Origin of the sequence: Corynebacterium sp. HMSC063G05 (assembly GCF_001810555.1) — a bacterium.
GTDB lineage: Bacteria > Actinomycetota > Actinomycetes > Mycobacteriales > Mycobacteriaceae > Corynebacterium > Corynebacterium jeikeium_D.
Genome location: NZ_KV801850.1, coordinates 1 through 57,671, shown reverse-complemented (window position 1 = coordinate 57,671; position 57,671 = coordinate 1). Strand labels below are relative to the sequence as shown.

47 protein-coding genes (1 of these 47 running past the window's edge) are annotated in these 57,671 nt (G+C 58.7%); 23 read left to right on the top strand and 24 right to left on the bottom strand.

Annotated elements, in window-relative coordinates; genetic code table 11:
- The 7 genes from HMPREF2751_RS05960 to glf all read right to left on the bottom strand — a co-directional run.
- Positions 1-469, bottom strand: the 5' end (the start) of a protein-coding gene (locus HMPREF2751_RS05960; protein WP_049193152.1) for an alpha/beta hydrolase. 575 nt of this gene lie to the left of the window's left edge; the window shows 469 of its 1,044 coding nt (coding positions 1-469); the start codon lies at positions 467-469; the stop codon falls past the left edge of the window.
- Between the two features lie 469 nt (positions 470-938).
- Positions 939-1,958 carry a decaprenyl-phosphate phosphoribosyltransferase gene (locus tag HMPREF2751_RS05955; RefSeq protein WP_070595709.1) on the bottom strand — a complete coding sequence of 340 codons (1,020 nt, stop codon included), beginning with the start codon at positions 1,956-1,958 and terminating at the stop codon, positions 939-941.
- 29 nt (positions 1,959-1,987) lie between these two features.
- Positions 1,988-2,578 (bottom strand): phosphatase PAP2 family protein, encoded by a 591-nt coding sequence (locus HMPREF2751_RS05950; protein ID WP_049171825.1) that lies wholly within the window; start codon positions 2,576-2,578, stop codon positions 1,988-1,990.
- The gene (locus tag HMPREF2751_RS05945; protein ID WP_070595672.1) at positions 2,562-4,622 is read right to left on the bottom strand and encodes a glycosyltransferase; all 2,061 of its coding nucleotides are present in this window, start codon (positions 4,620-4,622) and stop codon (positions 2,562-2,564) included. Before HMPREF2751_RS05945 ends, HMPREF2751_RS05950 begins: the two co-directional genes overlap by 17 nt.
- Positions 4,623-4,822: 200 nt before the next feature.
- The gene (locus tag HMPREF2751_RS05940; RefSeq protein WP_049171829.1) at positions 4,823-5,836 is read right to left on the bottom strand and encodes an alpha/beta hydrolase; all 1,014 of its coding nucleotides are present in this window, start codon (positions 5,834-5,836) and stop codon (positions 4,823-4,825) included.
- A gap of 182 nt (positions 5,837-6,018) precedes the next feature.
- The gene (locus HMPREF2751_RS05935) at positions 6,019-6,948 is read right to left on the bottom strand and encodes an EamA family transporter (RefSeq protein WP_246823163.1); all 930 of its coding nucleotides are present in this window, start codon (positions 6,946-6,948) and stop codon (positions 6,019-6,021) included.
- A gap of 36 nt (positions 6,949-6,984) precedes the next feature.
- On the bottom strand, positions 6,985-8,181 hold the full coding sequence (gene glf / locus HMPREF2751_RS05930; protein ID WP_042388989.1) for a UDP-galactopyranose mutase: 1,197 nt from the start codon (positions 8,179-8,181) through the stop codon (positions 6,985-6,987).
- A 329-nt stretch (positions 8,182-8,510) separates the two neighbouring features.
- On the opposite strand from glf, the gene HMPREF2751_RS05925 reads away from it, so the two are divergent.
- Positions 8,511-10,016 carry an N-acetylmuramoyl-L-alanine amidase gene (locus HMPREF2751_RS05925; protein WP_070595671.1) on the top strand — a complete coding sequence of 502 codons (1,506 nt, stop codon included), beginning with the start codon at positions 8,511-8,513 and terminating at the stop codon, positions 10,014-10,016.
- Between the two features lie 85 nt (positions 10,017-10,101).
- Positions 10,102-12,525: an N-acetylmuramoyl-L-alanine amidase gene (locus tag HMPREF2751_RS05920; RefSeq protein WP_070595670.1), complete on the top strand. Its 2,424-nt coding sequence runs from the start codon at positions 10,102-10,104 to the stop codon at positions 12,523-12,525.
- A gap of 52 nt (positions 12,526-12,577) precedes the next feature.
- Here the strand turns inward: HMPREF2751_RS05920 and HMPREF2751_RS05915 are convergent, their stop codons facing one another.
- Both HMPREF2751_RS05915 and HMPREF2751_RS05910 read right to left on the bottom strand, forming a co-directional pair.
- Entirely contained in the window at positions 12,578-13,411 is an 834-nt protein-coding gene (locus HMPREF2751_RS05915) for a Cof-type HAD-IIB family hydrolase (protein WP_070595669.1), read from the bottom strand.
- 6 nt (positions 13,412-13,417) lie between these two features.
- Positions 13,418-15,067, bottom strand: a complete 1,650-nt coding sequence (locus tag HMPREF2751_RS05910) for a 1-acyl-sn-glycerol-3-phosphate acyltransferase (protein WP_049193146.1) — start codon at positions 15,065-15,067, stop codon at positions 13,418-13,420.
- A 430-nt stretch (positions 15,068-15,497) separates the two neighbouring features.
- Here HMPREF2751_RS05910 and HMPREF2751_RS05905 point away from each other — a divergent pair, with 430 nt between their 5' ends.
- The 6 genes from HMPREF2751_RS05905 (at position 15,498) to HMPREF2751_RS05880 (ending at position 22,618) form a co-directional block, all read left to right on the top strand.
- Complete coding sequence (locus HMPREF2751_RS05905; RefSeq protein ID WP_016421655.1) at positions 15,498-17,234, top strand: glycerol-3-phosphate dehydrogenase/oxidase; 1,737 nt, start codon at positions 15,498-15,500, stop codon at positions 17,232-17,234.
- Between the two features lie 246 nt (positions 17,235-17,480).
- Entirely contained in the window at positions 17,481-18,230 is a 750-nt protein-coding gene (locus HMPREF2751_RS05900) for an MIP/aquaporin family protein (protein ID WP_187400677.1), read from the top strand.
- An 84-nt stretch (positions 18,231-18,314) separates the two neighbouring features.
- On the top strand, positions 18,315-19,871 hold the full coding sequence (gene glpK, locus HMPREF2751_RS05895; RefSeq protein WP_048732791.1) for a glycerol kinase GlpK: 1,557 nt from the start codon (positions 18,315-18,317) through the stop codon (positions 19,869-19,871).
- A gap of 142 nt (positions 19,872-20,013) precedes the next feature.
- On the top strand, positions 20,014-21,186 hold the full coding sequence (locus HMPREF2751_RS05890; RefSeq protein ID WP_048732793.1) for an alpha/beta hydrolase: 1,173 nt from the start codon (positions 20,014-20,016) through the stop codon (positions 21,184-21,186).
- Between the two features lie 257 nt (positions 21,187-21,443).
- Entirely contained in the window at positions 21,444-21,779 is a 336-nt protein-coding gene (locus HMPREF2751_RS05885) for a PadR family transcriptional regulator (RefSeq protein WP_070595668.1), read from the top strand.
- Complete coding sequence (locus HMPREF2751_RS05880; protein ID WP_070595667.1) at positions 21,776-22,618, top strand: DUF5808 domain-containing protein; 843 nt, start codon at positions 21,776-21,778, stop codon at positions 22,616-22,618. The genes HMPREF2751_RS05885 and HMPREF2751_RS05880 overlap by 4 nt, the downstream gene beginning before the upstream one ends.
- A 333-nt stretch (positions 22,619-22,951) precedes the next feature.
- On the opposite strand, the gene serS is transcribed toward HMPREF2751_RS05880, so the two are convergent.
- Positions 22,952-24,223, bottom strand: coding sequence for a serine--tRNA ligase (gene serS, locus HMPREF2751_RS05875; RefSeq protein ID WP_048731242.1), 1,272 nt, complete (start codon positions 24,221-24,223; stop codon positions 22,952-22,954).
- A gap of 47 nt (positions 24,224-24,270) precedes the next feature.
- On the bottom strand, positions 24,271-24,921 hold the full coding sequence (locus HMPREF2751_RS05870) for a LysE family translocator (protein ID WP_049171671.1): 651 nt from the start codon (positions 24,919-24,921) through the stop codon (positions 24,271-24,273).
- A gap of 134 nt (positions 24,922-25,055) precedes the next feature.
- Between HMPREF2751_RS05870 and HMPREF2751_RS05865 the strand changes: the two genes are divergently transcribed.
- From HMPREF2751_RS05865 to HMPREF2751_RS05855, 3 genes are all read left to right on the top strand, one after another.
- Positions 25,056-26,309: a septum formation family protein gene (locus tag HMPREF2751_RS05865; protein WP_222865172.1), complete on the top strand. Its 1,254-nt coding sequence runs from the start codon at positions 25,056-25,058 to the stop codon at positions 26,307-26,309.
- A 31-nt stretch (positions 26,310-26,340) separates the two neighbouring features.
- Positions 26,341-26,685 (top strand): metallopeptidase family protein, encoded by a 345-nt coding sequence (locus HMPREF2751_RS05860; protein ID WP_016421667.1) that lies wholly within the window; start codon positions 26,341-26,343, stop codon positions 26,683-26,685.
- Between the two features lie 74 nt (positions 26,686-26,759).
- Positions 26,760-27,305 carry a DUF1707 SHOCT-like domain-containing protein gene (locus tag HMPREF2751_RS05855; RefSeq protein WP_038627001.1) on the top strand — a complete coding sequence of 182 codons (546 nt, stop codon included), beginning with the start codon at positions 26,760-26,762 and terminating at the stop codon, positions 27,303-27,305.
- A gap of 21 nt (positions 27,306-27,326) precedes the next feature.
- Here the strand turns inward: HMPREF2751_RS05855 and HMPREF2751_RS05850 are convergent, their stop codons facing one another.
- Positions 27,327-28,118 carry a histidine phosphatase family protein gene (locus HMPREF2751_RS05850; protein WP_070429920.1) on the bottom strand — a complete coding sequence of 264 codons (792 nt, stop codon included), beginning with the start codon at positions 28,116-28,118 and terminating at the stop codon, positions 27,327-27,329.
- Positions 28,119-28,121: 3 nt separating this feature from the next.
- Positions 28,122-29,057 (bottom strand): prephenate dehydratase, encoded by a 936-nt coding sequence (gene pheA / locus HMPREF2751_RS05845; protein WP_005510446.1) that lies wholly within the window; start codon positions 29,055-29,057, stop codon positions 28,122-28,124.
- A 33-nt stretch (positions 29,058-29,090) separates the two neighbouring features.
- Between pheA and HMPREF2751_RS05840 the strand changes: the two genes are divergently transcribed.
- The gene (locus tag HMPREF2751_RS05840) at positions 29,091-30,479 is read left to right on the top strand and encodes an amidase (RefSeq protein WP_049171683.1); all 1,389 of its coding nucleotides are present in this window, start codon (positions 29,091-29,093) and stop codon (positions 30,477-30,479) included.
- On the opposite strand, the gene HMPREF2751_RS05835 is transcribed toward HMPREF2751_RS05840, so the two are convergent.
- The gene (locus tag HMPREF2751_RS05835) at positions 30,476-31,285 is read right to left on the bottom strand and encodes a fructosamine kinase family protein (RefSeq protein WP_070549934.1); all 810 of its coding nucleotides are present in this window, start codon (positions 31,283-31,285) and stop codon (positions 30,476-30,478) included. The genes HMPREF2751_RS05840 and HMPREF2751_RS05835 overlap by 4 nt on opposite strands.
- A gap of 131 nt (positions 31,286-31,416) precedes the next feature.
- On the opposite strand from HMPREF2751_RS05835, the gene HMPREF2751_RS05830 reads away from it, so the two are divergent.
- Positions 31,417-32,820 carry an LCP family protein gene (locus HMPREF2751_RS05830; protein ID WP_350309315.1) on the top strand — a complete coding sequence of 468 codons (1,404 nt, stop codon included), beginning with the start codon at positions 31,417-31,419 and terminating at the stop codon, positions 32,818-32,820.
- A gap of 104 nt (positions 32,821-32,924) precedes the next feature.
- On the opposite strand, the gene HMPREF2751_RS05825 is transcribed toward HMPREF2751_RS05830, so the two are convergent.
- The 4 genes from HMPREF2751_RS05825 to HMPREF2751_RS05810 all read right to left on the bottom strand — a co-directional run bounded on the left by HMPREF2751_RS05825 (position 32,925) and on the right by HMPREF2751_RS05810 (position 37,944).
- Positions 32,925-33,842, bottom strand: a complete 918-nt coding sequence (locus HMPREF2751_RS05825) for a DUF5926 family protein (RefSeq protein ID WP_048731261.1) — start codon at positions 33,840-33,842, stop codon at positions 32,925-32,927.
- Between the two features lie 48 nt (positions 33,843-33,890).
- Positions 33,891-34,769, bottom strand: a complete 879-nt coding sequence (locus HMPREF2751_RS05820) for a hypothetical protein (protein WP_049193133.1) — start codon at positions 34,767-34,769, stop codon at positions 33,891-33,893.
- Between the two features lie 127 nt (positions 34,770-34,896).
- Complete coding sequence (locus HMPREF2751_RS05815; RefSeq protein WP_083304419.1) at positions 34,897-36,858, bottom strand: pyruvate kinase; 1,962 nt, start codon at positions 36,856-36,858, stop codon at positions 34,897-34,899.
- Between the two features lie 138 nt (positions 36,859-36,996).
- The gene (locus HMPREF2751_RS05810) at positions 36,997-37,944 is read right to left on the bottom strand and encodes an L-lactate dehydrogenase (protein WP_048731269.1); all 948 of its coding nucleotides are present in this window, start codon (positions 37,942-37,944) and stop codon (positions 36,997-36,999) included.
- Positions 37,945-38,055: 111 nt separating this feature from the next.
- Here HMPREF2751_RS05810 and HMPREF2751_RS05805 point away from each other — a divergent pair, with 111 nt between their 5' ends.
- The 3 genes from HMPREF2751_RS05805 to HMPREF2751_RS05795 all read left to right on the top strand — a co-directional run bounded on the left by HMPREF2751_RS05805 (position 38,056) and on the right by HMPREF2751_RS05795 (position 41,781).
- Entirely contained in the window at positions 38,056-40,032 is a 1,977-nt protein-coding gene (locus tag HMPREF2751_RS05805; protein WP_049193127.1) for an alpha/beta-hydrolase family protein, read from the top strand.
- A 136-nt stretch (positions 40,033-40,168) separates the two neighbouring features.
- Positions 40,169-40,765, top strand: a complete 597-nt coding sequence (locus HMPREF2751_RS05800; protein WP_005510435.1) for a superoxide dismutase — start codon at positions 40,169-40,171, stop codon at positions 40,763-40,765.
- Between the two features lie 170 nt (positions 40,766-40,935).
- Positions 40,936-41,781: a crotonase/enoyl-CoA hydratase family protein gene (locus HMPREF2751_RS05795; RefSeq protein WP_069359720.1), complete on the top strand. Its 846-nt coding sequence runs from the start codon at positions 40,936-40,938 to the stop codon at positions 41,779-41,781.
- 4 nt (positions 41,782-41,785) lie between these two features.
- Here HMPREF2751_RS05795 and HMPREF2751_RS05790 read toward each other — a convergent pair whose 3' ends face one another.
- Positions 41,786-43,606 carry a ribonuclease H-like domain-containing protein gene (locus HMPREF2751_RS05790; RefSeq protein WP_070595665.1) on the bottom strand — a complete coding sequence of 607 codons (1,821 nt, stop codon included), beginning with the start codon at positions 43,604-43,606 and terminating at the stop codon, positions 41,786-41,788.
- Between the two features lie 173 nt (positions 43,607-43,779).
- On the opposite strand from HMPREF2751_RS05790, the gene HMPREF2751_RS05785 reads away from it, so the two are divergent.
- The 4 genes from HMPREF2751_RS05785 to yidC all read left to right on the top strand — a co-directional run bounded on the left by HMPREF2751_RS05785 (position 43,780) and on the right by yidC (position 48,734).
- Positions 43,780-44,559, top strand: a complete 780-nt coding sequence (locus tag HMPREF2751_RS05785) for a DUF6474 family protein (protein WP_070595664.1) — start codon at positions 43,780-43,782, stop codon at positions 44,557-44,559.
- A 160-nt stretch (positions 44,560-44,719) separates the two neighbouring features.
- Positions 44,720-46,477, top strand: a complete 1,758-nt coding sequence (locus HMPREF2751_RS05780; RefSeq protein ID WP_239272148.1) for an alkaline phosphatase D family protein — start codon at positions 44,720-44,722, stop codon at positions 46,475-46,477.
- A gap of 348 nt (positions 46,478-46,825) precedes the next feature.
- On the top strand, positions 46,826-47,179 hold the full coding sequence (locus HMPREF2751_RS05775) for a histone-like nucleoid-structuring protein Lsr2 (RefSeq protein WP_069359719.1): 354 nt from the start codon (positions 46,826-46,828) through the stop codon (positions 47,177-47,179).
- A gap of 196 nt (positions 47,180-47,375) precedes the next feature.
- Positions 47,376-48,734 carry a membrane protein insertase YidC gene (gene yidC, locus HMPREF2751_RS05770; RefSeq protein WP_070595663.1) on the top strand — a complete coding sequence of 453 codons (1,359 nt, stop codon included), beginning with the start codon at positions 47,376-47,378 and terminating at the stop codon, positions 48,732-48,734.
- A gap of 53 nt (positions 48,735-48,787) precedes the next feature.
- Here yidC and HMPREF2751_RS05765 read toward each other — a convergent pair whose 3' ends face one another.
- The 3 genes from HMPREF2751_RS05765 to HMPREF2751_RS05755 form a co-directional block, all read right to left on the bottom strand.
- Positions 48,788-49,408: a TetR/AcrR family transcriptional regulator gene (locus tag HMPREF2751_RS05765; protein WP_048731284.1), complete on the bottom strand. Its 621-nt coding sequence runs from the start codon at positions 49,406-49,408 to the stop codon at positions 48,788-48,790.
- A gap of 377 nt (positions 49,409-49,785) precedes the next feature.
- On the bottom strand, positions 49,786-50,079 hold the full coding sequence (locus HMPREF2751_RS05760; RefSeq protein WP_070595662.1) for a GlsB/YeaQ/YmgE family stress response membrane protein: 294 nt from the start codon (positions 50,077-50,079) through the stop codon (positions 49,786-49,788).
- Positions 50,080-50,423: 344 nt separating this feature from the next.
- Positions 50,424-51,323, bottom strand: coding sequence for a universal stress protein (locus HMPREF2751_RS05755; protein WP_005510554.1), 900 nt, complete (start codon positions 51,321-51,323; stop codon positions 50,424-50,426).
- Positions 51,324-51,620: 297 nt separating this feature from the next.
- Between HMPREF2751_RS05755 and HMPREF2751_RS05750 the strand changes: the two genes are divergently transcribed.
- The 3 genes from HMPREF2751_RS05750 to HMPREF2751_RS05740 are packed head-to-tail and all read left to right on the top strand — an operon-like array spanning position 51,621 to position 56,110.
- Positions 51,621-52,652 carry a pseudouridine synthase gene (locus HMPREF2751_RS05750; protein WP_070546475.1) on the top strand — a complete coding sequence of 344 codons (1,032 nt, stop codon included), beginning with the start codon at positions 51,621-51,623 and terminating at the stop codon, positions 52,650-52,652.
- 17 nt (positions 52,653-52,669) lie between these two features.
- A complete protein-coding gene (locus tag HMPREF2751_RS05745; protein ID WP_172954627.1) occupies positions 52,670-53,464 on the top strand; it encodes an ABC transporter ATP-binding protein in 795 nt (264 codons plus the stop codon).
- Between the two features lie 21 nt (positions 53,465-53,485).
- Positions 53,486-56,110, top strand: coding sequence for an ABC transporter permease (locus HMPREF2751_RS05740; RefSeq protein WP_070549930.1), 2,625 nt, complete (start codon positions 53,486-53,488; stop codon positions 56,108-56,110).
- Positions 56,111-56,222: 112 nt separating this feature from the next.
- Here HMPREF2751_RS05740 and HMPREF2751_RS05735 read toward each other — a convergent pair whose 3' ends face one another.
- Positions 56,223-56,666: a DUF2871 domain-containing protein gene (locus HMPREF2751_RS05735; RefSeq protein WP_069359716.1), complete on the bottom strand. Its 444-nt coding sequence runs from the start codon at positions 56,664-56,666 to the stop codon at positions 56,223-56,225.
- A 91-nt stretch (positions 56,667-56,757) separates the two neighbouring features.
- On the bottom strand, positions 56,758-57,522 hold the full coding sequence (locus HMPREF2751_RS05730; protein WP_210383673.1) for an SDR family NAD(P)-dependent oxidoreductase: 765 nt from the start codon (positions 57,520-57,522) through the stop codon (positions 56,758-56,760).
- Positions 57,523-57,671: the final 149 nt, after the last annotated feature.

The window sequence follows — 57,671 nt, the reverse complement described above, 5'->3', positions numbered from 1 at the left end:
GCTCCTGAGTCAGGAAGGTCTCCCACTTCTGGATCTTCGGACCCTCAGCAGTCACAGCCGGGGTATTCCAGTCGGTGTAGAAGGAGCCATCGCCAGCAGCCGGCGCAACCAGAGTGATGTTGTCATTGGCGAAGGTCTGAGCAATGTGACCCGACCAAATCCAACCGGACGCGCCCTTATTAAAGCCCCACAGACCGTCGAGCATGTACAGGGACGCATCGCCGCCACCAGTAGCCGCCTTAATCTGAACCGGAATATTGCGGTTCATAGCCGGCGAGAAGACCTGGCAGTACTGAACCCACCAGTTGTATGGATCCCACTCACAGCCTGGACGCAGTCGATCACGGTTTGGATCAGCACTCGCATCCTTCGCGGATGCGAGCATGATGCCACCAAACACCATTGCAACAGCCACAAGGGCAGCTACGACCTTCACCGTGAAGTTACGACTCACTGCAGTAAAGCTCATCGTTCTCCTCTTTACTTTCGGACTTACCTCCGCGCCAGACTTTTCGGAGGCAGTCGCTTACGCGAGCTTTCGCTTTTCTGCTTCCAGTTGTGACGCGACAACTGGAGACCCCACAAAAGAATCTCGAGTATGTAACGATACTCAATCGTTTCCCTACATCCAAGTTTAAATCGTAATCATTCCGTAATATTTCTCACATTTCTCGGCAAAACTATCTACCACAAGGAGAAACACTGTTTACCAGCGAGGAATTACAAAATTGTAATTCTGCCACCGACTGATCCGTAGGACTGACTGAGAACCTAAAACACGCCTACAAGAACCCCAAACACATCCTAAGTACTAACGAGGTACAGAAAAGCCCATGCACCCCTCGATGCATGGGCTTTCAGCTACCAACCGAACCCGACGAGAAACCGACGGAAACCGACGGAAACCGCAGTTCTCTTAATGGGAAAAGAACAAGGAACTACCCCAGAGTTGGAACAGCGTAGACAGCGATGGCAATGGACAGCAGCCACAGGACGGCCAGTGCCTGCAGCGGACGGTCCTTGAGCGCAATCTCATCCGGGCTTCCCGCATCACCACGGTCAACGTCGGCCGCGAAGCGCAGGATGGCCACAGTGAATGGAACCATTGAGATCTCGTACCAAATAGCCGAAGTCGACGAGGTGCCCGGCGCGCGACCCATCTCGAAGCCCCACAGCGCGTAGCTCAGTACCACGGCGGTCGCAGCGAGGGTCCACACAAAGCGCAGATAAGTCGCGGTGTAACCCTGCAACGACTTACGAATCTTCTTACCCGTACGCTCCGCCAACAGCAGCTCAGCGTAACGCTTACCGGCTGCCATGAACAGCGAACCAAAGGCGGCAACCAGCAAGAACCACTGGGACAGGTTGATGTTGGCAGCAACACCGCCGGCCATTGCACGCAGCATGAAACCCGAGGACACCAGCGCAATATCAATCACCGGCTGATGCTTCAAGCCAAAGCAGTAACCGAGCTGCAGCGCAATGTATACAGCCACAACAATTGCTAGCCCCGGCCCCTCAGAGGCAAACCAGGACACCGCAATCGAACCAATAATCAGTGCGACCGCCATAATGTACGCCATACTCACCGGCAGTACGCCAGCGGCAATTGGGCGGAAGCGCTTGGTCGGGTGCGCACGGTCGGCCTCGACATCGCGGGCATCATTAATCAGGTAAATCGACGATGCTGCCATACAGAAGGCCACAAACGCCACCAGGATGTCGACGGTCAGCGTACCGATCGAACGTCCCGAGTCCATGATCTCGTTACCGGCTGCCAGTGGAGCCGCAATGACCAGGACGTTCTTCACCCACTGCTTCGGGCGAAGCGCCTTGATCATGCCGTCCAGCAGATTTTTCGGCGGATGCCCCTGCGGGTGCGCAGGCTCATCGATACCGGAAGTGTGCGGCTCAGACCCAATCCTTGATTGCGAAGCTTGCCGCTGGTTGGCCGACACATTGGCCAAGTTGTCGTTCTCCGCCTGTGTCACTGTGCATTCCTTTCCGCAATGGAGGGCTGTCCGCCCTGGTTATGCTGCGCCTTTTTCGGCTCGATGACCTTATCACCTATCTTGTCCACCGCAAGAGCAGTGGCTGTACCCAGCGCTGCTCCGAGAGCGACATCGGTTGGGTAATGCACTCCCAGCACTAAGCGGGAGAGCATAATCGCCGGCACTCCCACGGCCGGTGCTGCCGGGTAACCCAACTTGGCAATCCCCACCAACGCCGCCGTCGTCGACGTCGCGTGCGAGGACGGGAAACTCAGCTTGCTCGGTGTACCAACGCCGATTGCTATACGACGGTCATGGGGACGCGGGCGACGGACAATGCGCTTAAGCACCACCGATGCCGCATGCGAGGTAAAGGCGGCCACACCGACCTTTGCCCAGCCAATGCGCCGCTCCTTATCCACCGCCGCCCCGAGGGCAGCGAGCCCCATCCACCCAAGGGCGTGCTCACCGAAATAGCTCATGGCACGTGCGGTGGGCAGCACACCCGGGACGTCGTTAAGCGTGTGCTGAATATTAACGAGAACGTCCGACTCGCCGAACGGATCGCCTTTAATTTTCGAAGACATTCGCCCAGGCCTTCCTACTGGTCAGATCGTCATAGGCTGCGCGGTAGCGTGCCTGCATTTGCTCAAACCGTTCCTCAACCTGCTTTTGCAGCTCCCAGGATTCTTCCAGCAGAGCCTTGGCCTTGTCGCGGTCACGCTGGCGATACACCACGCCACGGCCGTCAGCGGTGGTAACGGTGGCACCGTCCAAGCGAGACAGGGAGAACCAACGAGCCTCCAGCGGCGCCAGGTTTGCCTGCGGCACATCGTGGTGCTCGGAGTTTTCCGGGCGCACGCTGTGCAGCAGCCCCTTGGCCAGCCAACCGACCTTCTTCAGCTTGCCCAGACGACCACCGACATCCTTTGTCGGAACCCCCGGAATACCGGAGGGCTTTGGCAGATCGCCTGCGCTCGGCAGCACAACCGCGTCGGGGAAGCTCTTGCGCAGGGCATTGATGCGCGGCAGCGAGGACTCGAGAATATCGAACAGGTGCTCCGGGCCTGCCAGGAAGTCCTTCATGGCTTCGTTCTGGATGGCAACAGTGGAGTACTCCAGGCACAGAAGGTGCTTGAAAGTGGCCTTGCGCATGGAACGCACGATACCGGCAGCATCGCCCTCGTGCTGAAGAGCCGCGACAATCAAGCGGTTGCGCAGGTGGAAGTACGCCTGCCAATCAATCGCATCGTCTTTGTCCGACCAGGCCATATGCCAAATTGCGACGCCCGGCCACGTGGCCGTCGGAAAGCCTGCCTTACCTGCGCGCAAACCGTATTCGGCATCGTCCCACTTAATAAACAGCGGCAGTGGCTGACCGATTGTCTCAGCGGCGACGCGCGGAATCAGGCACATCCACCAGCCGTTGAACTCAACATCGATGCGACGGTGAAGATCCTTCGAATCGACAACCTCACCGGTTGCGTTAGTGCCGTGCTCCCCGCGATCGCGCAGTGGGTGCGCATAAAAGTCGTGGTCATAGTGGACGTGCGGAGCGGAAGTCCACATGAAGTCATGGCGGCCGATGACTTCACCCATCGAGTGCAAGTGGCTGCGCTCCTGCAGGTTCAGCATCTGACCGCCGACCAGCATCGGGGACTTCGCGAACCGGCCGACAGCGACCGCACGCAGAATGGAATCCGGTTCGATGGCGATGTCGTCATCCATGTAGAGGATGAACGGGCTATCGGTCGCACGCTTCGAATCCGAATCCGGACCGCCCAGGGCCTCATACATAATGCGGGAGTACCCGCCGGAACCCCCGAGATTTCCCTGCGGGAAAATACGCAGGCGGTCACCAAAGTGCTCGGCGACAGCATCAAAGCCCGGCTCGTCTGCCGGGTGCTTGGTGCCCTGGTCAGGCATCAAAACAGCATCGATGATGGCATCGACCTCAGGATCCGAGGACAGCGCCTCAAGAGCAGCAACTGCGTCGGTCGGGCGATTGAACGTCGGGATACCGATAGTGACGCGCCCCTCCGGCGCCGGATGCTCCGTGCCGTCCGGGTACGTCTGGCTCGGCGCCTCGATATCGGAGTACCAACCTGCGGAGTGGATTACCACGTCCGTCTCACAGGTGAGGTCAAACCAAATCCAGCCGCCGTCTTCAAATTGCGTCAGCGGTACTGGGATTTCGCAGACGTGCACATCCTTGCCGTCCACCTTGGCTTCTGCACCTTCAGCCGCCGCACCCAGATCACCGACAACTTCGCCGGTCACGGCGATACGCGCACCGTCAATCTTCGAACGGTAAATGTCCACGCGCGCAGTACCGGACAGTTCCAGGCGCAGGACAACATTGTCCAGATTCGTCCACCGGCGCCAGTAGCTGGCCGGAAAAGCATTGAAGTAGGTTTCAAAACTAACTTCATCACCCGCCGGAATGGTGGCTGACGTGCGCGAATGCGCTTGCACACGACCGGCATTAGTCTCCGGCTCAACCAAGTAGAGCGAGCGGACATCACGGGGCTCACCCAACTTTGGCAGCAAAATCCGCTGCAGGCGTTCAACGGCAAGGCTTGACGACGTTGTCGGGGTATGTGTCCGCTTTTGTTCAGGCTGTGATGCCATGAGACGTATCAACCACTTTCCGAAAGGTCTACCGGGGGTGTTGCCGCCGATAAGTTACCGACGTTTCTATCTCATAGCATCCTAGTGCCCGTGGCGGATTGCCTCTTGTTGCCACGCTAGCGACAGCCCAGAATGTGAAAGCCCCTACGCGCTGCGGACTATCTGCTGCGCATAGGGGCTTTTTCGTTCAGTTTGTAGTTTTAAGCTCCGAGGAAACCTTCGATGCGGGCCTTGGAGTTCTGGAGGTTACGATCCCAGGTCGGCCAATCGTGGATACCGGTCTGCTCGTATTCAAACGTCGCATCCAGACCGGAGGTACGAGCACGCAACTCAAACTCGCGGGTGGACAAGCGGGACAGCGACTCCAGCGCAACGCCACCGGCCTTCGGGACGACCCGGTAGAGGTTCTTCGGGTCGCGAACCTCATCCGGAACACCATTTGCCGAGGTAATAACCAAATCCAGCCCCTTCATCTTCTCGACGTTCAGGTACGGATCATTGCGGACACGCTCCGCTGACATAGGCGCACCCCACATGTCGAAGGAGCTGTAGCCAGCCGACAGCTGAGCAGCCTCAATTGCAGTGGTCATACCCGGCGCAGTGGTGTGCAGGTAACCGGAGAAGGCAAGAGCCTGACCGAACTGGTCTCGGTGGTTGTATGCCAGCGACAGTGCAGCAGATGCACCCATGGACAGACCTGCAATGGAGTTACCAGTGCGAGAAATGCCGAACTCACGCTCAAGGTAAACCGGCAGTTCCTGGGTCAGGAAAGTCTCCCACATGTTTACAAACGGGCCGTGCACACTAACCGACGGACGCTTCCAGTCGGTGTAGAAGCTACCGCCGCCACCACCTGGAATAACCAGGTTGACGTTGGATCCTTCAAAAGTACGTGGGGCGTTACCGTGCTCCACCCAGTCAGAGGCATCAGCCGGGCTACGCAGACCATCTAGCAGGTAGAGAGCCTTGTTACCACCATTGGCAGAGGCCACAATCTGAACCGGAATATTACGGTCCATGGCCGGCGAATAAACCTGGCACTTCTGGGTGAAGTACTGGTACGAATCCCACTCACAACCCGGGCGCAGCGAGCCTCGGTCACCCGCCGCGCTCGCGGCCGGCGCCATGGTCAATGCAGACGCGGCCACAGCTACTGCGGACGCAACGGCTGCAACCTTTCGACGCCAACCACGGAAAGTAGAGGTGATTTTCACGTGTGCATTCTCCTCACAATGTGCGATTCCCCACGGCCGGTGGGAACTATCAGGCGTGTTTCCGCTTCAGGGAATTACCTTAAGAAACAATAAATCTTCGACAAACTTACCCGCATTCACTGTCGTTTTCCAGCAGAACACGTCGAGACCCCACTTTTCGGCGGGTTCTGGTATCCGCATTTTTACTGCGCAAGCCCCCGCAGCTCGCGCGACTCCCGCGCCCCGCGCCAGGTAATAATCGCACCGGCCACCGCGATCAGCACGATGCCCAGCGCCATGGACCAGGTCACTCGGTCACCGGAAAACGCCCAGCCCAGAATTGCACCGATGACCGGGTCCAGCGCGAAGAGCGTGCCGACGACCGCCGCTGAGACAATCCCCGCAGCGATGGTGTCCATCACGTAGGGAATAACAGCACCAATGAACCCAGAAACAACGATGGTGACCCACATCGAACCGTCGACAAGCGGTGCGGCGGAAACAGAAAACGGCGCGAGCACGATTGCTGCGACGACCACTGACAGCGCCAGATCCGGCATGCCGCCGCCCTCGGAACTGCCCATTCGGGCGGAGAAGAGCGTGTAAGCGCCGAAGAAGATCGCGCCGATTGCGGCGTAACCAATGCCGATAGGGTCCAGGTCATTGGAGGGCTGGGCAATCAGTGCAACGCCGATGAAAGCGACGATGGCCCACAGGCGGGAACGCCACATTTTCAGTCCCAGGAAAGACACGACGCAGGGGCCGAGGAAGTCGATGGTGACGGCGACACCCTGTGGGAGGCGGGCGATGGCGGCGTATATCATCATGCTCATCATGCCCATGGCGATGCCGTAGACCACGATGTTGATGGCGCGAACGCGGGTCATTCCGGACAGTTTTGGTCGGAACAGAACCACCATAATGATGGCGGCGGCGGTCATGCGCAGGCCTGATATGCCCGGCGCGCCGACCGTGGAAAGCATGCCAGTGACCAGCACGGCTGCAGCCTGGGTACCAAGAGAACCGATAAGAACCAGAATGACAGGTGCCACTGGCAGGGTGAGAAACTTGTTCACACGCTGCAGCAATGGCCCCTGCTGGGGAACTTCGGTTTGGGTTTTCTCACGCGACACTCGCGCAATACTAGCGCGGGAGCCGGAAGCGGCAAATTAGTGCCCGCGCTCCTGCTCGATTGCTTCGCCGTCGTTGAAGAACGGCGCAATCTTGTTGTCGAACATCGACAGTGCAGAACCGATTGCCATGTGCATGTCCAGGTACTGGTAGGTGCCCAGACGACCACCGAAGAGAACCTTGTTCTCCTGCGCTTCTGCTGCAGCGAGCTTGCGGTAGGCCTCCAGCATCTCGCGGTCTTCCGGAGTGTTGATCGGGTAGTACACCTCGTCGCCATCGTCGGCGAAGCGGGAGTATTCCTTAACAATTACCGTCTTGTCCTTGACGTAATCGCGCTCCGGGTGGAAGTGGCGGAACTCGTGGATACGGGTGTACGGCACATCCGCGTCGTTGTAGTTCATCACTGGAGTGCCCTGGAAATCGCCGGTGTTGACAACCTCCATCTCGAAGTCCAGCGTGCGCCAACCCAGCTTGCCCTCTGCGTAGTCGAAGTAGCGGTCCAGCGGGCCGGTGTAGACGACTGGGGCGTCCGGGGAGACAGCGCGGAGTTCGTCGCGCACCTCAAACCAGTCGGCATCGACAACGACGTCAATCTTGTCGGAGGTCACCATGTTTTCCAGCCAGGCGGTGTAGCCGTCGACAGGCAGACCTTCGTAGGTGTCGTTGAAGTAGCGGTTATTAAAGGTGTAGCGAACAGGCAGGCGGGTGATGTTGCCGGCCGGCAGGTTCTTCGGGTCGGTCTGCCACTGCTTGGCGGTGTAGTGCTTGACAAATGCCTCGTACAGCGGGCGACCAATCAGGGAGATTGCCTTTTCCTCAAGGTTCTTCGCGTCACGCGGATCCAGACCATCGGTCTGGTCCTTAATCAGCTGGCGCGCCTCGTCCGGGCTGTAGTACTTGCCGAAGAACTGGTTGATCAGCCCCAGCCCCATCGGGAACTGGTATGCGGTGCCCTTGTACATAGCGAACACGCGGTGCTGGTAGTCGGTGAAGTCAGTGAACTGGTTGACGTAGTCCCACACCCTCTTATTAGAGGTATGGAACAGGTGCGCACCGTACTTGTGCACCTCGATGCCAGTCTCCGGCTCTGCCTCCGAGTAGGCGTTGCCGCCGATGTGGTTGCGACGTTCGACAACGAGCACGCGCTTACCCAGCTCAGTGGCGGTCCGCTCAGCAACGGTCAAACCGAAGAAACCCGAACCGACCACGATGAGGTCGTAGGTGTTGTCCTTGATGTCCTGTAGGGACTTCGGAGCAAATTCATTGGCAGTGGTGTTCTTTTCGCTACTCACGCCTTAAAACCTATTGCATTTCCATCCGGTTTGCGGGTGTACACGCGGGCTTTACGACGTCCACGTGAGCCCAGCCCAACGTTCGTTTGGTCACATTATTTGATAATTTTCCCAAAATTAACGAGGAAACACAGATGTCTCACTAGATTTTTTTAGTCACACTGGTAACATCCTCCTCAGAATTTTCTGTTGCTTTGCAACTTTCCTTCCCTTCGACCCCGGGTAGACCTCGGGTCGATAACCCTGTACCCCATTTCTTTGGAGCTTTTACCGTGCCAACTCGCCGTCGCATCAATGCCCCGTCGATGGGCCGTCGCACCTTCCTCTATGGACTGGCAGCAACTACTGCCGCAGCTCCGCTAGCAACATGGGGTATTCGCCAGGCCCCTACCCTGGTTGAAAGCCCAGGCGTAGGCCCCATCGCAGCCAAGATCTCGACATCGCCGCTGGTTGACGCTGTCACGATGATGATTGACGACGCAGCCGTCGGCACGCATGCCATTACCGATGCCCTGCACCCGCTTCGCGGATTCGTAAAGGACATCACCCGCGACGAACCGTTCTCCCAGTTCGCACTCACCTGGCCGGGCGATGACAATCTGCAGCTTTACGTTCGCGCCGAGCGCGAAGACGGCAGCTTTGGCCCGTGGTTCCACGCTGATTCACACGGTCCGATGAATAACTCCGGGCAGTCCGGCACCGAGCTGCTGTTCGTTGAGCCCACCCGTCGCGTGCAGGTGTCGACTGTCGGCCTGAATCTCCTCGAAGGTCTGGATCCCCGCAACATCATTGGTATCGACAACCTTGACCCCGCCACTATCGGCGGTTCCCTGCAGGACCTCGTCAGCGCTACGGCCGCGTTGTCCCTCAACGCCGTCCAGGCAGTTTTCATCGACGGCGTAGAGCAGGTCGGCGAGGTTATTCAGCCAGTTGCATACGAGTCGTCGATTTCCGGTGCGCCAAATGTAATCAGCCGTGCAGCGTGGGGCGCAGATGAGTCCATCCGCAGTGGTTCGAGCTCCTACAGCACTTTCAAGGGCACGTGCATCCACCACACCGCGGGTTCCAATAACTACTCAGAGTCCCAGGGGCCAGCCATTGTCCGTGGCATTTATGCCTACCACGCAAATACGCTGGGCTGGGGCGATATTGGCTACAACGCGCTGGTCGATAAGTACGGCAACATCTACGAGGGCCGCTACGGTGGCCTGGACAAGAACATCGAGGGCGCACACGCAGGTGGCTTCAACAACGGCACCTTCGGTATCTCGGTGATGGGCAATCACGACCAGCTGGAGATTCCGGATGCGGCCGTCACTGCACTCGGCGAGATGGTCGGCTGGCGCATGAAGGTCGGTGGCGTCGATCCGATGTCCACCGCCGCGCTGACCAGCGCCGGCTACTCGAAGGCACGCTACAGCTCCGGCCAGACCGTGAACCTCCCGGCCATCTTCGGTCACCGCGACACCGGCTACACCTCCTGCCCGGGCACCTTCGGCTACCAGCAGATGGATGCCATCCGCGCTGCAGCCAAAGCCAAGTTTGATGGTGCCGGTGGAGCGGATATCGCCGGCCGCTCGACGGATCCGAACAACCAGGACGGAGAGGCCGCCAGCATTCCGCCGATTCCGGGCACCGGCGAATCGGGCGACAACGGCGGTTCCCTCGGAAACGTGGAAACGCCCACGCCAGGCGAGGTTGTTGGTGAGTTTCTAACTGAATCCCTGCCAACCAACCCTGCCGAAGCTACGCAGGCCTGGTTCGCACCTCAGAACTAAGCCCCCCGCTTATCTAATCCAGGCATAACCACATCACATTTGTGGTGTAACACCAGATTTTCGTAATCACCCAGGAGTTATTACCGTGTTTAGTCGCCGCCGCATCAATCGCCGCGCAGGTGCCAAGCAATCCTTGGTACTCGCTGCCGTGGCGACCCTTGCCCTGACACCCGTTGCCGTTGTCGGCGCAGGTGCCGCTTATGACCTCATTGAGGAAAACGGCGCCGGCCCCATCGACCCGGTTGTCCAGAGCAAGTCGCTTGCAGACAGCGTCTCCGTTCTCGTCGAAGATGCAGCAATCGCAACGCAGTCGCTTGCCGACGAAGCTCATCCCAACCGCGGTGTCGTCAAGGAAATTACCTCCGATACTGAGTTTTCCCAGTTTGCGCTGACGTGGGCCGGTGACCCTGATATCGCCAGCTTCGTCCGCGCCGAGCGAGCAGACGGCTCCTGGTCCGACTGGTTCAGCGTCGACCCGGACTACCCCGCTGAAGGCAATGGCAACGGCCTGAACGGAACGGAGCTCATCTACATCGAGCCAACCAAGCGTGTTCAGGTTTCCACCCACGGACTTAACATCTTCGGTCCGGGTTCCGGCGTGGATCTGAAGGACATCAAGGGCGCTGAGAAGCTGGATTTGTCCAAGCTCAACCTCGACGAGATTAATGCCGAGGGCGCCAAGAAGGCCGTGGAGGATGCAAAGGATTCCGCTACGGATGCGGCCAAGGATGTCGCCGAGGCCGCATCCGACTACCAGCAGACTCCGGATGCAGCTCCTGGGGACGCACTCGATGACCCGACTGCTCCGAACGCTAACGACGCTGCAAATCTGGACTCGCCGAATCTCCCAGTGAAGTGGACGGACATCGAGCCGGTCGCCGATGAACTGCCAATCGACCAGGTCGACGCAGTGCTAATCGACGGCCAGGCTGCTGCATCCGGCATCGACCCAATTGTGGATGCCAAGAATGTCACGGGCATGCCGAAGGTCATTACCCGTGCCGGCTGGGGCGCCAACGAAAATAACCGCTGTAAGGGCGCGGACTACGACAGCAAGCTTGTCGGTGCCACCGTGCACCACACCGCTGGTTCAAACAACTACACCGAGAGCCAGTCCGCTGGTATCGTCCGCGGCATTTACCAGTACCACGCACAGACTCTGGGCTGGTGCGACATCGGATACAACGCCCTTGTCGACAAGTACGGCAACATCTACGAGGGCCGCTACGGTGGGCTGGATAAGAATGTCCAGGGCGCACACGCAGGTGGCTTCAACACCGGTACTTTCGGCATCTCCATGATGGGTAATTACTCTTCGGTTGCTCCCAGTGAGGCTGCACTGAACTCGGTGGGCAATATGATTGGTTGGCGCCTGAAGGTCGCCGGCATCAAGCCGACCGGCCAGATCCAGATGACTTCGGGTGGCACCAGCTACTCCAAGTACGGATACGGTAAGCAGGTCACTCTGCCGACAATCTTCGCGCACCGCGACGTTGGTAACACCACCTGCCCAGGTGATGCTGGCTACGCCCAGATGAGCAAGATCCGCTCGATTGCCGAGAAGAAGTACAACACACTCACCAGCGGAAAGATTGATAATGAGGGGCCTGACGGCTTGATTGATCTCCTCGTTCCGCAGGATGAAAAGGACGATAAGACCACCGAGAACACAGACTCGCAGTCGAGCGAATCGACCGAGTCGAGCACGTCCACCTCGACCACTTCGACCACCTCGGCATCCACGGGTACGTCCACGACCTCGTCCTCCGAGAAGTCCTCGAGCGCATCGAGCACCACTTCTTCGACAACGTCGAGCTCCGACTCGACCACCTCGGGTACTTCGAATACCTCGGAGCCAACCGACGCCACGAACACCGGTGACACTGCTTCGGCTGACTCCTCCGCACCGTCGGCAAGCGAGCAGAGCAACTCCTCCTCGCCGAGCGCATCCGACGAGCAGCAGAAGGCACAAGCTCTGGAGACAGTCTCGGGTGCACGTTCGATGCTGGCCTCGGCGCTGGGCATGCTCGGCGCACCGGGGCTCGGACAGACCGCCGATGCGATTCTGGGTGCCGTTGGACGCTCCATTGAAAATGGCCCATCGATTGCTGACCTGCCGGTCCTGATTGACCAGATCATCACTATCAATGAGCAGAACGACCTGGCTGCCGAATGGCGCCAAGTCTCCGAGGAAATGGGCTCCGTTCTCGGTTACGCAATGTCCGGTATCCAGAGCGGTTCTACCGTGGCGAACAATGCTGGCCAGGCCGATGCCCTGCGCTACGTGAAGTTCTCCAACGGCGTAATCACCGACTCCGACACCACCGGCGCGCACGCTATCTGGGGCAAGATTGCTGATGAGTGGGCCCGCCAGGGCTTCGAGGTCGGCAAGCTGGGCGCTCCGACGAAGACCCAGGTGGTCGATGGAAACATCGAGCGCGCTGAGTTCCAGAACGGTTCAATCACCTTCGACCGCACCACCGGCGAAGTCAAGACCGAGCTGAAGTAAGCGCTGTCGAGCGCTGGGGGAGCTAGCTGGCGCGGGAAAACCTCGAGGCTAGCTAGAACCAGCGCTCCAGCACACGAGCAACACCGTCATCATCATTGGTGGCGGTGATTTCGTCTGCAATCTCCTTGACGTTGTCAGCCGCATTGCCCATGGCCACACCCGTGCCCGCCCACGACAGCATCTCGATATCGTTCGGCATGTCACCGAAGCAGACCACATCCTTCGCGGTCGCTCCGACCAGTTCAGATACGTATTCCAGCCCGGCGCGCTTAGTCACGCCCGGCGCGGACACCTCCAACAGCCCGTCGGGCATGGAGTAGGTCACATGTGCCAAGCTCGCGTCAATTGCGGGGGCGACCAGCTCATATAGCTGGGCACTGTTTACATCTGAGTTTCGCAGCAAGAGTTTCGTCGCGGGTTCTGACAACACGGCCTCTTCAGCAAGCTCACCGTGCTCATCCGATTCCCACGCATGGTCATAGGACGGCGCCACCACAAAAAGCTCATCGATGGCATCATTCGCCGACGTCCCAGCGCGCTCTGCCGCAATGCCGATTCCACCGATGGATTGCGCCGCTTCGCGCGCATGCTTGACGACGTATCGCAGCGTCTCCGGCTTCAGTGTGTTGGCGGCAACCACTTCGTCACGGCCGGAGTCGTAAATCACGGCACCATTGGCACACACGCACAACGGCTGAACCGGCAGCTGCTCGAGCACTGGTTGCAACCACCGAGCCGGCCTTCCCGTGGCCAGCACCAACGGGGTTCCGCGGCGTAGCATTCGCGTGACGGCCTGTCGCAGGCGGGGAGTTACCCGCTCCCGCGAGTCGATGAACGTCCCGTCAATATCCGAAGCTACGAGTAGTGGATGTAGTCTCTCGGTCACTTCGAACTACTTGCCGTCCTCACTGTTGTCATCTTCACCGTCATCGCAGAACCGGTCGTGCAACAACTGCAGCGTTGCGGCTACTCCCCCATGCTCGACAGTGTCGATTACCCAATCCGCGTTCTTCAGCAGGGACCAGTCCGCATCGGCCGTAACTACCGGCATGCCGACACGCTGTGTGGCTTCCTCAAAGTTCGAGCCACCGGCAAAAAGAATCGCGGTTTCTTCCTTGCGAGCCTGCTTGCGCAGCGTGCTAACCACCGCATTTGTGACGTCCAGTTTGCTGGCGCCCTCCGGGAGTTCCACGACCTGCAGGTCAACCGACTCCAAAGCCGATAGATTCGGCTTATCTCCCGGTTCGTGCAGAACAACGATTGTGGCTCCGGCATCGCCGAGCTGCTGCAAGGCCTTCATGTTTTCTTCGCTGATATTGCCCGCGTCGTCGGCAAGCGATGCGGGGTAATCGAAGATGAACGTCTCCGGCTGAGCGGTGATGAGCCTGTTCAAGCGCTGTGGAAGCTTGTCGCGAATCATCATCGACTGGCCGATAAGACGGTAAACGGTCTGCTGCGTCTGCTCGACACCGGAGGCGGAGGCCTTCTCTAGTTGCACGTACGCTTCGCGGAAGGTCACGCGCATCGAATCCGTGGCAGTACGCACGGACTCCTTGCTCTCCTTAGCACCGGCGACAACATCATCAGCCATCTGTTCCACAGACTGACGGAACTGCGCCAACAAGGCGGTCGTCTGTTCCCTTCGGCGAGCAGACTCCGCGCTCATCGTTTGCGAGGCATCGAGGAACTGCTGCCTGGTCTGATCGCCGAACTCACGCGCACTATCGCCGAATTCACGTGCCGACTCGGCTAGCTTTTCCTTGAATGCGGCCAGATCACCGCGCAAATGACGGATACGCTGACGCTCTTCTTCGACTTTCAGGTCCTCTGCCTGGGCCTCTTCGAAAGTCGGTGCGCCGCCGCCAAGGCGAGCCGGTACCCAGTAGGCGCCCTTCGGCAGGGGACCTTCTTCAGCTGCGTACTCGTCCCAGAGCTGACGGACACCCTGATCCATGATTTCGTGTAGCTTTTCGGTGGCCTCTGCCGGATCGCCCTCCGGGGTCCACGGCGGCAAAACCGTAATATGAATCGGAGTATTACTGCGACCGAGATGCTTGGGGTGCCCCTTCGTCCACACGCGCTGGGATCCCACAATCAGCACTGGGATGATGGGCTTGCCGGTGCGCTGCGCCATACGCACCGCACCCGACTTCAGATTCTTGACTTCAAAGCTGCGCGAGATAGTCGACTCCGGGAAGATGCCTACCAACTCGTCGTTTTCCAGCTTTGCGCAGGCCTCTTCGAAAGACTTGGAGCCGTCGGTGCGGTCGACCGGAATGTGCTTACAAGCACGCATGATTGGGCCTGCAATCGAATGGTCGAAAACTTCCTTCTTCGCCATAAAACGGACAAAACGACGATGCTTGCGGAATGGAAGACCGACATAGGTGAAGTCCATGTATCCGGTGTGGTTAGTAACGAGAACGGCGCCAGAGTCTTTCGGCACGTTTTCCCAGCCCTTAACGGTGAACTTCAAACCTTGGGCAAAGAAGACGGTGCGCGCCAATCCGATAATCGTTAAGTACACAGGATCCTTGAACATGGCCTTTACTCTACAATCTTTCGCACCCCTTAGCGGGGCGATATGTACTGGTATCTGAGACCCATGAATAAATGTCGTTACAGGCCCAGATCTATGTGTAAAAACCAGGTACATCCCCCTTGCGCGTACTGCGCACCTGTCATACAGTCCCGGTACACCCCATAATCGCTTTTACCACCCCCGTTATGGGGTGAGCTCCGCTGGTGGGCATTCATTCCAAAAGTAGTAAACCTCTATTAACATACCTATCTACCTGCGGAAAACCAGACAACATTTTGGGGCGGGTTTTCTTGGCTTTTTGACCCATTGTTTATATCTACGTAACCGTAAGTTACCGCTTACAAGTAAGCCGATTTTTGGTACCCTGAGCCGTGAGCCGAGAAATTCTCTTCGACGAAAAATCAACGCCCCCACCGGGAAGGATTGGAAAATGTCGTCCTCTTCATCTCTCGCCCCATCTGCAGTTCTAAATAAGGAACAGCATGAAAAGACCTGGGAGAAATTCGGCACCGAGCAATACGACGTCGTCATTATCGGCGGCGGTTCTGTAGGCGCTGGCGCTGCACTCGATGCCGCAACCCGTGGTTTGAAGACTGCGGTCATTGAAACTCGTGACTTCGCAGGCGGTACCTCCAGCCGCTCCTCCAAGATGTTCCACGGCGGTCTGCGCTACCTGCAGATGTTGGACTTCCGCCTGGTAGCTGAATCCCTGCGCGAGCGCGAACTGTCCATGTCGCACCTGGCACCGCACCTGGTTAAGCCACTGCGCTTCGTCTTCCCGCTGACTCACCGCGTGTGGGAGCGCCCGTTCATGGCATCGGGCTTCTTCCTTTACGACGTCATGGGTGGCGCCAAGCAGGTTCCAATGCAGAAGCACTACTCCCGCAAGGGAACCCTGAAGCAGGCTCCGGGCCTGAAGGAAGATGCCGTGGTTGGCGGCGTTCGCTACTACGACACCCTGGTTGACGATGCCCGTCACACCATGACTGTCCTGCGCACCGCTGCTCACTTCGGCGCTGATGTCCGCACCTCCACTCAGGTTGTCGACTTCGTGAAGGAAGGCGAGCGCATCGTCGGCGCGAAGCTCCTTGACACCGACACCGGCGCCACCACCACCATCCGCGGCAGCGTTTTCGTCAATGCCACCGGTATTTGGTCCGATGAGATTGAGAAGCTGGCTGGCGTCACGGGCAAGTTCCGCGTCCACACCTCCAAGGGTGTCCACATTGTTATTCCGAAGTCCGCTCTTGAGGGCTCGGTGGCAATGACCTTCGTGACTGAGAAGTCCGTCCTGTTCGTTATCCCGTGGGGTGAATACTGGATTATCGGTACCACCGACACCGACTGGACCATGAACCTGGCCAACCCGGCAGCTACCCGCGCTGACATCGACTACATCCTCGATCACGTCAACGCCAAGGTTCGCCGTCCAATTACTTACGACGACATCGTCGGCGTCTACTCGGGTCTGCGTCCACTGGTGGAAGGCGACTCCGACTCCACCACCAACCTCTCCCGCAACCACGCTGTTGCCCACGTTGCCCCGGGCATGGTTTCCGTCGCAGGCGGTAAGTACACCACCTACCGCGTCATCGGTGCTGACACCATCGACGCTGCAGTCCAGGACGTCCCCCGCAAGGTACCGGAGTCCGTCACTGCAGATGTCCCGCTGCTCGGCGCTGACGGCTACCACGCACTGAACAACCAGAAGCCAGCCCTGGCCAAGCAGTTCGGTATCACCGAGAAGCAGGTCGAGCACCTGCTCAACCGTTACGGCTCCCTCATCTACGAGGTTCTGGCTCCGACAGCCGAGGACAAGTCCCTGCTCGAGCCGCTGGAGGCTGCTGAGCAGTACATGCGCGCTGAGGTTCTCTACGCCGTGACTCACGAAGGCGCAATGCACCTCGACGACATCCTGGAGCGCCGCCTGCGTGTCTCCATGGAGTACGCACACCGCGGTGTCGACAGCGCCCGGGCCACCGCTGAACTGGTTGCCCCAGCTCTGGGTTGGGACAAGGACACGATGGAGAAGGAGATTAAGGTCTTCATCGAGCGTGTCGAAGCAACTCTGGCAGCTGAACGTGAGCTGACTGACAAGGCCGCTAACGAGATTGCTGCTCATGCAGTGGAGACTCGCGCGGACGTCGATGTCAGCCTCGACCGCTAGTTTGCCCCTCCCCGCCCCCGGTGGCCGTACTAGTTAGTTCTTAGATGGCCACCAACGCTGTAGCCACAACGAAATAGCTTTCCTTCTTGGGAAAACGGCTTTGCACTTCAAGGGGCTAATGGGCTCGAAATAAAAGTGCCGGCGAAAAGAATCAGTTCTCGCCGGCATTTCTTATACCTAAAAGTTTACGTTGCACGATTCCTCGTGGCCTTTCCCGGTCACGACGCACAGAGAGTTTCACATCTCATGGAGACAATCACAGGATCCCAGGCATTCCTCTGGGAGTTTTTCGGAACCGCCATTCTAATTCTGCTCGGTAACGGAGTCTGTGCCTCTATCAACCTCCGGACTACTCGCGCAGCAAACGCTGGCTGGCTGGGCATCGCCTTCGGTTGGGGTATGGCCGTTTTCGCTGGCGCATCGATTGCCGACGTATCGGGTGGACACTTGAACCCAGCGGTAACCGTTGCCCTGGCAATCAAGGGCAGCCTGGCCTGGAGCCTGGTCCCCTACTATGCCGCAGGTCAGCTGTTGGGCGCATTCGTAGGTGCAATCCTGGCCTGGGCCGCGTTTAAGCAGCTATTCGATGCCAATGGTGTCGACGACAACGGCAACCCAACCAATGCGAATGCCGAAACTGGCGGCAACTTCTTCACCGCGCCGGTTCACCCAAATAACTTTTGGAATGCCGTCACCGAGTTCATCGCGACCTTCGTTCTGCTCGCATTCATCCTGTTCGGCCCAGCCGGCGGCGAGCTTGGCCCGCTGACCTACTTCGGTGTCTCGTTCATCATTGTGTCGATTGGTCTTTCCCTTGGTTCCCCGACCGGATACGCCATCAACCCTGTTCGTGACCTCGGCCCGCGTTTGGCCTACGCTTTCGTGCTCCCGATTAAGGGCAAGGGCGATGCGAACTGGGCCTATGCATGGGTTCCGATTGTCGCACCGATGCTGGCAGCCGTGGCTGCAGGCGCTCTTGCCTTTGCCATCGGATAACGGGAATATGAGAGATATCGCACAATAAAATATCGCAAGCCTGAACACTCACATTTACACACAATTTCGCTAGGAGTATCCCCCATGACGCACAGCAAATACGTCCTCGCCATTGACCAGGGAACTACTTCCACCCGCTGCATCATCTTCAACCATGACGCAGAAATCGTCACTGTTGCACAGATGGAACACAAGCAGATTTTCCCGGAAGAGGGCTGGGTCGAGCACGACGCTCAGGAGATTTGGACCAACACTCGTCGAGTAGTCAGCGAAGCTCTCGCCGATGTCGACATTGCTTCCCAGGATATTGATGCCATCGGTATCACCAACCAGCGTGAAACCACTGTCGTCTGGGACAAGAACACTGGTGAACCGGTCTACAATGCCATCGTCTGGCAGGACACCCGCACGAATGAGATCTGCAAGGAACTCATGGGGGATGAAGGCGCTGACCGCTGGCGTGAGACCACGGGCCTACGTATCAACTCCTACCCAGCTGGCCCGAAGGTGCGCTGGATTCTCGACAACGTCGAGGGAGCTCGCGAAAAGGCTGAGGCTGGCGATCTACTCTTCGGCACCATCGATACTTGGCTGCTGTGGAATCTCACCGGTGGTGCAGAGGGCGACAACGGCGAAGACGCAGTTCACGCAACCGACGTCACCAACGCCTCCCGTACTCTCCTGATGGACCTCAAGACCCTCGAGTGGGATGAGGACATTTGCCGTGAAATTGGCATTCCGATGTCGATGCTGCCTGACATCCGACCGTCGGTAGGCGACTTCGGCCGTATCCGCGCCCGCGGTTCTCTTGCGGAGCGACCGATTACTGGCATCCTCGGCGACCAGCAGGCCGCCATGTTCGGCCAGGGCTGCTTCGGCGAGGGCGACACCAAGAACACCTACGGCACTGGGCTGTTCATGCTAATGAATACTGGTGAGAAGCCGAAGTGGTCTGACCACGGACTCATCTCCACCGTCTGCTACCAGGTCGAGGGAGAGAAGCCGGTCTACGCGCTCGAGGGCTCCGTCTCCATGGGCGGCGCACTTGTTCAGTGGCTGCGTGACGAGCTGCAGATGATTCCGAATGCGGCATCCATTGAGAACAAGGCAAAGAGCGTCAAGGATAACGGCGGCGTGTACATCGTGCCGGCCTTCTCCGGTCTTTTTGCTCCTCGTTGGCAGCCGGACGCTCGTGGCGTCATCGTCGGTTTGACCCGTTTCGTCAACCGAAACCACATTGCCCGTGCTGTGCTGGAGGCTGCTGCGTACCAGACCCGCGAGGTCCTCGACGCCATGGTCGCAGAATCCGACACGGACATCACAACGCTGAGCGTTGATGGTGGCATGACTATGAACGAGTTCCTCATGCAGTTCCAGTCCGACATCCTGAATGTCGCTGTCACACGCCCGAACAACATTGAAACCACGGCCCTTGGTGCGGCATACGCTGCGGGCCTTGGCATTGGCTTCTGGTCGAACCTGGATGAGGTCAAGGCTCACATCACGATTGACAAGAAGTGGCGTCCGAAGATGGAGGCCGAAGAGCGCGATCGCCTGTTCCACCAGTGGAACCGTGCCGTTGAGCGCACCTACGGTTGGGTCGAGGATACGGATGCTGAGGAGGCACCGAAGCCTGAATAAGTCCTCGTAAGAGCCGAAAAATAGCCCGGAAAACCTATTCGGTTTTCCGGGCTATTTTTATTATAAATTCAGGGCTTGTTTGTTATAATAAAATTATTATAACTATCATCCACTCCTCGATTGAAAACAGAAAAGAGCAATCATGCGTCGCGCATCAATTTTCACTGCGAGTGTGACCACCGCCCTGACTTTGGCCCTGGCCACCCCGGCAGCATCAGCAGCCCCAACGGACTTCATCAAGAACCCGCTGGAACCAACTCCCGACCCGCAGTCCACTGCAATGGTCGAGCTGCCCACCACCCCGGCACCAACCACTACGGTTGACGGACGCCACGTTACGGTCACCGACGGCTACATGACCTCACAGGATGGCAAGGGCACCCAGATTTACTGGAAGTCCAACACCATCCCGAATGCCAAAGCCACTGTCGTCGTCGTGCATGGCGCTGCAGAACACCTGGGTCGCTACGAGTGGGTAACCGGCAAGCTGCTGAACGCCGGCTACAACGTTTACCGCATTGACCACCGTGGGCACGGCCACTCGGGCCAGGTCGAAGGAACCCCAGTTGCCCGTGGCCATATTGATGATTTCCACTCGCTTGTCGATGACCTGCACATGCTCGTCGAAAAGGCCAAGGCGGAGAACCCGAGCACGAAGACCTTCCTGCTCGGCCACTCCATGGGCGGCCTTGCCGTGGACTTCCACGGCATCAAGTACCCGGGCAGTGTCGATGGCATTGTCGCCAACGGTGGTGGCGCTCTTTTCAACCCCTACGGTGGCACGGACGAGGGCGAAACCATCACCCCAGAGGCCATGACCGATGTCCAGCGCGAGGCGCAGCCGACGATTTACCAGCGCCTGCCATTCCAGGACATGACCACATTCAACACTCGCATGCTCAAGGAAGTGCCGAACCGCACCGAGATGCGCGTGCCATCACTACCCGGCAGCGACTTGATTCAGCTTGGCAACCCGCTGGGTTCGAAGACCTCTTCTTCGCAGGCAGTGCGTGATGAGTACGAAACTGATCCGTACAACAACTCCAAGCTCTCGCTCGGCATGGCTCAGCAGATGGCTTTTGCCGCCACCTACAACGGCACCAACTCTGTCGACTTTGTTGAGCCGACCCTGGTCATGATGGGTGGCCAGGATGAGATTGTGCCGCCGTTCTTCTCGCGCGACTGGTACAACGGCATCTCGTCCACCGACAAGCAGCTGATCGAGTTCGAAGGCCAGTTCCACGAGACCTTCAACGAGCCGGCACAGCACGAGGCCATTGCGACGGCTATTGCCTGGCTTGATGCGCGTATCTAATTGAACGCTAAAAAAGAATCGAGCCACTCCCTAGCAGTTACGAGTTCTTCATAGAGCTAACCCGGTGGAATGAGGGGCGATTGTCTTCTGACAATTGCCCCTCATTTTCTTTGCCCTACCCTCTCCGCGCCGTATAAAGCATGCAGTACTTGGCAATACAAACTACTGTGCGTATAGTTGGTGTTACAAGGTACTAGGTATGAAAAGTATTCTGCCTGGTAGATTCCTTCATGCCGCCGGAAAGAAAGCACCACGCAATGCCCAAACGTCCACAAACACAACTGAAGAAAGGGGTACTTGAGCTCGCCATTCTCAAGCTGATTTCCCGCGAAGAGCTCTATGGCGCGGCACTCGTCGCAAAGCTCAACGTCTACCCCCACCTCAGCGCGCCTGCGGGAACCGTCTACCCCCTGCTCTCGCGGCTGACCGCCAACGGCTTGATCAGCAATCGCTGGGAGGAATCCCCCAAGGGACCGCCTCGCAAGTACTACTCACTGACAACCAAAGGAAAGCAAACACTCACGCAACTACACCAGGACTTCATCGATCTATCCGCCGACATGACCGCACTATTTTCCGAGGAGCCCCAATGAACACCTACCTCACTGCCATTGACCACAAACTGCGCGAAATCGGCATATCGCACGCACAACGCAAGGCGATCATCGCCGAGCAGGAGAGTCTTCTGCAAGAGCTTAACGACGTCCACGCGGACCTGACCGAAGAGCTGGGAACGGCGACCGACTACGCAAATTGCGTAGCCGAACAAGTTGGCGAACCAAACACCTTGCGCAGGTACCTCTCCAAACCGCTTCGGGTATTTACCAAAAGCGGTCGCGCTTCCCTGTGGAACATGGACGACCCGCGGATCCTCCAACCTCACCTGTTGGGTTTTGGCTGGTCTATCAACTGGGCCGCAGTAGCGACCAAGCTGGGGATTGTCCGACCGGACGATATTGACGGTGAGGTTATCTCTGAAATTCCAGCTCGCACACTGCAGGCGACCGCTTTTCTCCCCGCGGCCGTGACGGTTGCGCACGGCGTCGCACTGGCTATGTCCTGGAAGCAGTTGCCTTCAGAAGTCCACACGAAATGGAAGCTAAACGGCGAGGCAGTTCAGAAGACAGCACCGAAGGAAACTCTGCTTCTTCCCTTCGTGGTTTCTACGGTCGGAGCTGGATTTTCAGCTGCTTCGCTGCTCAAGGCAGATGACCGCGAAGATACTCTGCGTGTTGCGTCCCTAGGCGCGCTCGCAAGCACAATTGCACCATCTCAGCTGATCGGAGTCCTCACGGAAGAAAACTCCAAGACCAATCCGGCATTAGTCCAAGCTGGTGTTGCCGTGGCATCGGTCGCGGCTTCGGCCGCATGCCTTGCCCTACCTCTCTTCGCTGGGCTGAAGGCTACGTGGAAGAAAGCTGGGGTGGCCTAGATCACGGTGCAGGAGACATCAGCAGGTGAAAGACTCATCAGAAAGATTGTTGTAATCCGAATGTTGTAAACAACCTCTACCACCTCGAGTGAGGCTATCCCCCTGGTTCAGGTGTGTTTTCGGTTGTGTTTCTACTCTCAACCTTCCTGGTGTTTTTACCTTCTCAATCCCCCAATTAATTTTTTAGCGCAGCTAAACAAGTCACGCCTGAAAAAAGCCACTTCACGACACAGGCGTCACCTCATGCCAGCTGTGGAGGTGGCATGAGGTGACATAGGTGTCGTGAAGTCGCGGATGAACTGGGGCGGGGCCGCACCTGCTTAACCGGCTCGCTTAACCGGCTCGCTTAACCGGCTCGAGAACTTCCTTGCCCATCATGAACGGGCGCAGCGCCTCCGGAATCACCACAGAACCATCGGCCTGCTGGTGGTTTTCCAGAATGGCGACCAGCCAACGCGTCGTGGCCAGCGTGCCATTTAGGGTGGCGCAGTACTGAGACTTGCCATCGGCATCGCGGTAGCGGGTCTTCAAACGACGAGCCTGGAAAGTCGTGCAGTTCGAAGTCGAGGTCAACTCGCGGTAGGTGTTCTGCGTCGGCACCCATGCCTCGGTATCGAACTTGCGGGCAGCCGATGCACCCAGGTCACCACCAGCAACATCGATGATGCGGTACGGAACATCGACCGCGGCCAGCATCTCGCGCTCCATGTTCAGCAGCTTCTGGTGCTCTGCCTCCGCCTGCTCCGGCGGACAGTAGGAGAACATCTCCAGCTTGTCGAACTGGTGTACGCGCAGGATACCGCGGGTGTCCTTGCCGTAAGAGCCCGCTTCACGACGGAAACAGGAAGACCAACCAGCGTAGCGACGCGGCCCCTCCGACAGGTCAATAATCTCGTTGGAGTGGTAGCCGGCCAGCGCGACTTCCGAGGTACCGACCAGGTAGAGGTCATCTTCCTGCAGGTAGTAGATCTCATCGGAGTGCGCACCGAGGAAGCCGGTACCCGACATGGTCTCCGGACGAACCAGCACCGGCGGCACCATCAGCTGGAAGCCATTCTGAGTTGCCTTCTGAGCAGCCAGGTTCATCATGGCCAGCTGCAGCATGGCACCGTAGCCGGTCAGGAAGTAGAAGCGGGAACCGGAGACCTTGACGCCACGCTCCATATCAATAAGACCCAGCGACTCACCGAGGTCCAGGTGGTCCTTAGGCTCAAAGTCGAACTGCGGAATCTCACCGATTTCCTCCAGCACGACAAAGTCATCTTCGCCGCCGGCGGGCGCACCCGTAACGATGTTGCCAATCAGGTACTGCAGGCGCTCGACCTCAGCCTCGGCTTCCTTCTGCTCCGCTTCGGCTGCCTTCACGGCGTCGGAAAGCTCCTTGGCCTTCTCCAGCATGGCCGGGCGCTCTTCCTTCGACGCCTGACCAATCTTCTTACCGAAGCCCTTCTGCTCTGAACGCAGCGCGTCGGTGGAGGCAATAACCTCACGGCGCTTAGCGTCAGCTTCCAGCAGCTGATCGACCAATGCCGGGTCCTCACCACGGGTGCGCTGGGACTCGCGGGCTACTTCAGGGTTTTCGCGGAGAAATTTGAGATCAATCACGTCACCTAGAGTACCTGGTTTACGTCGGCAAGCAGGCACAAGGCTTGCTAGAGTGCCGCTTCCGCTCCTGAGGCGACCAGCAGCGCGCCGAGGACGAGGAAGATCACGCCGGCGACAGTGTCAATCCACGGCCCTGCCAGCACCATTCGCTTGACGACGGCATCCGTCGACACCACGATTGCGATAAATAGGAAGAAAGCGATTTGGGAGACGATTAGCACCAACGTACAAAGCACAAGCGTCCCCACGGATGCGCCTGCGGGAATGAACTGTGAAAGCACTGCCGTGAGGAAGAGAACAATCTTCGGGTTCGACATATTGGTGAAAAAGCCCTGACGGAATGTCGCCTTCGGCGACCGGAGCGCCTCGCTTCCCAGCGCTGGTGCGGCACCGGCGCGCAGTTCGCGGAGGGTATTGATGCCTGCCTTGGCCATGCTGATGCCCATGTAAATGAGATAACAGCCCCCGACGAGCTGGATTACGCCCATCAGCAAAGGATTGGCGGTGATGACAGCTGCGAACCCAAAAACTGTGAGGGTCATCCAGATAGTGGCACCAGTACTGATACCCGCAACCGCTGCGATGGCGTGCTTTCGGGATTTGGTGGCAAGGCGCAGGATTAAGAAGACGTCAGGCCCTGGTGAGGCCATACCAATAATGTGGACGCCCAGCAGGCTGAGTAGTGCAGTCCAGGTCAAGACTCGTGTCCTCGGGTAGCGAACAAATACCGGACTATTGTAGTGCCTGAAGTTATTGAGCAAACTCGGACCGCAAACTCGGACAGAGCGTTACCTTGTCCACAGGCTCATTGGCGGTGCACAATGGGGTCACTATGGCTGATGACAATATGAACCAGGATCGCGAGCACGCTGCCGCCACAGACACTGACTCCGGTGCAGGTACTGGCGCAGATGCCAGCGCTGGTGCGTCCTCCGCAGCCAGCAACGATGCCCACGCTTCCCGTAACTCTCGTGGAAGCTGGGGAATGCGCGCTTTGTCGACGGCAATGCTGGTCGGCGCCGCGGGAATGGCATTCGCGCTGCAAGCGGGAGTCATCGAGCCACCGAGTGGGCCACTTGGGGGCAAGGGCTCGTCGGCAAGCGCGTCATCGTCGACAACGACGACCATCGTTGACAAGGAGACGACGGCGTTCACCAGCGCAACCGCGGGCAACTGTCTGGACTGGAACCTGGCAGAAGATTTGAATGTTTCTGACTTCCGCGTCGTGCCCTGTGAGCAGCCACACGCTTATGAGGTCGCCAAGAAACTGAACCTCGCCGACTACGAGGAACATCCGGGGCAATACGCAAAAACTGCCAACTACCCGACAGCGGACAATTTGGTGGCTCTGCAAAATGGCGTGTGTCGCAACACCGTGACTGAATACCTGGGCGGCCAGTACGATCCGGACGGTCGATTTATCACGGCGCCGATTATTCCTTCGCCTAGCCAGTGGGAAAAGGGTGACCGAACCTTCCTGTGCGGTATCCAGGTCGTCGATGAAGACGGCAACACGGCGCACATGTCCGGTCCTGCGGCCGGGCAGGACCAGTCCCGCGTGTTCGAGGGTGGCCGCTGCGTGACGTTGGACGAAAGCGGTGCCATCCGCCAGGTACCGTGCGTGGAAGATCACCTGATGGAGTCGACGGGAATTGTCAATCTCCGCGACCATTTCGGTGACAACGTCCCCACTGACCAGGAGCAAAATGATGTGCTCGCGGAACAGTGTGTGACTCTCGCGCAGAATTACCTCGGCGGTGACGACCCGCTGTATAACTCAACGCTGCTGCCATTTTGGACGTCACTGTCGCAGGAGTCGCTCAATGCTGGCTCACGCAGTGTGAATTGCTGGTTGATTAAGGACAACGGCCAGGGCGGGTTCTCCACTCTCAATGGCCACGCTAACGAGTCCTTCACTATCGACGGCCAGCCGCCCGTGGCTCCGCCACCGCGCAATCCGCTGCGGGAGGAGCAGGGTGACGCTGGCGCTGGCGCTGGCACAGGTGACGTCGGTGCGGTCGGTGCCGACGGTACTGGTGCAGAAGCAGGCGCTGTGGATAACGCAATCGCTCCCGCAGGACAGTAGAACAACAGGACATTGCGAGGCAGCACCATAAATGGTTGACGTTAGCCCGGAGCGGTTCGATGCGCTTGTCGATGAGGCCATCGACCGCATCCCGACGCAGTTTCTCGATCAGCTCGATCAGGTCATCATCCAGGTCCACCCGTATAACCTCGACGAGCCCACACTGCTGGGACTCTACGAGGGCATTCCTCTGACCGAGCGTTCTAACAACCACTGGGGTCCGCCTGACCAAATCAGCTTGTATCGCGACATGCTCTGCCGCATCAGCCACACCGAAGAGGAGCTGGTAGAGCAGATTCGTGTCACTCTCCTGCATGAAATCGGGCATTATTTCGGCCTCGAGGAGGAGGATCTGGACCGACTCGGCTACGGATAAGTTCGGCTCTCCTGCACGGCCTCGCCCCTCTCGACTTCTTCACGGCAGCTTTCTTCCCTGTAGCCTTAATAACCATGAGCGACAACTCGAGCGAGAAGCCAGAAATCAGGGTCGGCGACAGGGAGCGCAACGCTGCCATGGAGCGTCTCGGCAATCATTTCGCTGATGGCTACTTGGATGTCGATGAGTTCTCCAAACGCGCCGAAAGTGCTGCTTCCGCTAAAACTCGGGCAGAACTGCAAACTCTCTTCGCGGACCTGCCCGCTGAGGTCTCCCCCGAGAGTTCACAGGGCACCCCGGCTAATCCGCAGCATCAAAGTGTCGATCAAGAGCTGCAAAACCTGATGAAAAAGGGCCGCCAGCTCAACATTGTTGATTCTGCTGCAGGCGTTATCGTATGTGTCACTATCGTTCTGATGTTTTTCACCAATATCGATAACGCGTGGCTCGGCTTCATCGTCGCTGCGGCCGTTGCCCTTATCGGGCGCGCCGCCTTGAACATCAATGATGACGAAGAAGAGCTCCTCAACGAAATCAACGAAGAGGAATCCAAGCGTCGCACGGAACGCCTACGCCTGGCAGCTCAGAAGCGCCGTGAGATTCAGGAGGGCCAGCAGTAACGGTCGCCGTTTCGCTCTCTTCTAGGGCAACTCGCTGTCGCCCCAGCGACGCACATCCCACGCGCGCGGTTCAATGCCAGCACGCTTGCCGACGGCCGCTGCGTTCGGAACCAGCTCAATTCGCTCGGTATTGGCAATGCGGTGTCGCAGTGCGTATTCCGGATCCACCCCGGTCAGATACTGCCCAATCAGACGAATAGCCGCGCCGTGGCTGACAATGACGACATCCTTGCTGCTGCCCTCCCTGGACTCCTTGGATTCACCACCTGTCGCTCCTGCCTGCTCCAGCAGCTGCTGTAGCGTCGGCAGGTATCGGTTCAGCACGTCAGCACCGGATTCACCGCCGGGAAGACGATACTCCAGCTCCCCATTGAGCCACTGGTAGAAGGCGCGCATGTACTCCATGTGCGCATCGCGATCATTGCGCCCCTCAAGGTCGCCGGCCTGAATCTCGTGGAGACCACCCTCATGGCGGATGCGAACGGAAGTCTCTCCCAGGTGGTGCAGACTCGCGACCGCGCCTGCACCAGTTTGGCGTGCACGCAGGGCATGGGATGTGACGATGTCACCGATTCTGTGGACGTCGGGAAGCAAAAGACGTCCCAGACTGCGCGCCTGCCTCACACCGAGGTCGGTGAGCGGTGCGCCCGGCAATGCGGTATCCAGGCGGCGGTTGATGTTGCCGGTGGTCTGCCCGTGGCGGATGAAAATGATGCGCTGGGAATCAACCGGCATGACAGATTCAGGGCGGTCTGGGCGGTCATCGAGGAAAGGCAGCTGTCCAACTGGATTTTCGGGCGCGGCGGGTGTCATGTTTTACCTTCGTCCTTCCTTGAGCGCGTCGACCCATTCAATTGACTGGGAGATATCCGGCGGCGGGGTCATAATGCTGCGGCGACCGCCCTCAGCGACCGGCCAAGATCCCAGATACCGCAGGTCTTCGGCGTATTCGTGCAGTGCCGCGAGAGCCGCCGCAACCTGTGCATCATCAACGTGGCCGTTGCAGTCAATGTAGAAGCGGTAGAGGCCGAAGAGCTCGCGTGTCGGCCGCGACTCGATGCGGGTGAGGTTGACCTGTCGCACTGCGAACTCATTCATGGCGCGCATCAGTGTGCCGGGCTGGTTCGGCAGCGTGAAGGAGACCGAGGTCCGGTCGGCACCGGTGCGCGGCGTCGGCACACCAGGGCGCCCCACCAGTAGGAAACGGGTTCGGGCACCGCGCACGTCGGCGACCTCAGTGGCCAGCGCCTCAAGTCCGAGCAGCTCACCCGCGCGGGCCGGGGCAGCGCAAGCGTCGTGGGTACCCTCGGCGACCTGGTGAGCCGCCGCCGCATTGGAGCTGGCCTGATGAACTTCCACGCCCGGAAGGTTGGCATCCACCCACTGTTTGACCTGCGGATACGCCACAGGATGTGTCGTAAAAGTACGCACCTGTTCCGCCGTCGTACCGGGACGGACCAGGATAGAGAAGACCACCCCGACCTCGGTTTCACGGAAAACCTGCAGCTCCGGCCCAGCAGCGAGGGCATCAAAAGTTGGTGTGACGGGACCGTCCACGCTGCTTTCGATAGCCACGCAGGCAAAGTCCGCTTCCCCTCGGCGCACGGCTCCAAGCGCGGCCGCGGGACTATCCACCGGCACCGCATTGACCGCAGATTCCCCTGCCGGATCAATCTCGCCAGCACGCGCCATGTCCCACAGCGCCTGCTCGGTGAATGTGCCCGCAGGACCCAAATAAGTAACCGTCGTCATAAGCTCAGATTAGAGGGCTTCTACACTTATTGCATGACCTCTTCTTCCGAGATGCCCGCCCGCGCCCTCACTGAAGCCGTGCGCAGTGGCGCAATCTCGGTATCGGAAATCGTTTCGGAATTCGCCACGCTTGCCGACGACGCCGCGACCAATCCCGCTCGTTTCGGTATTGCCACGTCCTTGGCCGAGCACGCTGTCGACCGCGCGCGCAGCCTCACTGCCGGATCCGAACCCGCCCGGCGCGCTAGCCACGGTCTCCGGCGTGACCTCCTGGGTCTGCCAGTGGCAATCAAGGACCTATTCACCATCGCTGGGGTCGAATGCACGATGGGCTCGACCAACTTGGCTTTCACCGCCACCGAAACTTCGGACCCCGTGGCGAAACTGCTGGCTCGTGGCGCGGTCCTCACGGCGACGACACACACCTCCGAGGTCGGGATGACGGCCTACACCGAGCCGATTGGTTACACGGCCCCGGAAAACCCCTACTTCGCCACGCCCAATCAGCTGTCCAATCAGCCGGATACCACGCCACGCACTCCCGGCGGTTCCTCGGGCGGCAGCGCGGTTGCTGTCGCAACTGGTGTCGTTCCCGCAGCTCTGGGCTCTGACGGCGGCGGTTCTATCCGTGTGCCCGCCGCCTGCTGTGGCCTCGTTGGGTTGAAGCCAGCACATGATATTGCGGGTGGAAATCTCTCCACGCCTGCCTTCCTCACTCGCACAGTCGATGACGCAGCACTGCTGGCCGGGGTGCCACTTTCCTCAACCCCGCATGTTTTCCGACGTTCCCAGCGTCCCCTTCGCATCGGTGTCACTGTCAGCCCTTTTCATGCTGAGGTGGACGTCGATAAGCGCTGGGCAAACGGTGCGTGGGCGGCGGCTGACCGTCTTGCCGACGCCGGGTACGACGTGGTGGAAGTGCCCAGCCCCTACGATCCGGCAGGTCCGGACGTGTTCGAGATTTTTCGACGGACCATCACGCGAATGGCCACGAAATTGCCGCGCGCGGACTACTCCGAGATTGTGCAGTGGATTCGAGCCTGTGGCCAGGAGATTTCCGCAGCGGAGGCGACGGCGACACATCAGCAGCGGATGGCTCTGCCCGGCGCGATTCGGTCGCGTTGGGAAGTCGATGCGGTGATTACGCCAACGCTGGCGTTTGATCCGCCGCGTATTGGGCATTTCTCTGCGTTGGCGCCGTCGGAGGACTTTGACGAGCAAACCCGGTGGACACCGTGGTTGTCGCTGTGGAATCTGACTGGGTGGGCGAGTGTGTCGGTGCCGATTGCTGTGCCGGGTACGAGCGGTGCCAGCGCCAACACAGTGCACCCCGCCACCAGCGTCAATATCGGTGCGGTGCGCTGCGGCGAGGCAGAGCTACTGGAGATGGCTAGCGTGCTGGAGGCTGCTAACGCCAACTAGCGCACGTACTTCGCCGCCATTGCCGCCGCCTGTCCGGCGTATCCGCCACCAAAAAGCACCGCGTGCATGAGCACGGCGTAGAGCTGATGGAGTTCGCAGCTCTCGGCGAAATCCGGCAGGGGATGTACGGATTCGTAGCCACGCAAGATCTCGTTGAAGTGCGTTGCCCCGAATAGCGCCAGCAGTGCCAGATCTTCCTCGCGGGCTCCGCCGTGCGCTGCGGGGTCGATCAAAATCGCGCCGTCTGCATCCCACATGAGGTTTCCCCACCACAGGTCACCGTGGACACGCGCAGCGTCTGGCTCGTTGTCGAAATCTCCAGCCAAGAGTCGCTCAATGAGCTGGTCAAAGATGTCTAGCTGACGGTTATTGTAGGAGCTTTCCAACTTTCCCAGCGCTGGCAGCAGACGCCCTTTGGCCCAGTATTCACCGAAGCTCTCCCGTGGAGTCAGGTCCATCTGCAGTGGCTGATCCAGTGGACCGAAGTAACCGTGCCCCTCCCACCCATCGGGGCCGGCACCCCAGCCAGCAGCGCCCAGATTGTGGGTAATGGCCAACGATTTTCCGAACTCGTACGCTGCCTGCGGAGTCGGCACCGTCGACTCAATTCGACGCAATTTCAGCGCATGCCCGCTCACGCCCAGCACCTCCACTACGCGCGCACCGCCGTCAGCTTCACCCTCGCGCAGCCAACCCAGCCCCGCCGCCTCACAGGCGAAGAAGTCCCGCGGGACACCATGTCGGCTCTTGACATAAACATCCGACTCGTTGACTGCACGTTCGTTGTTCTGGTTCATTGCGGACATATTTCCAGCATATTCTTCTTCGTTCCCAACCCCTTTCAGCACGTCGCATGCAGGGTAACGCCAGCGCTACCAAGACTTGTATTGCTGTCTCGGTTCTCTTAGTCCGCTGTCGTTGCCTATTCTTTATTGGTATGGAAGGCAACTTCGACGACTCGCGCATTGCCCGCGACCGATACGGTAGGCCGCTTAAAGATCGCTATGGCCGCCCCATCTACCGCCGTGTGGACGAGGCGTCGCCGAAGCATGCCCGCCCCCGTGAGGCCGATTCGCGTGGCGCTTCACGACGCCCCATCCCGCCCCGTTCCGACCGCCCATCTAGGGCAGGGGCAGCCCGCCCAGCGCCTATGCCTCCGCGCAGGTCTAGGCCGCAACCGGAACGTCGGCAGGCGCCACTGAACGAAACGCGCATTGAGTCCCGTCCACCGGTGAACCGGGCCGGTAGCGGACGCGCTGGCAGCGATCCGCGGTTTCCCCCGCCCGGATATAACCCGGATGCGGATTTCCAATCTTCCTCGCACGGCTCGTCACAGGACTACTACAGTGCCCCACAAGCAGCGAGTTCTGGCCGTGGTGGACGCCGTGGCAGTCGTGGCGGCGCCGGCGTCAGGTCTGGGTTCCGCATGCCACGCTTGCGACTGCCACGCTTGCGCTTTAAATCCATCATCCTGCTTCTCGTCATCTTCCTTGTCGTCACAATGGCACTTGTCGACATCCGCCTGACCAGGGTCGATGCGTTCTCCGGTCTGGCAGATCGCCCTGCCAATACGATGTCCTCCAACTGGTTGCTTGTCGGTTCGGACTCTCGTACGGGCTTGTCAGAGGAAGATGCCGCCAAGCTGTCGACGGGCAGTGGTGATTTCGGCCAGCGCACCGACACCATCATGATTGCCCACATTCCGGTGCTCGGTAAGCCGAAGTTGGTCAGTATCCCGCGTGACTCCTTCGTGGATATCCCGGGCAATGACAAGAACAAGATCAATGCGGCATTCGCATTTGGTGGCCCCCAGCTACTCATCGACACTGTAGAGAAAAACACTGGAATTCACATCGACCACTACGCCGAAATTGGCTTTGGCGGTTTCGCCGGTGTCGTCGACGCTGTCGGTGGTATCGAGATGTGCCCTGAAGAAGCCATCGACGATCCGCTGGCAGGCCTGAATATCCAGGCCGGTTGCCAGAAATTCGACGGCGCGGGCGCCCTGGGTTACGTGCGCACGCGTGCTACCGCCCAGGGAGACTTGGACCGCGTAGAGCGGCAGCGTGAATTCATGAGTGCGCTGATGGGACGGCTGAAATCACCTGCGGTATGGCTCAACCCCTACCGCTGGATTCGCCTGGCCAATGCTGGCACTAAGGCCGTGTTCGTCGGCGATGGTGACCATGTCTGGCATCTGACCTGGCTGATGTTGCGCATGCTCTTCGGTTCCGATTCCCTTACCGTGCCTACCTCAGGCGCCATGGATACCGGTTATGCGGGCAATGTGCTGCTCTGGGACGAAATCGAAGCGCCAGCACTTTTTGCGGAGCTGAGATAGCCAAGAGGGCAGCTAAAACAGCTTCGGATAGCTTTCGAGACAACTAACGCGTGTGACTTAGCATTTTGCTGAGCCACACGCGTTAGTTCTTAAACCAGCTACGCCTAGTTCCGAATGGTCACCTGACGGGACACGATGGTCTCACGGGACTTGCGCTCTTCGGCGGTCAGCGGCTCTTCGCTGGCCAGCGCCTCAGCGATACGCTTGTCGGCCTCTTCCACGGCAGCAATCCAGTGGTCGTGCGGCTTGGTGTTATCCAGGTCCCAGACCGGCACCAGCAGGCCATCGGTGCGGAAGACACCAGCGAACTTAGTGCCCTCTCCCAGCGAAAGGTTGTCCGCAGCGTGCACGCGTGCCAAGGCGTCCAGCAGTGGCTTCTCATCTTCACGGCGCACCCAGCGGATGTGAGCGCGCTCGCCCGGATCAATCCACCACACAGCGCCAGCGACCTTCGCATCCAGGCGGTACGACGGGAGAATCGCGTCGTTAGCCACGGCCAGGTTCTGCTCGATCATCGGGGTGCGTTCAATGCCCTTGGGAATCCACCACTCGAAGTCCTGGTGGACCTCCAGGTTGTCGAGATCCACGGCGGTCAGGACGTCGGTAAGCGGTGCGGCCTCGCCGTCAGTGGCGGAGGAGAGCTGCTGGCCCGGCTCTGCGTCACGGGCCCATGCCAGCGCACGGGAGAGATCCGCAGCGCCGTCATTGGTGCGCGCCTGCGTCTGCAGCGCGACGAAAGCCTCATTGCCCTGGTCAGCGGCACGCGTCAGGGCAGCAACGCCGCCTGGCAGCACGGTGCAGAGCTTGATGTCACGCTCGGCGTCAGCGACCGTGACCGGAATGACCACAGCCGGAGCGAACTCGCGGACAGCCACGATGTCAGCCTCTTCGTCGAAGTCCTTGAACGGACGCGGATTACCCAGCAGCGCTGCACGCTCAGCAGCGCGGGCTGCCAGCTTCGCCTGACGACGGCTCATGCCCTCCGGGGCCTGATTATTCTTCTTACGAGATTTCTTTCCCACAAGGCCACAGAATACCTATTCGCTCTCCGTAGTTCGCGACTGCCTGGGCTACTTATAAAAATCGTCGACGAATTCGCTCGCCGTTCCTTCGAAAAGCTGCTTGTCGACGGCCATTGCGCCCGTCTCCCCTTGTTCATCGGTAGCTTCGCTGGGGATGAAGCCCTTGGACCAGAAACCGGGCTGGGTGCGTTCGCGACCGGATCCAACGGGAATGTTGCGATGCACTTCCTCGGGAGCCAACACGTAGCCGAGTAGCCGCGCTGTGAGGGCAGTCGTCACACAAGCTAAAACGGTGATGATTCCGGCCTGGAAGTATGTCCGGGATACGTCGGCAGCGATAAACCACCCCACTGCAAGTGGCCACAAAACGCAGGCCAGGTACCAGATAAAGCGACCTGGCCCCATTACGGCAGTGACTCCTGTTTCAGCCAACGCGACCACGGGCCCCGTGATGTTGCGCACTGGCCACATGTGCATCGTGCGCACATCCGTTGCCGTGCGCGACAGCAGTGGGCGAGCATACGTTGCGCGGTCACGCAGCACCTGGAGGGTCTTGTAGACCGAAAAACCCAGCCCAATGAGGGAAACCATTCCACAAAGACCGAAAGCCCATGCTCCAAACTCACCGAGGAGGGAAACCACTAGGTCCTGACCGGGGCTCAGGATGCTCATCCAGACGAAAACGGTAAATGCGGCGAATACTCCGGCGCCGCTCATCGCCCATCGAAAGACGCTGTCCGCGCGCTTGCGAACAATCTCATCGGCCTTCCAGCGCGGCGTCGCACCCGTGATAGTCGAATCCGAGACAGTCGGCTGCCAGTTCTGCTGCGATGGCAGCACCACCTGAGGTGGGGACTGCTGCGGCTGCTGCTTTGGAGACTGCGGCGGCACAGCCCACCCCGCGTTTTCTGCCTGTTCATTAGACATTTTCCGCAGGGCTCCTCTCTCGCGTCTCTCTCGCGCGGCTGGCTTCTTCCGCAGTCTTTTCTCCAACGGCGTTTTTTGGGTGCGCTCCCCTAACCTACCTAAACTAGCCCGGCCACTAACCCAGCCACTAGTCCGACCAGCTGCGAATCTTCCGCAGCATGATGCGGCTCTTACGCTGCGAACGACCCATCTTCCGAGCCAGGTTGTTCAAAATCGCGATGGCCTCGGTGATGTGCGGCCCCTTGTTCAGCATCACGCACTCGGCACGCAGGGCGAAAGCCGCATCGGTAATCTCCGCGCGGGAAGGCAGGCCGGCCTTGGCCATATTCTCCAGCACCTGAGTACCCAGAATGGTCGGCACTCCGGCTGCCTGCGCCAGCGTCAGAATCTGGCCTGGGACCTCACCCATGCGGTCGAAGCCCAGTTCCACAGCCAGGTCACCACGAGCAATCATCAGACCGGACTTGGCGCGCTTCATGCTGGCGATGATGATTCCCGGCAGATTCTGGAATGCCGGAATAGTCTCAATCTTCAGCACAACGCCCAGGCCCCGAGCCCTCGATGCGAGATCCTCGCGGCCCGCAGCCTCATGTTCTGCCGCAATCTCATCGAGCACCTTGTAGACGTACTCAGCATCCTCCTGCGTGCGAATAAAGCTCACCGCAGCAATATCCGCGTGCTCCACTACAAAGCGCAGATGCTCAATGTCTTCGTCGGTAAGCGAATTGAGCGGCAGGTCGGTGTTCGGCAGGTTGATGCCCTTATGCGCCGCCAACGGCTGTCCGTTCGGCTTGGTGCGCTGGACACGCAAGCGGGCATCGACGTGGCTATCTTCGCTTGACGACGTCTCGGAGACCTCAACCACCTCAGCGCCGAGTGCACCGTCGTCGAAAAGCACCGGATCGCCCGGCTTCAGAGCCGCCACGGCAGACGGCAGCGAGCAGGAGACTCGTGGAATTTCATCCTCGGTGCGTGGAATGGTGGTGATTTCCTCGCGGCTGGTGAGAATGAACTCATCCCCAGTGTGGAAACGCAGCTTTTGCACGGTCGGTGGCACGCCGCCAGCACGTGTGACCTCGTAGTTGCTGCGCAGGTGTGTGCCCTCGGCGATCCAGGCGTTCTTCTCACCCTCGGCGAGGACAGCCTCGACCTCACCCTCGACGTCGGTGTCGATGCGCACAACGGTGAAGTGACGCTTCGCTGAGCGGGAGTCATGCAGCGTCATGACATCGTCAAGCTGCAGCTGTTCCAACCATCCCTGATCTGCTTCCAGCGGCAGAGCAGGACGCCCCGGCAAATCGTTCGGAGCTGGCTTGGGGTGCCCATCCAGACGTGGAGTCAGCCAAATCTTGGACTTGGAGATGACTGTGCCGGCGTCGTCACGCACAACGCGGGCGCGACCCACGCGCGGTCCCGGTTCGATATCGCCTGTGCGCAGCTTCGGGCCAGCCAGATCCATGGACACGAAGATGCGGCGACCGGCCTTCTCAGCTGCAGCATTGACGTTGTCAATCATGCGGCTCCACTGCTCAGGGCCGTCGTGGGCGCAGTTGATGCGAGCGAGATCCATGCCGGCAGCAGCGAAGCTCTCCACCAACTCTGCGTCGTCGGCGGCCTCGGCGGGCAGGGTCACCATAATGTGCGAAGTGACATCCGCGCGCTCCTGACCGAACAGCTCGGTGGCGTTGTTATCCAGGGCAATATCCGCGCGCTCATCGTCGGCAATAATGCGGGCGACATCGACATCTGAGGTGCGCCCCGCCAGCGCCAACAGCGCGTTGAGGGCCAACTCAAGGCGCCCCCGGGTGAAAGTCTCCACCGTGGTCAGACTGGTCACGCCGAGGTCGTGCAAGCTGTTCTGCAGCTCACGGATGTCAATTGTGCGCAGGTGTGCGTAGTGCAGTAGGTTTTCCGCGTGCCGACGGCGCTCTTCCGGCACCTCTGCGAGCAGTGCAGATGCCTCCACCGAGACGTCGTCCAACTCTGTAATCAAATCGGTGACCTTGCTGATGAGGTCATCCAGACGCGGTACGGCCGCGCCGCTTTCAGTGTTGTCAGTTGCTGTGTCTTGAGGGCTCTGCGCTGCCATAGAGAAGGCACTCCTGTGTTGAAGACGAAGCGTTGGCCAGAGTCGGCCACGCGGGCCAATAGAAGGTGGGCATTCTCATTCTCAAATGAGACGGCCGAAAGCGCATGTCGAGAAGACATGCGCTTTCGCTACCAGCAGTTACTTCCAGAATGGATCCTGCACATCTCGGAGCGTCTGAACGGACTTGTCCAACTGCTTCTTTTCGTATTCGTCCAACTCAAGCTCGATAACGCGGCGAATTCCTCGGCGGTTCACAATGGCTGGTGTTCCGATGAACACGTCCTCATGGCCATATTCACCTTGCAAGTATGCGGAGACCGGCAGAGCCACCTCTTGGTTTTGGAAAATGGCGCGCGTGATGCGGGCCAAACCCATACCGATTCCGTAGGAAGTGGAGCCCTTGGCATCGATAATCTCGTAGGCGGCATCACGGGTTCGGATGAAGATGTCCTCCAGCTCGTCGTGAAGCGTGGGGTCAGCGGCGAGACGCTTGGACAGACCGACGCCTGCAACGTTGGCGCTGGACAATACCGGCAGCTCGGAGTCGCCGTGTTCACCGATGATGTATGCGTGCACGCTCATCGGGGAAACATCGTAGTATTCACCCAGCATGTAGCGGAAACGTGCGGTGTCCAGGATGGTGCCGGAGCCGAAGACACGGTTGTGCGGCAGCCCGGAGTACTTCCACGCAGCGTATGTGAGTACGTCGACGGGGTTGGAAGCAATCAGTAGGAGCCCATCAAAACCGCTGTCCATAACGGAATCGACGATGGACTTCATGATTTTCATGTTCTTGTCCACCAGCTGCAGGCGAGTCTCGCCCGGCTTTTGTGCCGCACCTGCACAGATAACCACCAGCGCGGCATCGTCACAGTCGGCGTACGTGCCCTGGGTGACTTTGGTGCGCGACGACGCCCACACCACGCCATGGTTTAAGTCCATGACGTTGCCCATCGTCTTCTTCTCGTCGATGTCAATGATTGCCAAATGGTCGACAGTGCCTTGGTTGACCAGTGAGTACGCATATGCCACGCCGACGTCGCCAGCGCCGATCAGCACGACCTTATTTCCTGTGGATAGCTTCATAGCCCTCGGATCCTTCTCAACCGATTCGGAAAACGTTGCGACACCCCACAGGCTACGCTTTGTGCGGAAAACTGGCGCGAGATGAATAAACCCCGTGGAAAAAATTTTGCCATGATGGGAGTTATGGGATTCCTGCGTCGCGCATTTACTTCGATTGCGCCCTCGATTGCGTCTACGGGCAACACACCTGTAGCTCAGCCAATCGAAACCACCAGGACAGTGCGAGCTGCACGAGCAGCGCGAACGGGAATTACAGGAGTCGCTGGCACAGCTGGCATGGCCAAAGCGCTGGGCGCAGTCGGCACCGGCAGTCTGATGGCGACCAAAGTCTTTCGCGAACGTCTCCTAGGTACCGGCCCTGGCACTATCCGCAGCGCACTGCGAGCGGGCATTCCCTCCAACCCCGGTCTAATTGGTGCAGAAATTGCGTCATGGGCTGCCTTTAGCCCCTCGCTGATGCCGCGTACTCGGATCGCCACCGTTACTGTGACCTTCCTGGCACAGCTGGCGGGCCATGTCACCGGGGTGGCTATCGGCTATGGCTACAACACGACGATGCGGCGTCTGGCCAGCACTCCGCTCAGCCGCTTTGCGCCGGCACCTCGACACGAGCGCGCACTGGCCGTGACCTGGCATGTTGCCACCACGGCCACCACCGCGGCGCTGTGGCTGCGCTCCATTTCCCAGCAGCGCGAAATTGGCCGCCTGGTGGGCAAGGATGAGCAGGAATCCGCACGCAGCCAGTTCGCCTCCACAATGATTGCCAGTGGTCTCTACCTGACCACTCGGGGGCTCTCCGCGCTGGCCAATCGCGGCTATGACTTACTGCGGGACAACCTCCGCCCCTGGCTGCCGCGCGGTCTCGCCCCGGTTCTCAGCGGTGCCATCGTCGGTGGTGCCGTGGCCGCCAGCATTGATCGACTGCTTATCCGTCGGACTTTGGAGTCCATCGCCAAGAAGTCCCGATACCTGAATACCCTGGTAGTTCCAGGCCGCATGCAGCCCTGGGAGCCGGAACGTTCCGGGAGTCCATGGTCTTTGGAGCCGTGGTACGCACTCGGCGCCGAGGGGCGCGTCTTCGTCGCCGAAGGCCCCCGTGCCCGAGATTTGGCGGTGGTCACTGGCAAGCCGCTCTCCGAACTGCAGGAACCCATCCGCATTTATGCGGGCAAGGTGCCAGGTCGTTCTCTGCGGGAACAGGCGGAGCTCATCATCCGCGAGATGCACCGCACCGGCGCGTTTCGGCGCGATCATCTGGTTGTCTTCACCACCACCGGCACCGGTTGGGTGCCACCGTGGTCGGCGCAGGCTGCAGAGTTCTTGACCCTTGGCAACTGCGCCACTGTCGCTCTGCAGTACTCTGACCTCCCCTCCCCAGTGGCATGGCTAACGGACCACGAAACCCCAATCGCGGCTGGCCACACCCTTATCCATCGGGTGTTGCAGGAAGTCGACAAGATGCCGGAGAACGACCGGCCAAAGGTCTACGTCGCCGGTGAATCCCTCGGCGGGTTTGGCGGTCTCGGCGCATTCGAGAATTCCGCTGACATGCTCGCACGCGTCGACGGTGCTGTCTGGACGGGCGCACCACAGTTCTCCGCGATGTGGAAAGAGCTGACGCACCGTCGGACAAAGGGGTCTCCGGAAATCGCTCCAGTCATCGACGAGGGGCGAAACATCCGCTTCGCTACGCGCCCCGACGAGCTGTACCACTCCTTCTATGGCACCAAGTTCGGGCCGTGGGAATTCCCGCGCGTCGCATTCCTGCAGCATGCCTCTGACCCCATCGTTTGGTGGGATTACCCACTGGCCTGGCGCCGCCCCGACTGGCTTGCAGAGCGCGTCGGCCGCGATGTTCTCCCCTCCATGCGCTGGCATCCGTTCGTCACCTTCTGGCAGGTGCTTATCGACGGCCTCGCCTCCGTCACCGTCCCCGGTGGTCACGGCCACCGGTACGAGGAAGAAATGTTGCCAACGTGGGCTTCCATCCTCGACATTCCGCTTGACGACGACCTGGGTGGCGCAGCCGGAATGCGCTTCAAGCGCGTGAGTAAGTGGATTCGCCGCACTCAGCCGCCGCGTTCATAAACTTGTGACAGATATCCCTGAACAGCATTTTTTATGAATTTCGCATTAATTGTATTGCTTAAATGGTTGCGCATCCACTCATCTTGAGTACCATCGACGGCACAACCTAAAAACGTGTTGAGGAGGAATTTTCCTAATGACTAAGTACGAACTTCCTGAGCTGGATTACGCTTACGACGCTCTGGAGCCGCACATCTCCGGCGAGATTATGGAGCTGCACCACAGCAAGCACCACGCTAATTACGTCAACGGCGCCAACGCTGCTCTGGAGAAGCTCGCTGCTGCTCGCGAGTCCGGCGACTTCGCAGCTGTTACCGGCCTGTCCAAGGACCTGGCCTTTAACCTGGGTGGCCACACCAACCACTCCCTGTTCTGGAAGCTGCTGTCCCCGAACGGTGGCGGCCAGCCGACCGGTGAGCTGGCTGAGGCTATCGAGCGCGACTTCGGCTCTTTCGAGAAGTTCCAGGCTCACTTCAACGCTGCTGCTCTGGGCCTGCAGGGCTCCGGCTGGGCTGTTCTGGGTTACGACACCATTGCAGAGCGCCTGGTTATTGAGCAGATGACGGATCAGCAGGGCAACCTGTCCATCAACCTGAAGCCGGTTCTGCTGCTGGATATGTGGGAGCACGCTTTCTACCTGCAGTACAAGAACGTCAAGGCTGACTACGTCAAGGCTGTCTGGAACGTCTTCAACTGGGATTACGCTGCAGAGCTGTTCGCAGCTGCCAAGTAATTTCAGCTAACAGCGCGCGGCTTTTTACGCGTCCCTGCCGCGCGCTAAAGATGGCTTACCGGCTCGCTGACGGGGCTTACCCTCAGCGGGTCGGTTTTTTGTGTCTTGTTTGAGACCACTTTTGGTATTTCCCGGGCGGCACACGTAGCCGTCGTTTAGCGTTAGTGCCCATGAACACCAGCAACAATGTCAACGTCGCCTATGAATACCTCGCCGTAGCTGATTCAGAGGCGGCGAAAATCGCTGTCGTCAGTTTGGACCGCGGAGACAAACTCAACGGTCTAACACTTGAGATGCTGACCGAGCTGTCCGCCGTCGCCCGGAAACTGGCAGCTGACCGTGATCTGCGTGGCGTAATCCTACGTGGCGAGGGCAAATCGTTTTGCGCTGGACTCGATTTCGCCTCGGCATTTAAGAAGCCCTCACGCATCCTGCGCTCATTCGTCCCCGATATCCACGGCACAAACCTGTTCCAGCGCGCCTGCTGGGACTGGCGAGGCCTGCCGGTGCCGGTCATTGCGGCGGTGCATGGGCACTGCTACGGCGGTGGTCTACAGATTGCACTAGGTGCTGATTTCCGCATTACTACGAGCGATGCCAAGTGGTCAATCCTCGAAGCGAAGTGGGGACTGATTCCGGATATGTCCGGTATGCGAACCATCCTCGATGAGGTCAGCGCCGATACTGCACGTTGGCTGACCATGTCTGGCGAAGAACTCAACGGCAAGGAAGCAACTGAGATCGGTCTGGCGACGTGGGCCGTGGACACGGAGGACGCTGCACTCAAGCTGTCCAAGGAGAAGTTGGCACAGCTGGCGACACGCTCGCCGGATCAGCTGGCGGCGACGAAGCGGCTTTTCCGCGATGTGCACCGCTCTCCTCGCGCAACATTCCGTGCCGAGCGCACACAGCAGCTGCTGCTGTTAGCCCGCAAGAACACGGCCATTATTCGCAATGCTGCGATGAAGAAGGTCTCACCTAAGTTCGCCCGGCGCGGCACGTGGGCGCGTGGTTAGCGCGCTAAGGAACCGGCAGGTCATCCCCATGCGGCAGGTCCGCGGCCGCGCGCTGTGAATCCAGCCAGTCGCGGACGTGGGCTACCGATCGGCAGTCATCGCCGTTGTAGCGCAGCAGCATGGCGCGAGCCTCGGCTTGCGTGAGCTTTTCAAAGGACTGTTCCGAGACAAAGTCAAGGTCAGTGGCCGTCGCAATGCGATACAGATCCAGCGATGCCTCGCCGTCAACATCGGCGTCGCGCCAGTGGAAGCCCGACCACGGGGCCACGACTTTAAGCCCCATGCCGACGGTGGAGAGGATCTGGCGACGGGCGACCTTCAGCATGTCCACCCAGTCCTCCGAGGCAATGAACTTGTCCACTTCTTCGCGGGTCGGCACCCGCACAATCTTTGTCGGGCCAGCTGCCTCGGAACTGGAACCAGCCGCATCGCCTGTAGCCAGCTCCGCCGAATCTGCGGGCACCACAAATTCCTGGCCGCCGAACCGGGTGGCGCTCTGACGCAGCCAATAGTTCTCACCCTCTGCCGCCCAGCAATAGGCGCGGAAGGTCTTGCCTTGTTCATGCGCCGCATTTCGACGACGCATCAGGTAATCCCAGAAAATCGCAAAGTTCCTGGCCTCTGCCGTGCCACCGAGCCCTTCTGGCCCCGGTGGCTCCCAGGTGATAAACCCGCGGTAGTCCTCCCCAGGCACCCACGTTCCCCACAGGTAGGCGCCATCGTTGGGGTACGCCTCCATATCGATATCCATCTCAATATCGCCACGCGTGGCCGATGTCTTAGCGGCTACCCGGAGCGCGTCGACGTCGGCAAGCCGCGCCCTCGCCATCCACACCTGCTCCTTGCTGACGTGCGGAGTGTTGGTACTGGCCTGCGCCAGTGCCGTGACTGTGTCGATGCCCACACTGCGCAACCGCATGGACTTATCGCCAGGTAGGAGGAGGGAAATGTCGTCACTTGCGGTCAGCTCATCGAAGCAACGGTCGTGGTGATGGCAGGTTCGGCACTCCCGGATGCGCCGTGGCGCCAGCGGCCAGGTCCCTGGCGTAAACCGTGACGGTCGCCCCTGAGTGGCAGCGACGGCATCACGCGCATCGCGCAACGCCATCCGGTACGAGGCGACGCGCGAGCCCTCATCAGCAATGACGATATGCCGTGTATCCAGGTTCATTCCGGTGGCACTAATCGCCCCCACCAGACCACAGGACACGCCCAGCCGGTGCAGCATCGCCGCCGCCTGCCCCAGCTTCACAGCATCGGGTCCGTAATGCCGTAGCTTCCACTCATCCGTGACAACCATCGCCTGACGCAGGGTCCGACCCATCACGCCATCACGCCCGAGCCGGTCAACGCCCAGCAGTCGCACCTGCATCGCCGCCGCACGCGCCGCATTGCTTGACGACGGCTTACGCCGCCGGCCCTGTTTGCGCGCAGAGAGCAGGTGCCGTGTGACAACCAGGACCGGCATGTACGTCGGTGAGGTCGTCTGCGGTGAATCATCGACCTTGACCAACAGATCAGGGTGGCAAATCTCGTCGATTCCCGAGTACACCCCGCCGGGAATCGGGCGCTCATGCATGAGCACGCCACCGGCGATGACGCTTTCTCCACGGGCGATGGCCTCAAGGGTATCCAGGTGAGCGTCCGGCCCCGAGGCCACTGTGTACAGGCCGGGGATGGACGCGATGGACGTCGGCAAGCGGTGCTCGTGGTGAGAAGCAGGTTCGACTAGCCGCCCCTCGCGCAGGTCGAGGCTCAGCCGGTAGCGGCAGCCGATGAGGTCGCTCGCGTGGAGAAGCGGGCGCGAAACGGATGAATCAGTCACAATGAGAATTAGCGTATCGCCACTCGGTAGGAAGTTTCACGTTAAGCTTGGATAGCAAGAATCGTGATGCAGCCACTGCATCTGGCAAGCGCACTCCGGCGCGGTGGGGTTTAAGGGTTTTCCGCCCCGCTTTTCCGGAGGGACTATCTGCGAGCAACTAGGCGAAGGAAAAAATGAGCTTCTTGGGTGACATCCGTGAGCGTCGGCGCGAAACCGCCAAGCAGGTGAAGGCTGCCAAGGCGAAGGCCAAGGAAGAGGCTCGCCACGCAGCTCGACTTAATCGCAAGGCACACAAGGCTGAGGTCAAGGCCGCTAAGCGCGACCAGAAGCACCAGCACAAGCTGGAGCTGAAGGAGGCCGCTGGCCGCGTTCGTTCTGAGGAAAAGCTCGGTAAGAAGGAACTCAAGCTGGAAAACCGTGCTCTGAAGCGCGCGGAGAAGATCCGCAAGGCAAGTGCCAAGGACGAGAAGAAGGCGCTGGCCGCCAAGCAGCGTCACCAGACCAAGATGGCCGAGAAGATCCTGGCACAGCAGCGCAGCCAGGGCTTCAACAAGGACAAGGCAAAGTCGTGGATCGGCGGCGCACGCCTGCTGGTACCCGTGCTGGTTCCGCTGGCCTACCGCGCCATCACTGCCCTCCAGCGCCGTGAACACTCGTCGGCCGCGCAGAAGTTCGGTGTTTCCGCTAATGATGCCGCTCGTTACCAGGGGCACGGTGCACCGCTGCTGGCCCGCATTGAGGCCACTCGCGGTTCGCTGACGGAACTGCGTAAGTCGGGCGCCAAGGGCACCGATGGTTTTATCAAGGACGCCAACTCGCGTCTGGATGTCATGACTGATGCTATTAATACTGCCGAGAAGATGACCCCGGAGCAGCGCCGTCGCGCGCACCACTCCATTACCGCAGAGCTGGATTCGCTGGACCGCCAGATCATTTCGGAGCTGGGCGCGTAAACCCGGTCGCTTCGGGTTGAGGCCACTCGCCGAGATTCATCGAATTGAGCGCGACTGTTGTTGAACAGCAACAGTCGCGCTTTTGCTCTTATTACCCCCGTATCGGGCTATTTTTTCCCACCGATGGCGCTACGGACTGAGAACTACTGTAATGAAGGCTATGCCATCTTCAGATAAATCTCAGACTGCAGCCTCGAATCTGAACGGTGCGGTCTCGAACAGCGACGCAACAGCCCAAAAGCCATTCACCCCTTCTCGTCGTGCCGTACTGCGTGCCGGCGCTACCGGTGCTGCTGCCGGAGCCATCGGCCTGGCACCCGCTACCAGTGCGGGGGCAAATCCTGAGTCACAGTCCCCAGCTAATGCTGGCGGTTCCGGTGGTTTTCAGGTATTCCAACACGGCGTGGCCTCTGGCGACCCACTGCCGGACTCGGTTCTTATCTGGACTCGTGTGACCTCACACCCAGGCGATACCGCAGGTGCAAACCAGGGCCGTCCTGTTGCACTGAAGTGGGAAGTCGCTTCTGATGAGGGCTTCGGCAACATCGTTGCCTCTGGCGCCCTGAACACCGACCCGGATGCTGACAACACTGTCAAGATCGATGTCAAGGGTCTCTCCGCTGATTCCTACTACTTCTACCGCTTTACCGTCACCGCTGGTGATCACGCGGGCCAGGTTTCCCCGATTGGCCAGACTCGCACTGCGCCGCCGGTGAACTCCTCGCCAGATCACCTGGGCATCGCGCTGACTTCCTGCGCTAACTGGGAAAGTGGCTTCTTCTCCGCTTACCGCGATATGGCGGAAAATGACCGCATCGACATCATCATGTGTGTCGGTGACTACATCTACGAGTACGAGGCCGGTGGCTACTCCGGCAAGGGCCCGGTTCGTGACCACAAGCCGGCTCACGAGATCATTTCTCTCGCTGACTACCGCCTGCGCTACGCCACCTACCGTACCGATGCGGACCTGCAGGAAGCTCACCGCGCAAAGCCGTGGATTGTGACCTGGGACGACCACGAGGTCGCCAACGATGATTGGCACAGTGGCGCTGAGAACCACGACCCGGAGACCGAAGGCGACTACATTGCCCGCCGCGACGCCGCTATCCAGGCGTACCTGGAGTGGCTGCCGGTTCGCGCGGTCCCGTTCTCCCAGGGCGGAAAGCTCTACCGCAGCTTCCGTTTCGGCGATCTCGCCGACCTGACCATGCTGGACCTGCGCACCTACCGTGACCAGCAGCTGAAGTTCATCCGCGCTGGCGAGACCGATGATGAGAACCGCTCCATGCTCGGCTCTGAGCAGTTCAATTACCTGCTCGGCCAGTGGCGTTCCTCGAGCGCAAAGTGGCGTGTCGTGGGCAACTCCGTCATGTTCACTCCGGTGCTGGTTCCGCCGCTGGATCCGGAGGCCACCCGCGCTGTCACCGAGCTGCTGAGCTTGCCTCAGGACGGCCTGCCGTACAACTTGGATCAGTGGGATGGCTACGCTGCTGAGCGTCGTAAGCTGATCAACATCATGGATAAGGAAGGCTACGACAACGTTGTCTTCCTCACCGGCGATATTCACTCCTCCTGGAACTGCAACGTACCGAAGGTCCCGGGCGAGTACCCGAGTGCCGGCATTGCCGCTATTGAGATTGTCTGTACTTCCGTCAGCGCCCCGAATATCGATGACATTGTGAAGCTGCCTCAGGACAACCCGATTTCCTTGGCTGCTACCGCTGGACTCAAGGCTGCGAACCCGTACGTCAACTACCTCGAGTTCGACCGCCACGGCTACACTGCCGTCTACTTCGGCCGCGAGGACGTTACCTCTGAGTACCGCCTTGTCGAGGTCAAGGAAGAACCGAACCAGCCGCTTTTCGTCGCCGCTACCTACCGCGGCAAGCCGGGTCAGGGCATGACCCAGGCTTAAGCGCCTTCTCGTCCTTTCGCTTTACGACGACTACCGAGAGCGCACCCCGCATTGCGCCCTCAGTGGCGTAGTTGCTGTTCACGACGGCCCTGCACAACATGCAGGGCCGTCTTTTTATTACCCCAAGTTCTTGTGCACAATTAATCGAATTATTAACAAACCATGTATTCAATATAAGTTGCACAATCGAGCTCAATTATCGTCAATAGACATTAAATTTCTTTGCACTTATACTGTGGGGGAAAGAAAAAAGGGCTCGATATTAATTTGAAGTTTCACCGTATTGAAGTTTCACTGTAAGCCTTCTTCATTATTACAAGTTCAGCACCAAGCTTAGGCAGGAATTCTATGGCACGCCGCGAACTAATTCAGTACATCGACGACCTCGATGGGACTCCGCTTGATTCCGCAGATCACCAAGTCGTTCGTTTCTCTTTCCGCGGTAAGAACTACATTCTCGACCTCTCTCAGGAAAATGCAGAGAAGTTCGAGCAGGTATTAGAACCGTATATTGCGAAAGCTTCCATTGATCACAGCACGGTTGTAGCTCCGCGTAAGCGCTCTTCCGCTAATCCCAATGCCGCTGAGGCCCGTGATCGCAATCGCAAGATTCGCCAGTGGGCACGAGAGAATGGCATGGATGTTGCAGACCGTGGTGCGCTGCCAAAGCACATTATTGAAAAGTACGAGAGCGCTAACTAGTTCTCACCCAGGTCCGTTTGCCTTCCACTGGGTTTCACCCAGCTTTACTATCTTTAAAACAGGGTCCCGCCACAGCGGGGCCCTGTTTTAAAGTTGGGGCAGGTAATTCGAGTCGCTAGGATAGCGGCTGGAATTGGCACACCGGCCTCATCCGGTTGTCTTACTTTTCTTATCCTTGACATGGAGGAGTCGGCCCGTGGTCATTTTGGAACCATTCGTTTGGCTGGTCTCGTTTGTCCTTAAGGCGTGGCACCTTTTACTGGCCTCAGTGTTTCACCTGCCGTCTTCTCTGTCCTGGACGCTTTCTCTCTTCCTGCTGGTGTTTACGGTGCGTGGCGCTTTAGCGTTTCTCGCGTTCCAGCAATTTATCTCGGCGCGCAAGACAGCCAACCTACGGCCGCAGCTTTTTATGCTCAAGGAGCGCTACCGCAGGAGCATCGAGCCGAACTCGCCACAATACGTAAACTTTGCCAGCAAGGAAATGCGCAAAGCAGAGGGGATTAAGACCTCCGTAATGCTGGCGCCCCTCTTCGTCCAGATTCCCGTGATTATGGGCCTTGTTCGCATGCTGAGGCACATGCTGCGGGCGTCTGAGGGGCCTGGGCTGCCTGCGTCTCATAATGTCGGATTCATCTCTAAGGATGAGATCTCCGACTTTCTGAGCGCGACATTCTTGGGACAGCCTCTACCCGCATATCTGCGCATGGACCCGGAGCAACTGCAAATCCTCGGGGGCAATCATGATTCGCTGTTAACTTTCTGCATTATCGGCATCGTGGCAGCGGCCTTTTTCACCGGTTTTAACTTGGTCGTTTCCTACCGCCGGTTGCAGCGCACTCTCGACTATTCCAATAGCGTCAGTGTATTCCTCAGCAAATTCATGCGCGTAATGCTTATCTACGCACCGCTGATGATCCTCTTCGCGGGTTTCTTTGGCCCAACACCTGTGGCTCTAATTGTCTACTGGGTCACCAATAACTTCTGGACACTGACCCAAAATATCATTCTCACCCGCTATGTGGAAAAGACCTACCCGCTCACGGACGATTTCCGAACTCTTCAAAACCACCAAAAGGGTGAATACGAATCGGAGCGGGAAGAAAAGAAGAAGTTAAAGCAGGCCAAGCGTCACTTTTATATCAAATCCGCATTCGCTCCGTGGAAGATAAAGCAGCATAAGAGCGAATATGCCGCTATTGAGAAGGACTCGCGGGACCGCCGTAAAGCAAAGCAGGAAGAAGAATATGCCCAGGCTTTGAAAATTGCGAAGGTTCGCTACATGGTGACCCAGATGCGGCCTGGTGCTCAGGACAATTTGCCATCCCTGACGCAGGATATGAAGATTTCCTCGGGTATAGTTCCGCCGCTTCCCGGCCTGGCTAAAGTGCGGGACGACATGAAACGACAAGCCGAGAAAGCGCAAAAAGCACAGAAACGGCCGAAGCCAATTCTGATTGCAAAGAACCTGGGAATGCTACTCGGCCAGAATACGAAGAATATGGTTAAGAAAGCCACCGGCTCAAAGGAGTCGGACTGGAAACGCTTCCGAGATTAGCCCGTGAGTAAAAAGGCAAGAACTACGACGCGTTAAAAAAGGGAATTAAGTATTTACGTGACCAGGTCACGGGCCAGGTCGCGCGCCATCTGCAGCGGGTTCAGGTCTTTGGACATCTTGGCACCCGCGAGGCCGCCGTCGAGGTAGAGCAACAGCATATTTGCGTGAGCAGACGGCATACTAGATTCATTTTCAGTCAGCAGCGTGTGTAGCTGTTGCCAAACCCAGGAACGGTGATCGGCTGCGGCCTGACGGATGTCCTGCTCCGACTCCGTTTCCGGCCGCGGATATTCACTAGCCGCATTCTGGAAGTGTGAACCACGGAAGTCGATTGCCGGCTGCTCCGCAATACACTGATCAAAGAACGCGAGAATCTTCTCCGCCGGGGTATCCAACGAGGCCACTCGCTGCTCCCAAGCCTCCCGCCATTTGGCGTCGAGGTCTTGCAGATATGCAATGACTAGCTTGTCCTTGGATCCAAACAACGAATACAGGCTGGCTTTGGCCACATCAGCTTCCCGCAGGATGCGGTCAATGCCGACAACGCGGATACCCTCTGTTGTAAACAGAGTTGTCGCTGATGCCAGGAGGCGCTCCCGCGGACTGGGGCGGTTACGACGGCGAGAGGAAGCGCGGCCGCCTTTTGCGCCCTTGCCCGTTGTCGCTTCTGCCACGGCAGTACCTCTCGTCCTTCCAAAGTCACACCCCGTTCTAACAGCTGCTTACTCGCAAACACCGGCATTAGCGCCATTGCTTTCAGAGCACTGAACAGGGCGTTCATAGTCTGTGATATTCCATTGTAGGCGTATCTGCGACTGTGATTTTGTAAAAGAACAAACTAGTCAGTCTTTCAGCCTCTAGTCCTACTTTAGCGTGCGATGATTGCCGCCCCCAACAGATGTCGCGACAATCGCAGAACGCCAACGTCACGACAACCGCACAACAAAAAAAGGGCATCTCAATGTTGATGAGATGCCCCGCGCTCTAGCTCACTATCCAGTAGATAGCAGCGTTACGACGCTTCGTGCATAGTCGCGCTGTTTTGCTTGGCTTACTTGCGCTTTTGAACCAGGCCGACAATCCACAACAGGATCACGGCGCCGAGCAGACAGGTGAGGAAGCTGAAGAACTTTCCGCCACCGGCGACATCAACGCCGAACAGGGTGAGCAGCCAACCGCCCAAGAAACCACCGACGATACCAACGACGATATTCAGGACGACGCCCATCTGTTCATCGGTGTTCATGATCTTAGAGCCGATCCAGCCGGCAAGACCACCGATGATAATCCAGCTGATGAAGCCCATCGTGGGACTAAAGGAGGCAGCAAGAAGAACCTCGTTCATGATAGATATTCCTTTCCCGAAATCGTTCTGACTCAACTATAAGTCTTTCCGAAAACTCTTGCATACACTGCAAGCACTATCAGGCCATTTCGGCCACTGAGAAACTAGCGAGATAACAGTCGGATAGCCACAGGAAAACTCTTATAAAATCTGCACTTTCTGCATGAAAACAGGGTTTATGCAGACGAGAGGCCTCATTTGGATAAACCGAAGCCGGCCCCGACACCTGTCGGAAACCGGCTAGGTTCTACTTATAAATATTCGGTAACGGTTTCTACTCTCGGCGCTAACCGCGCCTCGACGACCGCCGCCGGCGTCTTTTCTCAGCCCCCTCGAAGGGCGCTTTAGGCGTCAGTCTCCGGGCGGACGACCATCATCGGGCAAGCAGCCGCCTGCAGGAGTGCACGCGAAGTGGAGCCGAGCAGCATGCCCTTGAAACCTCCGCGGCCGTGGCTGCCGACGACCAGCAGCTGCGAGCCTTCCGAGGCATCAGCCAGAGCACGAACCGGGCGGTCGCGGGTAACAACCTTCTTGATGGCCACTTCCGGGTACTTCTTAGCGTACTTCTCCAGACGGTGGCCGAGCAGAGCCTTCTGCTCCTCTTCCACAACCTGCCACTGGCTCTGAGCTGCAGAAAGGCCAGCCAGGGAAGCCTGTACCTGCATGTCCATCCAGGTGTGAACCGCAATCAGTTCGGCACCACGAGCATCGGCCTCACGGAATGCGTACTCCGTTGCCTTTTCGGAAATATCGGAGCCATCGACACCGACAACGACAGGACCGTACTTGGTCTCATCGGTTACCAGGTTGTCCTCGCGGACAACAACAACCGGGCACGATGCGTGGGAAACAACAGCGGCGGAAACCGAACCCATGACCATGCCAGAGAGCCCACCCAGACCGCGAGAGCCCATAACCACCATGGTTGCCTGCTCAGACAGGTCGAGCAGCATGTCAATCGGACTGCCCTCTTCAATCTGGTGGCTGACATCTACCGACGGTGCGAAGTCGAGGGCAATCTTCTTGGCCTCGTTAATCTTCTCCAGGGTCTCGGCCTCAAGATCGTCGTAAAGCTCCTGCGGCGGAACCATGCCCTCTGCGTAGAGGAACTGCGGCATGGAGTAGCTGCTGACCAGACGGAGCGGCTCACCGCGCTTCACTGCGGTGTTAGCGGCCCACTTGACGGCGGTCTTGGATGCCTCCGAGCCATCGACCGCGCACACAATGATGTTCTGCCTTGGCATTGATTGCCTCCTTATTATGCGATCCATAAAAATTGGCTCTCCGCGGCCCGACCGCAACGCAGCTACACCTATCGCACCTGCTTGGACGCCATTTTAATGGACAAGCTTTGCTATTTAGTCAACTCTTCCGAGCCAACCCTTTTATTACTTTCACCTCCACCCTACCCCCATTATGTTGCGACCGACAGGGCAGAATGTTGTCCACCTACGCCATTAGGGGCGGTACCAACACAGCCCTGCGCCAGCAGCTCCGCTTGCCCGCCGGGTGAATCCGGGGCACCTGTTAAAGTCAGCCGTATGCGTCGCATGCCACTGCCCATTCGCGATGGGCTCAACCCCTCCCGCATCGCCGCTCCCGGGCGTCGTGGCGATGCCCCCACCCGTGCGTGGGATCTGCTCGCAGGCGCTATCGCAGGTCAAACCCACCGCCACCCAGACGATGATGAAACGGCTGTGGCCAAGCGTTTTGCAGATGGGCTCGTCGTTCGCGCCAACTCAGTGCCCTACAGTCCAGATGACATGGTGAAGCCCGGCGCGGAAATGTGGTTTTACCGCACCCCGGCACCGGAGCGCACAATCGCGGGGCCGATGCCGATTGTCTTTCAAGATGACAACCTTGTGGTCGTCGACAAGCCGTCGTTTTTGGCAACGATGCCGCGCGGCCGACATATTACGGAAACTGCTGTGGTTCGCCTGCGGCGGGAGCTGGGTAATCCGGAGTTGGTTCCCGCGCATCGCCTCGACAGGCTGACGTCGGGGTTGCTCATCTTTACCGCCCGGCGCGAGGTTCGCGGCGCCTACCAGGGGCTTTTCGCATCGGGGGAAGTCACTAAGCGCTACCACGCACTGACGTCGCCTACACCCATCGCTGGCGCGGCCAGCGAAGCCCTGCCCGAGACCCCACTGGAATTGCGCACACGACAGCACAAAATTGCTGGCCAGATGCAGGCTTATACTCTCGAGGGCGAGCCAAACGCCCACACCATCATCGAGCGCATTTCGCTTGTCGACGTGCCTTCGGACGCCGACGGCCTCGCTGCCGACAGTGGTCGCGTTGCGCTGTGGCAATTGAAGCCCATCACCGGACGCACTCATCAGCTGCGGCTGCACTTGAGTGAACTGGGCTTTCCCATCCTGGGTGACCAGTACTACCCGGAGATTCTGCCGCTGGAGGCCGAGAATGCCTCGGAGCCCCTGCACCTGGTCTGTGTAGAAATGAGTTTCGCTGACCCCGTGACTGGTGAACAACGAACGTTCCATTCCCGCCGCAGCGTTTTCAATCCGCTTTCGCTGCCGGATATTAATTCGCCGTTGATCAAATCTAATTAGAAGAGAGCCCCTCCCCCATGTCTGCCAAGCATGCAAAACGCCCCACCAAATCATCCGCTGAGTCTTCTTTGAAGCATTCCGCCCCACCAGCGGCGGCCTACGCTGAGGGGCTCACCAAGAAGTACGGTGTCGGCAATGCCGCTGTTACTGCACTGGACCATGTCGATATCTCTTTTGCCGCTGGTGAGTTCACCGCGATTATGGGGCCGTCCGGGTCGGGTAAGTCGACATTGATGCACTGCATGGCCGGCTTGGACTCCGCGACGTCGGGAAGCGCGTACATCGGCACGACGGAACTGTCGAAGCTGTCGGACAAGGAGATTACGGCGCTGCGGCGTGACCGCCTGGGCTTTGTGTTCCAGTCCTTCAACTTGGTGCCGACGTTGACAGCGGCGGAGAACATCACCCTGCCTATCAATATCGCTGGTCGTAAGGTGGATAAGCAGTGGTTCGAGGAAATCACCACGCGCCTCGGGCTTAAAGAACGGCTTACGCACCGCCCCTCGGAACTGTCCGGTGGCCAGCAGCAGCGTGTCGCCTGTGCGCGTGCTATCGTCAGCCGGCCGGAGATCATCTTTGGCGATGAGCCGACGGGCAACTTGGACTCGAACTCATCCCGTGAGGTGTTGACGATTCTCCGCGATGCGGTTGATGACATCGGCCAGACCGTTGTCATTGTGACGCATGATGCCACCGCCGCATCCTACGCAGACCGTGTTGTGTTCCTCGCGGATGGCCGTGTGGTTGACGAGCTTCGCAACCCCACGCCCGCCGATATTTTGGCGCGCATGGCAGATATTGAGAATCTTTAGGAAGGCAGGTCATCTCTCCCCATGGCATCATCGTCTTCCACGCTAAGCCGCGTCGCCTGGCGTAATATCACCTCGCACAAGTTGCGCCTCGTGCTCACAATTATTTCGGTCGTGCTGGGCACAGCCTTCATCACCGGCGCATTTGTGTTCACATCATCGCTGGACAAGGCCTTTAAGGGCGCAATGAGTACCGCTTATGACGGTGTCGACGTGGTGGTGACGGCCCCAGCTGACAATCCCGGTGCTCTCACCGAAGAAACCGCGCAGAAAATCGAAAGCTTCCCCGGGGTCCGAGCCCTCAACATTGGCGATCCCAACAACAGCATTACGGCCACGGGAGCCGACGGCAAGCCGATTCAAACCAATGGTTCGCCATCGATGGGTCTTCCCTACTATCCAGCGGCCGAAGCGGTGGGCAACAAGGTCACGGTTACCGAGGGGCACGCGCCGGAAACACCAGGTGAGGTGGTCGTCAACTCCACTACCGCCGAACTCGGCAACCTCCACGTCGGCACTGAAATCAAGGTGGCCACCCGTCTCGAGCGGGCGACGGTGAAGGTCGTCGGCATCGCCGATACCTCCATCGACGAAACCGGCTACCTCGCGGTCTTTTTCACCCAGAATCAGTGGCGAGAGCTCTACGGCGCGGACAGCCATATGGACATGTTCACCCTCGCCGCCGATTCCACCACTGACGCTGCCACGCTTACCCGTGATGTCGCAGAAGCATTCCCCGAGCTCAAGGTAGAGGCAGGCTCTAAGCTCGCCGACGAGGCCTCCGAACGTGTCTCCTCTGCCTTAAGCTTTGTCAACTACTTCCTCATCGCTTTCGGGCTCATCGGGCTGCTGGTCGGGATCTTCATCATTTCCAATACTTTCACCATGCTGGTCACTCAGCGCATGAAGGAATTCGCTCTCCTCCGCGCCCTCGGTGCTTCACGACGACAGCTCACTGCGTCCGTCCTCTTGGAGGCATTCATTGTTGGCCTCATCGGTTCCGCACTAGGTGTCATCACGGGATTTGGGCTGAGCCAGGGGCTATTCATGCTTCTCGATGCCATGAGTATCTCCATGCCCGGCGATGGCCTGACATTCGAACCGGTGGCAGTCATCGTTCCTCTCCTTGTCGGCGTGGCCATCACCATGATCGCCGCCTGGACGCCGGCCGCCCGCGCTGGCGCGGTCCCTCCTGTAGAAGCCATGCGCTCTGGGGATCAAACAACCAGCAATAGCCTCAGTGCTAGGACGTGGACCGGTACTGTGCTGGCGTCCGCCGCGATCGCAATCATTGCCTGGGCATTGCAGTGGAACGACGCAGAAACCAAGATTCGTGCCGTCTTCGTTGGTGTCGGTGCAGTGATGGCCGTAGCCTCCGTCTGGCTTGTCGGCCCCGCGCTGTCCATGCCTCTGATCGGAGGACTGGGGCGCGTCGTAGGTGCGCCTTTTGGAACCGTCGGCAAGCTTGCGGCGACGAACTCCCACCGCAATCCGCGCAGAACGGGAACCACATCGTTTGCACTGACGCTCGGGCTTGCGCTGGTGACTGTGATTGGCATGTTCGGTGTGTCCATGAAGGAGGCGGTCAATGAGTGGTCAGAGACCAATCTGACGGCTGACTTCGTGCTCTCGCCACCTCTGACCGCGCATTCGGCCCTGCCGCTTGGGGTCGAGGACGCAGTGAAGGATATCGATGGTGTCGACGACACCGCAACTTTGTCGATTGGTGCGCTGCTGGTGATCCCGCCTGAGGAAGCCGCCACGATGATAGCTTCCGACGGCGAACAAACTGAAGTCGGACCGGAATCTAGTAATGCGTCGGTTTTCAACTCCAACGTCGGCAAATGGTACGGCACTCGCGCCATCCAGGGCTCCCTGGATCTGGCCGAGTCGGATGCGGGAATTGTCATCAGCGAATCAACAGCGAAAAAGAATAGTTGGAACGTTGGCACTGAACTCGCAGTGGTTTCCAAAGGCGGCATAACACGGCTCCCCGTCACCGGCATTTTTGCTGACACGAATGATCCCGGCCAGTCGATTATTGTCTCCGACGAAGCCGCCCATAAATATGTCAAAAGCAGCCACCTGTTGCCGTTCCAGACCTACGTCGATGTTTCTGATTCCATCGCGTCAGACAGCGGCTCCATGGATGAAATGAAGCAAAAGCTTAGCGACGCAGTTGCGGACTACCTCGTAGTACAGGTGATGACTGCTAAGGAGTTTGCGGGCCTCGCGAATGCCTCTATCGATGTCATGCTGGGAATCGTGTACGCGCTGCTGGCACTGGCGGTCATCATTTCGATTCTGGGAATTATCAATACTGTCGCACTCTCAGTTGTCGAGCGCCGCCAGGAGATTGGCATGCTTCGGGCCGTCGGCCTGCAGCGCTCGGGGATTCGCCGGATGATTCGCCTGGAATCTGTGGAAATCTCCATTTTCGGCGCGGTTGTAGGTATTGTCCTCGGCTTGTTCCTCGGTTGGTCACTGCTGACCGTGCTGAAGGATGAGGGCCTGAATACTATCGCGGTACCGTGGCTGCAGATTGTTCTCATGCTGCTTGGGTCTGCGCTTGTGGGCATTATTGCTGCTCTCGGCCCTGGTCAGAAGGCCGCGAAGACACCGCCCCTGGCCGCTATCGCAGACGAGTAGTCGCCGTTATATGAAAGCGCCCCGTGCAGATATTGTTTCTGCACGGGGTTTCTATTTCGCCTTATCGCCTACGCTGAATCAGCTATCCGGCTCACGCATTTCCGCTGGCAATTTATACGGCCGCGTTGGCCTTGCGAACCTCGCGTTCTCGATTCTTCAGCGCCTTATTGAGAAGCATAAAGAACCACACAAAGCCGACCGTCAGGATAATGTGGCCGAGCCCTGCAATTCCCGAGTACATCGCACCCCAGGCCTCCGGGCCTGAAACAACGTGCACGATACCGTTAGCCACCATCATGCCAATCGTCCAAACAATGCCGACATTCTGAACGATGAACCAGCGATCAAAGCCCTTGACAGCTGAAATATTGAATTGCCCATCCAATGCCAGCGCAACCAAGAAGAAAATCATGCCAAGAACAAGGAAATGCGTGTGCAGCGTATTGAGCTGCGTTTTATCCCCAAAATCCATCGCACGGGTAAATTCACGATAGAAAACGCCAGAAAACAGACCAAGACCAAGATAGACCGAAGCAGCTGTGAATAACTTACGCATACTTCGTAGCCTACTCAGATAACACTGGCTTCTAAACAGACTAAACCCAGGGGGTTAAACGAAAGTTTGATACCGCGAAACTAGAGAAGCCTCAAACTAACCGCCCGAATCGAGCCAACATGCGTGTCGGCACAGCCTTAAAAAGGATCATCACCAGGCCATATAGGCCGGGCGCTACCTCCGCCCGACCGACCTCTGCTGCGCGTAACGTGCGCACCACTAAATAATTGAGATTCTGCTCCGGCATAAGACGCAACTTCACCGACTTCGCCTGCTTCACGACGTCCCGGAGAGCGGTGGTCTTAACCTTTCCCGGGTAGCAAATAGTGACAGTTACACCATTAGGTTTTAATTCCTCCCTAAGGCTAATCCCCCAATGCCGAATAAACGCTTTCGATGCTGTGTACACCGCTAGTCCTGGAGTTGGTGCTACAGCTGAGATCGATGAAACGAGAATGATGTGGCCGTTCTTTTCGAATAGATCGTTTAGCGAGTAAACCGCTGCGACCGTACCGCGAATATTCGTCTGTATCATTTGATCAGCCTGCGAAAAGTCCTGGGTTTTAACATCGCCATAATTCGCATACGCGGCATTGAGGATTAAGTAAACTATCGTCGCGTGATGGCGCTCGACATAATTCCGGGTTTTATCGCCAAAATCATCATCGGACTGGTCTAGACGAAGATGGCGAAGACGAGGACCTTGGCTCCTAGAGCGCTCAGAGTCCTCGCTGGAAGAATCATCGTTGTAGCTACGAGAAACACACCAAATTTCATCTAGGTCCGGACGTAGCTGCCCGAGTTTATCGGCGAAGACGGCGCCTATGCCCCGAGATGCTCCAGTCACGATTCCCACTCGCATGAATTCCAAGATACAGCTGACTGGGTCGAGCAATTAAAACGGCGACGACGTAGCGTGCCGTATAGGAATAAGCATAGGAACAGCAAAATGCAGCACTAAAACGCTAGTTAATTCCGTTTACCTGTGGGTAGCAAAAAGTGGGC

What these genes read in the sequence shown, in the direction of transcription:
- HMPREF2751_RS05950 (WP_049171825.1), bottom strand. Translation starts at nt 2,578, where the DNA reads ATGTCTTCGAAAATTAAAGGCGATCCGTTCGGCGAGTCGGACGTTCTC.
- HMPREF2751_RS05945 (WP_070595672.1), bottom strand. Translation starts at nt 4,622, where the DNA reads ATGGCATCACAGCCTGAACAAAAGCGGACACATACCCCGACAACGTCG.
- HMPREF2751_RS05910 (WP_049193146.1), bottom strand. Translation starts at nt 15,067, where the DNA reads ATGTTCAAGGATCCTGTGTACTTAACGATTATCGGATTGGCGCGCACC.
- HMPREF2751_RS05905 (WP_016421655.1), top strand. Translation starts at nt 15,498, where the DNA reads ATGTCGTCCTCTTCATCTCTCGCCCCATCTGCAGTTCTAAATAAGGAA.
- HMPREF2751_RS05900 (WP_187400677.1), top strand. Translation starts at nt 17,481, where the DNA reads ATGGAGACAATCACAGGATCCCAGGCATTCCTCTGGGAGTTTTTCGGA.
- glpK (WP_048732791.1), top strand. Translation starts at nt 18,315, where the DNA reads ATGACGCACAGCAAATACGTCCTCGCCATTGACCAGGGAACTACTTCC.
- HMPREF2751_RS05890 (WP_048732793.1), top strand. Translation starts at nt 20,014, where the DNA reads ATGCGTCGCGCATCAATTTTCACTGCGAGTGTGACCACCGCCCTGACT.
- HMPREF2751_RS05885 (WP_070595668.1), top strand. Translation starts at nt 21,444, where the DNA reads ATGCCCAAACGTCCACAAACACAACTGAAGAAAGGGGTACTTGAGCTC.
- HMPREF2751_RS05880 (WP_070595667.1), top strand. Translation starts at nt 21,776, where the DNA reads ATGAACACCTACCTCACTGCCATTGACCACAAACTGCGCGAAATCGGC.
- HMPREF2751_RS05865 (WP_222865172.1), top strand. Translation starts at nt 25,056, where the DNA reads ATGGCTGATGACAATATGAACCAGGATCGCGAGCACGCTGCCGCCACA.
- HMPREF2751_RS05860 (WP_016421667.1), top strand. Translation starts at nt 26,341, where the DNA reads ATGGTTGACGTTAGCCCGGAGCGGTTCGATGCGCTTGTCGATGAGGCC.
- HMPREF2751_RS05855 (WP_038627001.1), top strand. Translation starts at nt 26,760, where the DNA reads ATGAGCGACAACTCGAGCGAGAAGCCAGAAATCAGGGTCGGCGACAGG.
- HMPREF2751_RS05850 (WP_070429920.1), bottom strand. Translation starts at nt 28,118, where the DNA reads ATGACACCCGCCGCGCCCGAAAATCCAGTTGGACAGCTGCCTTTCCTC.
- pheA (WP_005510446.1), bottom strand. Translation starts at nt 29,057, where the DNA reads ATGACGACGGTTACTTATTTGGGTCCTGCGGGCACATTCACCGAGCAG.
- HMPREF2751_RS05840 (WP_049171683.1), top strand. Translation starts at nt 29,091, where the DNA reads ATGACCTCTTCTTCCGAGATGCCCGCCCGCGCCCTCACTGAAGCCGTG.
- HMPREF2751_RS05835 (WP_070549934.1), bottom strand. Translation starts at nt 31,285, where the DNA reads ATGTCCGCAATGAACCAGAACAACGAACGTGCAGTCAACGAGTCGGAT.
- HMPREF2751_RS05830 (WP_350309315.1), top strand. Translation starts at nt 31,417, where the DNA reads ATGGAAGGCAACTTCGACGACTCGCGCATTGCCCGCGACCGATACGGT.
- HMPREF2751_RS05820 (WP_049193133.1), bottom strand. Translation starts at nt 34,769, where the DNA reads ATGTCTAATGAACAGGCAGAAAACGCGGGGTGGGCTGTGCCGCCGCAG.
- HMPREF2751_RS05815 (WP_083304419.1), bottom strand. Translation starts at nt 36,858, where the DNA reads ATGGCAGCGCAGAGCCCTCAAGACACAGCAACTGACAACACTGAAAGC.
- HMPREF2751_RS05810 (WP_048731269.1), bottom strand. Translation starts at nt 37,944, where the DNA reads ATGAAGCTATCCACAGGAAATAAGGTCGTGCTGATCGGCGCTGGCGAC.
- HMPREF2751_RS05805 (WP_049193127.1), top strand. Translation starts at nt 38,056, where the DNA reads ATGATGGGAGTTATGGGATTCCTGCGTCGCGCATTTACTTCGATTGCG.
- HMPREF2751_RS05800 (WP_005510435.1), top strand. Translation starts at nt 40,169, where the DNA reads ATGACTAAGTACGAACTTCCTGAGCTGGATTACGCTTACGACGCTCTG.
- HMPREF2751_RS05795 (WP_069359720.1), top strand. Translation starts at nt 40,936, where the DNA reads ATGAACACCAGCAACAATGTCAACGTCGCCTATGAATACCTCGCCGTA.
- HMPREF2751_RS05785 (WP_070595664.1), top strand. Translation starts at nt 43,780, where the DNA reads ATGAGCTTCTTGGGTGACATCCGTGAGCGTCGGCGCGAAACCGCCAAG.
- HMPREF2751_RS05780 (WP_239272148.1), top strand. Translation starts at nt 44,720, where the DNA reads ATGCCATCTTCAGATAAATCTCAGACTGCAGCCTCGAATCTGAACGGT.
- HMPREF2751_RS05775 (WP_069359719.1), top strand. Translation starts at nt 46,826, where the DNA reads ATGGCACGCCGCGAACTAATTCAGTACATCGACGACCTCGATGGGACT.
- HMPREF2751_RS05760 (WP_070595662.1), bottom strand. Translation starts at nt 50,079, where the DNA reads ATGAACGAGGTTCTTCTTGCTGCCTCCTTTAGTCCCACGATGGGCTTC.
- HMPREF2751_RS05755 (WP_005510554.1), bottom strand. Translation starts at nt 51,323, where the DNA reads ATGCCAAGGCAGAACATCATTGTGTGCGCGGTCGATGGCTCGGAGGCA.
- HMPREF2751_RS05750 (WP_070546475.1), top strand. Translation starts at nt 51,621, where the DNA reads ATGCGTCGCATGCCACTGCCCATTCGCGATGGGCTCAACCCCTCCCGC.
- HMPREF2751_RS05745 (WP_172954627.1), top strand. Translation starts at nt 52,670, where the DNA reads ATGTCTGCCAAGCATGCAAAACGCCCCACCAAATCATCCGCTGAGTCT.
- HMPREF2751_RS05740 (WP_070549930.1), top strand. Translation starts at nt 53,486, where the DNA reads ATGGCATCATCGTCTTCCACGCTAAGCCGCGTCGCCTGGCGTAATATC.
- HMPREF2751_RS05735 (WP_069359716.1), bottom strand. Translation starts at nt 56,666, where the DNA reads ATGCGTAAGTTATTCACAGCTGCTTCGGTCTATCTTGGTCTTGGTCTG.